This is a genomic window from Halomonas sp. HG01, assembly GCF_000968715.2.
Lineage (GTDB): Bacteria > Pseudomonadota > Gammaproteobacteria > Pseudomonadales > Halomonadaceae > Halomonas > Halomonas halophila.
On sequence record NZ_CP022134.1, the window covers coordinates 2,698,153 to 2,755,205 of the forward strand.

General features: G+C 68.8%; 48 protein-coding genes and 1 other annotated feature. Of the genes, 22 read left to right on the forward strand and 26 right to left on the reverse strand.

Going from position 1 to position 57,053, the window contains the following annotated elements:
• The first annotated feature begins 13 nt into the window (after nucleotides 1–13).
• Both UN84_RS12835 and UN84_RS12840 read left to right on the forward strand, forming a co-directional pair.
• On the forward strand, nucleotides 14–541 hold the full coding sequence (locus UN84_RS12835) for an HPP family protein (protein WP_035592901.1): 528 nt from the start codon (nucleotides 14–16) through the stop codon (nucleotides 539–541).
• A 139-nt stretch (nucleotides 542–680) separates the two neighbouring features.
• Nucleotides 681–2,642: an alkaline phosphatase D family protein gene (locus UN84_RS12840; RefSeq protein ID WP_046079085.1), complete on the forward strand. Its 1,962-nt coding sequence runs from the start codon at nucleotides 681–683 to the stop codon at nucleotides 2,640–2,642.
• 11 nt (nucleotides 2,643–2,653) lie between these two features.
• Here UN84_RS12840 and UN84_RS12845 read toward each other — a convergent pair whose 3' ends face one another.
• The 4 genes from UN84_RS12845 to UN84_RS12860 form a co-directional block, all read right to left on the reverse strand.
• Nucleotides 2,654–4,027, reverse strand: coding sequence for a PepSY-associated TM helix domain-containing protein (locus UN84_RS12845; protein WP_046079086.1), 1,374 nt, complete (start codon nucleotides 4,025–4,027; stop codon nucleotides 2,654–2,656).
• A 94-nt stretch (nucleotides 4,028–4,121) separates the two neighbouring features.
• The gene (locus UN84_RS12850) at nucleotides 4,122–4,517 is read right to left on the reverse strand and encodes a DUF2946 domain-containing protein (RefSeq protein ID WP_052719340.1); all 396 of its coding nucleotides are present in this window, start codon (nucleotides 4,515–4,517) and stop codon (nucleotides 4,122–4,124) included.
• A 109-nt stretch (nucleotides 4,518–4,626) separates the two neighbouring features.
• On the reverse strand, nucleotides 4,627–5,115 hold the full coding sequence (locus UN84_RS12855; RefSeq protein WP_046079087.1) for a phosphatidylglycerophosphatase A family protein: 489 nt from the start codon (nucleotides 5,113–5,115) through the stop codon (nucleotides 4,627–4,629).
• A 27-nt stretch (nucleotides 5,116–5,142) separates the two neighbouring features.
• The gene (locus UN84_RS12860) at nucleotides 5,143–5,583 is read right to left on the reverse strand and encodes a YtoQ family protein (protein WP_046079088.1); all 441 of its coding nucleotides are present in this window, start codon (nucleotides 5,581–5,583) and stop codon (nucleotides 5,143–5,145) included.
• Nucleotides 5,584–5,768: 185 nt separating this feature from the next.
• Here UN84_RS12860 and UN84_RS12865 point away from each other — a divergent pair, with 185 nt between their 5' ends.
• From UN84_RS12865 to UN84_RS12915, 11 genes are all read left to right on the forward strand, one after another.
• The gene (locus UN84_RS12865) at nucleotides 5,769–6,386 is read left to right on the forward strand and encodes a gamma-glutamylcyclotransferase (protein ID WP_046079089.1); all 618 of its coding nucleotides are present in this window, start codon (nucleotides 5,769–5,771) and stop codon (nucleotides 6,384–6,386) included.
• A 93-nt stretch (nucleotides 6,387–6,479) separates the two neighbouring features.
• Nucleotides 6,480–8,219: an isocitrate/isopropylmalate family dehydrogenase gene (locus UN84_RS12870; RefSeq protein WP_046079090.1), complete on the forward strand. Its 1,740-nt coding sequence runs from the start codon at nucleotides 6,480–6,482 to the stop codon at nucleotides 8,217–8,219.
• 46 nt (nucleotides 8,220–8,265) lie between these two features.
• A complete protein-coding gene (locus UN84_RS12875) occupies nucleotides 8,266–8,592 on the forward strand; it encodes a YnfA family protein (protein ID WP_107181671.1) in 327 nt (108 codons plus the stop codon).
• Between the two features lie 276 nt (nucleotides 8,593–8,868).
• Entirely contained in the window at nucleotides 8,869–9,126 is a 258-nt protein-coding gene (locus UN84_RS12880; RefSeq protein WP_046079091.1) for a hypothetical protein, read from the forward strand.
• Nucleotides 9,127–9,407: 281 nt separating this feature from the next.
• Nucleotides 9,408–10,634 carry a serine/threonine transporter SstT gene (sstT, locus tag UN84_RS12885; RefSeq protein ID WP_046079092.1) on the forward strand — a complete coding sequence of 409 codons (1,227 nt, stop codon included), beginning with the start codon at nucleotides 9,408–9,410 and terminating at the stop codon, nucleotides 10,632–10,634.
• 305 nt (nucleotides 10,635–10,939) lie between these two features.
• On the forward strand, nucleotides 10,940–11,467 hold the full coding sequence (locus tag UN84_RS12890) for a helix-turn-helix domain-containing protein (protein WP_046079093.1): 528 nt from the start codon (nucleotides 10,940–10,942) through the stop codon (nucleotides 11,465–11,467).
• On the forward strand, nucleotides 11,464–12,192 hold the full coding sequence (locus UN84_RS12895) for an AzlC family ABC transporter permease (RefSeq protein WP_046079094.1): 729 nt from the start codon (nucleotides 11,464–11,466) through the stop codon (nucleotides 12,190–12,192). Before UN84_RS12890 ends, UN84_RS12895 begins: the two co-directional genes overlap by 4 nt.
• Nucleotides 12,185–12,529: an AzlD domain-containing protein gene (locus UN84_RS12900; RefSeq protein WP_046079095.1), complete on the forward strand. Its 345-nt coding sequence runs from the start codon at nucleotides 12,185–12,187 to the stop codon at nucleotides 12,527–12,529. Before UN84_RS12895 ends, UN84_RS12900 begins: the two co-directional genes overlap by 8 nt.
• Before the next feature lie 105 nt (nucleotides 12,530–12,634).
• On the forward strand, nucleotides 12,635–13,177 hold the full coding sequence (locus tag UN84_RS12905; RefSeq protein WP_052719341.1) for a sigma-70 family RNA polymerase sigma factor: 543 nt from the start codon (nucleotides 12,635–12,637) through the stop codon (nucleotides 13,175–13,177).
• The gene (locus UN84_RS12910; RefSeq protein WP_046079097.1) at nucleotides 13,174–13,926 is read left to right on the forward strand and encodes an anti-sigma factor; all 753 of its coding nucleotides are present in this window, start codon (nucleotides 13,174–13,176) and stop codon (nucleotides 13,924–13,926) included. The genes UN84_RS12905 and UN84_RS12910 overlap by 4 nt, the downstream gene beginning before the upstream one ends.
• Before the next feature lie 111 nt (nucleotides 13,927–14,037).
• Entirely contained in the window at nucleotides 14,038–14,469 is a 432-nt protein-coding gene (locus UN84_RS12915; RefSeq protein ID WP_046079098.1) for a DUF7282 domain-containing protein, read from the forward strand.
• A gap of 58 nt (nucleotides 14,470–14,527) precedes the next feature.
• On the opposite strand, the gene UN84_RS12920 is transcribed toward UN84_RS12915, so the two are convergent.
• From UN84_RS12920 to UN84_RS12965, 10 genes are all read right to left on the reverse strand, one after another.
• Entirely contained in the window at nucleotides 14,528–16,324 is a 1,797-nt protein-coding gene (locus UN84_RS12920) for an ABC transporter permease subunit (protein ID WP_046080366.1), read from the reverse strand.
• A gap of 10 nt (nucleotides 16,325–16,334) precedes the next feature.
• The gene (locus tag UN84_RS12925) at nucleotides 16,335–17,891 is read right to left on the reverse strand and encodes an ABC transporter substrate-binding protein (protein ID WP_237022323.1); all 1,557 of its coding nucleotides are present in this window, start codon (nucleotides 17,889–17,891) and stop codon (nucleotides 16,335–16,337) included.
• Nucleotides 17,888–18,778 carry an ABC transporter ATP-binding protein gene (locus tag UN84_RS12930; RefSeq protein WP_046079099.1) on the reverse strand — a complete coding sequence of 297 codons (891 nt, stop codon included), beginning with the start codon at nucleotides 18,776–18,778 and terminating at the stop codon, nucleotides 17,888–17,890. Before UN84_RS12930 ends, UN84_RS12925 begins: the two co-directional genes overlap by 4 nt.
• Nucleotides 18,779–18,782: 4 nt before the next feature.
• Nucleotides 18,783–19,631, reverse strand: coding sequence for an ATP-binding cassette domain-containing protein (locus tag UN84_RS12935; protein WP_237022324.1), 849 nt, complete (start codon nucleotides 19,629–19,631; stop codon nucleotides 18,783–18,785).
• A gap of 158 nt (nucleotides 19,632–19,789) precedes the next feature.
• Entirely contained in the window at nucleotides 19,790–22,456 is a 2,667-nt protein-coding gene (locus UN84_RS12940; RefSeq protein WP_173835011.1) for a bifunctional acetate--CoA ligase family protein/GNAT family N-acetyltransferase, read from the reverse strand.
• A 547-nt stretch (nucleotides 22,457–23,003) separates the two neighbouring features.
• Nucleotides 23,004–23,281, reverse strand: a sequence feature (16S ribosomal RNA rRNA prediction is too short).
• Between the two features lie 644 nt (nucleotides 23,282–23,925).
• Complete coding sequence (prpF, locus tag UN84_RS12945; RefSeq protein WP_046077963.1) at nucleotides 23,926–25,095, reverse strand: 2-methylaconitate cis-trans isomerase PrpF; 1,170 nt, start codon at nucleotides 25,093–25,095, stop codon at nucleotides 23,926–23,928.
• Entirely contained in the window at nucleotides 25,092–27,743 is a 2,652-nt protein-coding gene (gene acnD / locus UN84_RS12950) for a Fe/S-dependent 2-methylisocitrate dehydratase AcnD (RefSeq protein WP_046077964.1), read from the reverse strand. Before acnD ends, prpF begins: the two co-directional genes overlap by 4 nt.
• A gap of 188 nt (nucleotides 27,744–27,931) precedes the next feature.
• Complete coding sequence (gene prpC / locus UN84_RS12955; protein WP_046077965.1) at nucleotides 27,932–29,059, reverse strand: bifunctional 2-methylcitrate synthase/citrate synthase; 1,128 nt, start codon at nucleotides 29,057–29,059, stop codon at nucleotides 27,932–27,934.
• 85 nt (nucleotides 29,060–29,144) lie between these two features.
• Nucleotides 29,145–30,047 (reverse strand): methylisocitrate lyase, encoded by a 903-nt coding sequence (gene prpB, locus UN84_RS12960; protein WP_046077966.1) that lies wholly within the window; start codon nucleotides 30,045–30,047, stop codon nucleotides 29,145–29,147.
• A 28-nt stretch (nucleotides 30,048–30,075) separates the two neighbouring features.
• Nucleotides 30,076–30,789 carry a GntR family transcriptional regulator gene (locus UN84_RS12965; protein ID WP_046077967.1) on the reverse strand — a complete coding sequence of 238 codons (714 nt, stop codon included), beginning with the start codon at nucleotides 30,787–30,789 and terminating at the stop codon, nucleotides 30,076–30,078.
• Nucleotides 30,790–31,014: 225 nt separating this feature from the next.
• Between UN84_RS12965 and pabB the strand changes: the two genes are divergently transcribed.
• Entirely contained in the window at nucleotides 31,015–32,370 is a 1,356-nt protein-coding gene (pabB, locus tag UN84_RS12970; protein ID WP_046077968.1) for an aminodeoxychorismate synthase component I, read from the forward strand.
• Between the two features lie 171 nt (nucleotides 32,371–32,541).
• Nucleotides 32,542–33,162, forward strand: coding sequence for a phosphoadenosine phosphosulfate reductase domain-containing protein (locus UN84_RS12975; protein ID WP_035598813.1), 621 nt, complete (start codon nucleotides 32,542–32,544; stop codon nucleotides 33,160–33,162).
• 87 nt (nucleotides 33,163–33,249) lie between these two features.
• Here UN84_RS12975 and cysB read toward each other — a convergent pair whose 3' ends face one another.
• Nucleotides 33,250–34,221: an HTH-type transcriptional regulator CysB gene (cysB, locus tag UN84_RS12980; RefSeq protein WP_035598816.1), complete on the reverse strand. Its 972-nt coding sequence runs from the start codon at nucleotides 34,219–34,221 to the stop codon at nucleotides 33,250–33,252.
• Nucleotides 34,222–34,461: 240 nt separating this feature from the next.
• On the opposite strand from cysB, the gene trxA reads away from it, so the two are divergent.
• A complete protein-coding gene (gene trxA, locus UN84_RS12985; protein ID WP_035598819.1) occupies nucleotides 34,462–34,785 on the forward strand; it encodes a thioredoxin in 324 nt (107 codons plus the stop codon).
• Between the two features lie 68 nt (nucleotides 34,786–34,853).
• Here the strand turns inward: trxA and UN84_RS12990 are convergent, their stop codons facing one another.
• Nucleotides 34,854–35,966, reverse strand: a complete 1,113-nt coding sequence (locus tag UN84_RS12990; protein WP_046077969.1) for an AI-2E family transporter — start codon at nucleotides 35,964–35,966, stop codon at nucleotides 34,854–34,856.
• A gap of 171 nt (nucleotides 35,967–36,137) precedes the next feature.
• Between UN84_RS12990 and UN84_RS12995 the strand changes: the two genes are divergently transcribed.
• A complete protein-coding gene (locus tag UN84_RS12995; protein WP_046077970.1) occupies nucleotides 36,138–36,947 on the forward strand; it encodes an SIMPL domain-containing protein in 810 nt (269 codons plus the stop codon).
• Nucleotides 36,948–37,221: 274 nt separating this feature from the next.
• Here the strand turns inward: UN84_RS12995 and serS are convergent, their stop codons facing one another.
• Entirely contained in the window at nucleotides 37,222–38,499 is a 1,278-nt protein-coding gene (serS, locus tag UN84_RS13000; RefSeq protein ID WP_046077971.1) for a serine--tRNA ligase, read from the reverse strand.
• A 169-nt stretch (nucleotides 38,500–38,668) separates the two neighbouring features.
• Between serS and UN84_RS13005 the strand changes: the two genes are divergently transcribed.
• From UN84_RS13005 to UN84_RS13015, 3 genes are all read left to right on the forward strand, one after another.
• Nucleotides 38,669–41,935 (forward strand): FAD-binding and (Fe-S)-binding domain-containing protein, encoded by a 3,267-nt coding sequence (locus UN84_RS13005; RefSeq protein WP_046077972.1) that lies wholly within the window; start codon nucleotides 38,669–38,671, stop codon nucleotides 41,933–41,935.
• A gap of 37 nt (nucleotides 41,936–41,972) precedes the next feature.
• A complete protein-coding gene (locus UN84_RS13010) occupies nucleotides 41,973–42,170 on the forward strand; it encodes a DUF2905 domain-containing protein (RefSeq protein WP_046077973.1) in 198 nt (65 codons plus the stop codon).
• A 103-nt stretch (nucleotides 42,171–42,273) separates the two neighbouring features.
• A complete protein-coding gene (locus UN84_RS13015; protein WP_035598834.1) occupies nucleotides 42,274–44,100 on the forward strand; it encodes a cation:proton antiporter in 1,827 nt (608 codons plus the stop codon).
• Between the two features lie 77 nt (nucleotides 44,101–44,177).
• On the opposite strand, the gene eat is transcribed toward UN84_RS13015, so the two are convergent.
• The 3 genes from eat to UN84_RS13030 form a co-directional block, all read right to left on the reverse strand.
• Nucleotides 44,178–45,629 carry an ethanolamine permease gene (gene eat / locus UN84_RS13020; RefSeq protein WP_046077974.1) on the reverse strand — a complete coding sequence of 484 codons (1,452 nt, stop codon included), beginning with the start codon at nucleotides 45,627–45,629 and terminating at the stop codon, nucleotides 44,178–44,180.
• Between the two features lie 91 nt (nucleotides 45,630–45,720).
• Entirely contained in the window at nucleotides 45,721–46,545 is an 825-nt protein-coding gene (gene eutC, locus UN84_RS13025) for an ethanolamine ammonia-lyase subunit EutC (RefSeq protein WP_046077975.1), read from the reverse strand.
• Complete coding sequence (locus UN84_RS13030) at nucleotides 46,542–47,951, reverse strand: ethanolamine ammonia-lyase subunit EutB (RefSeq protein WP_046077976.1); 1,410 nt, start codon at nucleotides 47,949–47,951, stop codon at nucleotides 46,542–46,544. Before UN84_RS13030 ends, eutC begins: the two co-directional genes overlap by 4 nt.
• Before the next feature lie 234 nt (nucleotides 47,952–48,185).
• On the opposite strand from UN84_RS13030, the gene UN84_RS13035 reads away from it, so the two are divergent.
• On the forward strand, nucleotides 48,186–49,097 hold the full coding sequence (locus UN84_RS13035; protein ID WP_046077977.1) for a helix-turn-helix domain-containing protein: 912 nt from the start codon (nucleotides 48,186–48,188) through the stop codon (nucleotides 49,095–49,097).
• A 75-nt stretch (nucleotides 49,098–49,172) separates the two neighbouring features.
• Here UN84_RS13035 and trpC read toward each other — a convergent pair whose 3' ends face one another.
• The 5 genes from trpC to UN84_RS13060 form a co-directional block, all read right to left on the reverse strand.
• Nucleotides 49,173–49,979 (reverse strand): indole-3-glycerol phosphate synthase TrpC, encoded by an 807-nt coding sequence (gene trpC, locus UN84_RS13040; RefSeq protein ID WP_046077978.1) that lies wholly within the window; start codon nucleotides 49,977–49,979, stop codon nucleotides 49,173–49,175.
• A gap of 37 nt (nucleotides 49,980–50,016) precedes the next feature.
• Nucleotides 50,017–51,036 (reverse strand): anthranilate phosphoribosyltransferase, encoded by a 1,020-nt coding sequence (gene trpD / locus UN84_RS13045; protein WP_046077979.1) that lies wholly within the window; start codon nucleotides 51,034–51,036, stop codon nucleotides 50,017–50,019.
• Nucleotides 51,037–51,068: 32 nt separating this feature from the next.
• Nucleotides 51,069–51,653: an anthranilate synthase component II gene (locus UN84_RS13050; protein ID WP_046077980.1), complete on the reverse strand. Its 585-nt coding sequence runs from the start codon at nucleotides 51,651–51,653 to the stop codon at nucleotides 51,069–51,071.
• Nucleotides 51,654–51,959: 306 nt separating this feature from the next.
• The gene (trpE, locus tag UN84_RS13055; protein ID WP_046077985.1) at nucleotides 51,960–53,447 is read right to left on the reverse strand and encodes an anthranilate synthase component I; all 1,488 of its coding nucleotides are present in this window, start codon (nucleotides 53,445–53,447) and stop codon (nucleotides 51,960–51,962) included.
• 218 nt (nucleotides 53,448–53,665) lie between these two features.
• Nucleotides 53,666–54,361 (reverse strand): phosphoglycolate phosphatase, encoded by a 696-nt coding sequence (locus UN84_RS13060; RefSeq protein ID WP_046077981.1) that lies wholly within the window; start codon nucleotides 54,359–54,361, stop codon nucleotides 53,666–53,668.
• A 290-nt stretch (nucleotides 54,362–54,651) separates the two neighbouring features.
• On the opposite strand from UN84_RS13060, the gene UN84_RS13065 reads away from it, so the two are divergent.
• Nucleotides 54,652–55,947 (forward strand): NAD(P)/FAD-dependent oxidoreductase, encoded by a 1,296-nt coding sequence (locus tag UN84_RS13065; protein ID WP_035598856.1) that lies wholly within the window; start codon nucleotides 54,652–54,654, stop codon nucleotides 55,945–55,947.
• 239 nt (nucleotides 55,948–56,186) lie between these two features.
• On the opposite strand, the gene UN84_RS13070 is transcribed toward UN84_RS13065, so the two are convergent.
• Nucleotides 56,187–57,032, reverse strand: coding sequence for a mechanosensitive ion channel family protein (locus UN84_RS13070; protein ID WP_046077982.1), 846 nt, complete (start codon nucleotides 57,030–57,032; stop codon nucleotides 56,187–56,189).
• Nucleotides 57,033–57,053: the final 21 nt, after the last annotated feature.

The following is a 57,053-nucleotide window of genomic DNA, read 5'->3' on the forward strand; positions in this document are numbered from 1 at the left end:
CACGACAACGACGATGAAGACCTACTTCAACAAGATGCGCGGAAGCCGCTATCGACGCGGCGACGTCGACTGGCGCGACGCCTGCTGGTCATGGCTCGGCGCTTTCGCCGGCATGAGCGCGGTGGCCTGGCTCAGCGAGCAGTGGCTGGACGTCCACCTACTGGTCGTCGGCTCCTTCGGCGCCACCTCGGTACTGATCTACGCCGCCCCGGCGAGCCCCTTCGCGCAACCCCGCAACGTGGTGCTGGGCAGCATGCTGTCGGCGGTGATCGGCGTGGCCTGTTTCCAGTGGCTGGGCGCCACGGCGATGGCCGTCGCCCTGGCGGTCTCGCTGTCGGTGCTGGCCATGCAGCTGACCGAAACCGTGCACCCCCCGGGCGCGGCCTCGGCGCTGATCGCGGTGATCGGCGGCCCCGAGGTCCATGCGCTGGGCTGGCTCTTCCCGCTGGTGCCGATCGGGCTCGGTTGCACGGTGATGCTGCTGGTCGCCATCCTGGTCAACAATCTGGCCCGCCACCGCCGCTATCCCCTGCACTGGTAGGCGTTGGCCAGGCGTCGGCGGGCGGCGACTCCCTTACGTGGCGCGTTGTCGGCTACCATGGGCTGACCCGAGCAGGGCCTGGCGTGTCGCTCATTCACGCCTCCCGACCTCATCAGCACCTTCAGGGAGCGCCTCGACAATGACGTCAGCCGATACCGCCCGCCCCGATACTGCCGCCTCCGCCGAGCTGCCGGACGTGCTCGCCGGCCCGATCCTGCGCCGCCTCGCCCCGGACCGCGTGCGGATCTGGCTGGTGGGCTCGAAGCCGCTGACGGGCAAGCTGCTGCTGCACCCGGAGGGCCATGGCCCGCGCCGGCTGGCGCTGAACGAGCGCCGGGTGCGGCGGCTGCCGCTGGGCCGCCACGCGGTGCTGCACCTGGTCGACGTAGCGCTGGAGACGCCGCTCCCCACCGGCGTGGCCATCGACTACGACCTGCGGCTGGCCGGCGACGGCGGCGAGGAGGCCGGCATCGCCGACTGGGCCCCGCACCTGCTGCACGAGGGCGCCCGACGCCCGCGCTTCGTGCTGGCCGGGAGCCACCAGCGCCTGCTGCACGGCTCCTGCCGCCGCCCCCACCACGACGGCCCCGATGCCCTGGTGCGCGCCGACGGCTGGCTGGCCGAGCGCCGCGACGACGCCGAGGCCTGGCCGGCCTGGCTGCTGATGACCGGCGATCAGATCTACGCCGACGACGTGGCCGGCCCCACCCTGGTGGCGATCCACGAGCTGATCCGCCGCCTGGGCCTGTTCGACGAGCCGCTCGAGGGCGCCACCGTGGCCGACAGCCAGGGCCTCTACGCCGCCGAGTCGACCTACTATCGCCGCGAGGAACTGCTGCCCGACGTGGAGAGCAACGCCAACCTGCGCGAGCGCGTCTTCGCCGGCGCCCGCAAGCCGGTGTTCACCTCGGCCCACGCCCGCAACCACCTGATGACCTTCGCCGAGGTCATGGCCATGTACCTGCTGGTATGGTCGCCGGTGCCCTGGCGGCTGGTGACGGTCTACAAGCCCGAACTCGGCGCGGACGACGCCGCGGCCTTCGACGACGAGGCCGCGATCCTCGAGCGCTTCGTCGCGGGCCTGCCCGCCGCCGCCCGACTGCTGGCCCATGTGCCGTCGCTGATGATCTTCGACGACCACGACGTCACCGACGACTGGAACCTGACCGCCGACTGGGAGGCCTGCGCCTACGGCCATCCCTTCTCGCGGCGCATCCTCGGCAACGCCCTGCTGGGCTACCTGCTGTGTCAGGGCTGGGGCAACGACCCGGAGCGGCTGGCCGATCCACTAGACGAGGCGGCGGCACTGCTGGACGCCGCCCAGGAAAGCGGCGGCTGGCTGCCCGCCGAGGCCCACGACGCCTGCCTGCACCGCCTGCAGCGCTTCGAGGGCTGGGAATTCCAGGTCCCGGGCACGCCGCGGCTGGTGGTGCTCGACACCCGCACCCGCCGCTGGCGCAGCGAGCGCAGCCCACGCCGGCCCTCGGGGCTGATGGACTGGGAGGCACTGTCGGACTTCCAGCAGCAGCTGCTCGACGCGCCCTCGGCGATCATCGTCTCGCCGGCGCCGATGTTCGGCGTCAAGCTGATCGAAGGCATCCAGAAGCTGTTCACCCTGGCCGGCAAGCCGCTGCTGGTGGACGCCGAGAACTGGATGGCCCACCGCGGCGCGGCCAGCGTGATGCTCAACATCTTCCGCCACTCGCGTACCCCGGGGCACTACGTCATCCTCTCCGGCGACGTGCACTACTCCTTCGCCTACGACATCCGCATCCGCCACCGACGCGGCGGCCCGCGGCTGTGGCAGATCACCTCCAGCGGGCTCAAGAACGCCTTCCCCGACACCCTGCTCGACGCCTTCGACCGCGCCAACCGCTGGCTCTACGCGCCGCGCTCGCCGCTCAACTGGTTCACCCAGCGCCGGCCGATGCACATCCGCCCCCGCGACCCCGACCGCGCCAAGGCCGGCGAACGGCTGTGGAACGGCGCCGGCATCGGCCTGGTGGAACTCGACGACCAGGGCCGCCCCAGCGACATTCGCCAGCTGGATGCCCGGGGATTCGACGTGCGCTTCCCGCCGCCTCCTGCCGAGAAGGGCTAGCCGGAAAAGGACTAGGCGGTGGCCGCGCGCCGTGCTGCCCCGCGGCGCCTGACCAGCGCATCCACCACGGCCATCACGATCATCGAGGCGCCGACCAGCGGGAAGATCGCCCCGCCGATGGCCAGCAGCGCCAGCACACCGCGCAGCCGGCGCGGGTCGGCTGGCGCCGGCGGCACGCCGAGCTTCCCGGCCGGGCGGCGCTTCCACCACATCGCCGCCGCGGAGACGCACAGCAGCACGATGCCGGCGCAGGCCAGGGCCAGGATCAGCTTGTTGGCCAGCCCGTACTGCTGGCCCATGTGCACGTTGATGCCCCACTCCAGGCCGCGCCCCAGCGGGCCGTAGTCGGCGTAGCGCATATCGAGCAGCGTCTCGCCGCGGTACTGGTCGAGGTGCACGACGCGCTGTCGGCTCAGGTCGTCCGGATAGGCGGAACCGGTGTAGACGCCCGCAGGCCCGCTCGGCAGGTTGACCGCATAACCCGGCGCCAGCCCCATGTCATCGAAGATCGCCACCGCCCGGTCGAGGCCGATGGGCGCCGCCGCGCCGGCATCCGTCATGGCCTCGGAAGTCGGCAGCCGGGCCTGCTCCAGCGACCAGGTGGTGGTCTCGCGCTCGGCCAGGCGTTCGTCGGACATCGGCACGTTGACCCGCACGCCGTCCGGGTAGCCGAAGTTGTGGCCGTTGGCCAGTTCGTTGACCTTGCTGCCCCACACCGTCGACCAGGGCATGCCGGTCACGGCCAGGAACAGGATGAAGCCACCGACGAAGAGCCCGGTCACCGCGTGCAGGTCGCGCCAGAACACCCGCTTGCCGGGCCGGGCGCGCACCGACACCACGCCGCCGCGCCGGCCCCGCGGCCACCACAGATAGATGCCGGTCAGCACCAGCAGGATGGTCCAGCCGCCGACGATCTCGATCAGCATGCTGGCCCCACTGCCGAACAGGCTGAGGCTGTGCAGGTGGCGGACCCACCACATCACGGTGCCGCGGTAGGGCATCTGGCCGGTCACCTCGCCGTCATGGGGATCGACGAACACCGCCACCCGGCTGCCGTCCGGGCGGGTCACGTCGACCTCGGCGGCCCGGGTCTCGCTGGCCGGCGGCACGTAGCGGAACGCCTCGCCGTCGACCGCGGCCAGTGCCGCGTCGCGCTGGGCGCTGGGGGCGACCGTGGCCGTCTGGCGGGCCTCGACCGTCATCAGGTCGGCGTGCCACCAGCGATCGATGTCGTCGTGGAAGAGATAAAGGGCACCGGTGATCGCCAGGGAGATCAGAAACGGGAGGACGATCAGGCCGGCATAGAAGTGCCAGCGCCAGACGGCGCGATAGAGGTCCTGCGCCCTGTGGCGCATGGCAGGACGGCTTGCGGAAGGGTGGCTCATGGAAGTCTCGCTCGAAGAGTCATGACGACGCACGCCCTCGCCGCGCGTCCTGTCGACGTCGGCGAACGAAGGCGATGCGATTCACATCGGGGGATCACGAGCGATATCGGGGTGGCGCACGGGTCGGCGCCTGAGGAAAGACCGCGGGCCCGCCATGGGCCGCGCGGGTCGCCACCACCGGGGCGGTGATGGCATGGGAGGGCAAGGGAACGACGCCCGGAAGCAGCGCCGATAGCACCGGCATCCGCTGGAACAGCGAGCAGTAGCCGCAGGCCTCGTGCCGATGCGGCTCCGCCTCGTCCGCCACCGACGGCGCGACCTGGCCCATCGCCTCGTGATGCGCCATGCCGTGATGACCTGAACCATGCTGGACCCGCTCCGCGGCGCTGAACTGGCCGATCAGCGGCCCGGCCACCACCAGCCACATCGCCAGCAGCGCGAGGCGCGCGACCGATCGGCGATAGCGGCGAGTGACGAGCGTTCGGATCATGGGCGGGCCCGGCCGGAACAAAGGCCCTCATGATAGCCCGGATGGCCGGGGACGACAGCCACCGCGACAGGGTGCCGCGGCCGTTCTGTCGTGACACATGCGATACCGCTCATCGCCCGGCCTCGTCGCGCCCGCGCCGCCACCGCGCAGCGACGGGGGACACGAGCCCCATCAGCGCCCAGGCGTAGAACGCCGCCACCAGGTCATCGAGCACGATGCCGATTCCCCCGGGCATCGCCTCCACCTGGCTCACCGGCGGCGGCTTGGTGGCATCGAACAGTCGGAAGGCCACGAAGGTACCTGCCAGGGTCAGCGGATGGCGAGGCGCGGCCTGCCCGAGCATCGCCACCGGGAAGGCGACGATCTCGTCGAGCACGATACGCCCGTCGTCCTTGCCGCCCAGGGTGTCGGAGGCCAGCTGGCACAGCGGCATCGCCGCCACCAGCAGCGCGGCAGCCAGCCCCAGCCGCCAGCGACGCGAGCGGCCCAGCAGCCACCAGGCCAGCGGCAGCGCCAGCAGCGAGCCGACGGTGCCCGAGGCCCAGGGCGACAGGCCGAGACCGAAGCCGGTGGCCGGCCACATCCATAGCGCTTCCATCGCTCCTCCTCGGTGGCGGCCGCGGAATCAGCCGCGCAGCACGTAGCGCAGGATCTCCACCACCTCGGCCGGGGTGCTCGCCCAGGCCATGGCGGCGGCGTCGACTTCCTTAAGCGGGTGAACGATATCATCGCCGTGCAGGGTCACGTAGGGCTTGCCCAGGGCGGCGCAGTAGCCGGCGTCGAAGGCCGCGTTCCACTGCTTGTACTTGTCGCCGAAGCGCACCACCACCAGATCGCTCTGCTCGATCAGCGTCTTGGTGCGGATGGCGTTGACCTTGGACGACTTGTGGTCGCGCCAGAAGCCCTCGCTCTGCGGGCCGAGGTGATCGCCGGCGGCATCGCTGGCGTCGTGGTCGGTGACCGGCGCGGTGAAGGCCACATCCAGGCCCGCGGCCTCGGCGCCGCGGCGGATCTCCTCGCGCCAGTCGGTGTGGATCTCGCCGGACAGGTAAACGGTGAAGCTCATGATGTCAGTTCTCCTCATGGGCCGGCTCACGGCCGGTCTTGTCGGTCGGATCGTCAATCCTACGTCATCGCGCTTTGTGCACAAGGTTACGGTGAAATGAATACATGTCGAGGGCTTCGACAAGCCGCGCCTCGCCGCGCATCATGGGACGCCCACGACGGCAACGAAGGACGAGACAGTCCCCCATGGCGCTCGACACCACCGCACTCAACCGGCGCATGACCCACTTCGACGACCACGACGACCTGTGGCTGTTCGGCTACGGCTCGCTGATCTGGAAGGCCGACTTCCCCTACCTGGAGCGCCGGCCGGCGCGCATCCATGGCTGGGTGCGTCGCTTCTGGCAGGGCTCCCACGACCATCGCGGCACGCCCGAGGCCCCGGGTCGAGTGGCGACCCTGATCGCCGAGGAAGGTGCCACCTGTCTGGGGATGGCCTACCGCATCACGCCGGAGACCCTGCGCCCGCTCGACGTGCGCGAGAAGAACGGCTACCTGCGCGAGCTCACCCCGCTACACTTCGAGGACGGCACCACCGCCATGGGGCTGACCTACCTGGCCACCGCCGACAACGCCGCCTTCCTGGGCGCGGCGCCGCTCGACGACATGGCCCGCCAGATCGCCGGGGCCGAGGGCCCGAGCGGCCCCAATCGCGACTACCTGCTGCACCTGGAGACGGCACTGGCCGAGCTCGGCGTGACCGAGACCCACGTCAGCGAGCTGGCCCGGCGGGTCCGACTGGCAGGCGAGCCCGATCGCTGCGACACCGGCCGTCCCGAGGACGACACTTTGCGTGTACAATGACACCCTGATCGCACGGCAGCCATCGTCCTTCCGGCCAACTCGCCCGGGGACGCCAGGCTGGTGGACTCCACGAGCACGAACACGGGAAGAGTGATGAGCGACAAGATCCAGGTGGCGGCCCCGCTGGTCATCCTGCACGGCGACGAGATGGCCCAGGTGGCCTTCGAGAAGATCATCGATACCTTCGTGACCCGACCGCTGGACATCGAGCTGGTCGAGATCGACCTGACCGCCGAGAACCGGCTGGTCACCAACGGCCAGGCGGTTCTTGACGCCATCGATGCGCTCAACCGCCACCAGGTCGGGATCAAGAACGCCGGCATGACGGTCAATCGCGAGCAGCGCGACGCCCTGCTCGCCCAGCATCCCGAGCTCGACGCCGCCACCCTGCACCCGCTGGCCACCAAGTCGCCCAACGGCGCCATCCGCAAGGGCATCGGCGGCAACATCACCCGCGAGGACATCGAGTTTCGCAACCTCAAGGTCGAGCGCCCGGCCTGGGTCGGCCGCGACATCGAGGTCGAGACCATGGAACACGGCGGCATCAAGGACAGCTACAATGCCCTGTCCGGCGCCACCGGTGTGGTCAAGCTGCTGTTCGTGGGCGAAAGCGGCGACCCGGTCGAACTGCACCGCCGCGAGGTTCACAAGGGCGACCCCTGGCTGCTGGCCACCAACGACCTCGAGGACGTCAAGGCCTGGGCCCACCGTTTCTTCCGGCGCGCCCTCGACGAGAAGCGCGACATCTACCTGGGCCTCAAGGACACCGTGATCGCCGGCTACGACGGCGTGATGCGCGCCGCCATCGAGGCGATCTACCGCGAACACTACCAGGCCGAGGCCGAATCGCTGGGGCTCGCCTACCACTACGAGCTGATCGACGCCCAGGCCGCGCGCCTGGTCGCCAACCCGCCCGAACGCGCGCTGTGGGGCGTGCCGGACAACAACACTGGCCGCAAGCTCTACAAGCTGGTCGAGCAGCTCAAGCGACACGGCATTCCCGACCGCAAGGCCCAGGTGTCGATCTCGCGCATGAGCGCCGGTGGCGGCGACCAATACGGCAGCTTCAACCTGCCCGCCGAGGAGGACGGCATCCTCAAGGTGGTGGTCGACGGCGAGGAGAAGCACGCCCGCCGCGTCAACAAGGGCGACCCCATCCTGCTGATGTCCAACGACCGCGAGGCGATCAAGGACTGGGTGCTGCAGGTGTTCCGCGACGCCTCGCGCAAGGACAAGGAGGTCTACTTCGGCCTCAAGCGCGAGTACATGGACTACGACGAGGTGTTCAGCGACGTCATCACCGAGGCTCGCCGCGAGCTGGCCCACAATGACACCCCGCCGCCGTCGTTCATGATCATGCGGCCCTCCAGCCAGCTGATCAAGATGATCACCGACCCGCCCCGCAACGCCCTCTACCCGGCGCAGAACCTGGACGGCGACATCTTCTCCGACATCTCCGCCGCCCTCGGTGGCAGCCTGGCCACCGCCAGCTCCATCATCGAGAGCAAGAACGGCACCATGCTGTTCGAGGCGCCCCACGGCACCGCCCACGACCTCTACCTGAAATACCTGGAGAGCGACGGCCAGGAGGCGCACTTCAACTCCTCCGCGCTGATCTATGCCGTGGGCAACGCCCTGGAGACCCTGGCCGAGCGCGAGGGCAACGCGGCGCTCACCGACTACGCCACGCGCCTCAAGGCGGCACTGATCGACACCATCGGCGACGGCATCGTCACCGGCGACCTCAAGGGCAAGACCACCGAGCCGGACAAGGAAACCGTGGTCGATATGCACGGCTTCCTCGACGCCGTGGAGACGCGCCTGACCGCGTGATCGCCCCTTCCTCCCTCATGCTGCACTTACCTGCCCCGGCGGCGTCATGCTGACGCTGCCGATCTACGTGGCGGCCGCCCTGGCCGAGATCGCCGGCTGCTTCAGCGTCTGGGCCTGGTGGCGCCAGGGCGCCTCGGCGCTGTGGCTGCTGCCGGGTCTGGCCAGCCTGGTCCTGTTCGCCTGGCTGCTCAGCCTGAGCGACGCCGACTACGCCGGGCGGGCCTATGCCGCCTACGGTGGCGTCTATATCGTCGCCTCGCTCGCCTGGCTGTGGGCGGTGGAGCATCGCCTGCCCGATCGCTGGGACCTGCTCGGCGCCGCGCTGTGCCTGGCCGGCGCCGGCATCATCCTGCTGGCCCCGCGGGGCGGCTGAGCCGTTACGACGCACCTGACATCCTCGGCGCGACAGCCACCGATAATTGACTTAAAATCCGTCTGTTCACACCGCCCCCGATGAGCCGCCGCTCGATCCGAGACCGGCCCCGGGAGGAGCGCGACACGACCCTGCGTCCTGCGACACCGTGAGCTTTTTCCTACGCGACGCTGCGACATCACGAACGGCCAACACCGCCCCAGGCCTGCATTCGCCGCCGTGGAAAGTGCGTAACGTCATGACCATGACGGACAGCGCCAAGGGAAGTCACGCCGCATGAACGATCCGATCTTCACCACCGCGAATACACTCATGGATGCACCGCCACACAGCAAGATCCTCTACTCTCCCGGCCCCCACGACACCCGCATCCTGCTGTGCGAGTGCAGTAACCAGGAAGTGATACGTGGCGAAGCGGCCTGGAAACGGTTCCAGCCGGATTTCGAGCAGGGCACTTGCCACTGCCTCGACTGCGAGGCCACGTCCCCCCTGAGCTACCACGACAATCCCCGCCGGCATTTTCGGACGCCCTGAGTCCCGCTCACTCACCGGCAAGCCCAGTCCATCTCTCTGCCAATTTCTGCCATTTCATCCTTTCTTGCTGACCTCAAGAGAAACCAAGGTCGTAACCCCCATCGCTTCGCCGCGATGGTAGAATGCGCGCGCTTGCCCGGAGACCCCGGGCAGGGCGTCGCCAGGCCCTCCCATCCAGCGCCTCGACCGCCGCCATATCCCCGCGGCGCGATCTCCATGGTGTGACGGCGAGCCGGACGCACGACACGTTCATGCACCCCGTGATTCCACAAGAGACACCCATGATCGCTACCCTCAACACCCTGGGCCGCCCGCTGCTGCGGCTGGGGCTGATCCCCCAGATCGCGCTGGGCATCGTCGCCGGCGTCCTGTTCGCCACCCTCGCCCCCGATGCCGCCCAATCGGCCGCCCTGCTCGGCCAGGTCTTCGTCTCCGCGCTGAAGGCGGTGGCGCCGGTGCTGGTCTTCGTGCTGGTGGCGGCGGCGATCGCCAACCACCGCCAGGGCCAGCCCACCCACATCCGCTCGGTGCTGGTGCTCTATCTCGTCGGCACCCTGGTGGCGGCGCTGGTGGCCGTGGCGGCGAGCTTCGCCTTCCCCACCAGCCTGGAGCTGAGCACACCGGCGGCCAGCGGCACGCCCCCCGGCAGCGTCAGCGAGATCCTGCGCAACCTGTTGCTCAACGCCGTGGCCAATCCTGTCGAGGCGCTGATGGAGGCCAACTTCATCGCCATCCTGGCCTGGGCCGTGGGCCTCGGGCTGCTGCTGCGCCGCGCCGCCGACACCACCCGCACGGCGCTCAAGGACCTGTCCGACGCCGTCTCCGGCATCGTCCAGCTGGTGATCCGCTTCGCCCCGCTGGGCATCTTCGGCCTGGTCGCCAACACCCTGGCCGAGTCCGGCCTCGACGCCCTGCTCGACTACGGCCGCCTGCTGCTGGTGATCGTCGGCTGCATGGCGTTCGTGGCGCTGGTCACCAACCCGCTGATCGTGTTCCTGAAGACCGGCCGCAACCCCTACCCGCTGGTGTTCACCTGCCTGCGCGGCAGCGCCATCACCGCCTTCTTCACTCGCAGCTCGGCGGCCAACATTCCGGTCAACCTGGAGCTGTGCAAGCGCCTGAAGCTGCACGCCGACACCTACTCGATCTCGATCCCGCTGGGCGCGACGATCAACATGTGCGGCGCCGCCATCACCATCACCGTGATCACCCTGGCCGCCGCCAACACCCTGGGCATCCAGGTCGACTTCGTCACCGCCCTGCTGCTGTGCATCGTCTCGGCGCTGGCCGCCTGCGGCGTGTCCGGCGTGGCCGGCGGCTCGCTGCTGCTGATCCCGATGGCCGCCAGCCTGTTCGGCATCTCCGCCGACGTGGCCATGCAGGTGGTGGCGATCGGCTTCGTGATCAGCGTGGTACAGGACTCCACCGAGACCGCGCTGAACTCTTCCACCGATGTGCTGTTCACCGCCGCGGCCTGCCGCGCCGACGGCAGGACCGACGAGGCCTGAATCTCGTCTGCCCGGCCGCTGCGGCGGCCGGGTTCCTTTTTTCTTTATCCCCTTTCCTCTTCCCCTCTTCCCCTCTTCCCCTTCTTCTCCTCCACTCACCGCAGCGTCTCTCGACGTCGTCTACTCACCTTCGCTTCCTAGCGTCACCGTGGGCCCTCACGGCGTTCCCGGCCTCTTTCCTCGCGTCTCTCCCCCCGGCTCAAGTGGCCGCCTTGAACAGTCGCTATTGACAGTCACCCGTTCCTTTTATAGAACGTTCTTTTTATCGAACGATTCGTGGACGCTACCTCACGCCGGGAGACCCCATGGACCACCTCGCCCTCGGCACCCTGGGCCAGCACCTTCAGCGCCTGCGCCAGGAGCGTGGACTGTCGCTGTCGCAGCTGGCCGCCGCCGCCGGCATCGCCAAGTCGAACCTGTCGCGCCTCGAGCAGGGCAACGGAAACCCCACGCTGGACACCATCTGGCGCCTGGCGGTGCAGCTGAACGTGCCCTTCGGCACCCTGGTGGCGCCGATCACCGTGCCCCTCGGCGAGGACGGCGTGCAGGTGCGGCTGATCGACCAGGGTCAGGGGAGCCGCCAGGTCGACGCCTACTGGATGCGCTGCGCGCCCCATACCGATCGCCATGCCGAGGGTCACACACCGGGCGCCACGGAATCGCTCACCGTGCTGAGTGGCGAGCTCGACGCCGGCCCCGAGGACGACCTGCGCACGCTGCACGCCGGCGACACTCTCGCCTTCAGCGCCGACCGCCCCCATCGCTATCGCACCGGCGAGCAGTGGGCGACGCTGATCCTGACCATCGTCTACGCCGAGAGGAAGACGTCATGATCGATCAAGCGACCTCGGCGCCCTCACGCGCCTGTCTGTCCGGCGTGCGCGAGGCCTTTCCGCTGCTCGGCGGCTATGTGCCGGTGGCGATCTCCTTCGGGCTGATCGCCGTGCAGGCGGGCTTCACGCCCTGGGAGGCGACGCTGATCTCGACGCTGGTCTATGCCGGCGCCTCGCAGTTCCTGTTCGTCGGCATGATCGCCGGGGGCGCGCCGCTGTGGTTGGCGGTGGTCATGACGCTGCTGATCAACGTGCGGCACGCGGTCTACGGCCCCAACCTGGCCCCCTGGATGGACCGCAGCCGCTGGTGGCCCGTGCTGATGCACGGCCTGACCGATCAGGTCTTCGCCCTGGCCCAGCACCGCTTCCCGCAGCTGCCGGAATCGCAGCGCCTCGGCTGGTTCACCGGCGCCGCGCTGCTGGCCTGGGCCAGCTGGATCCTCGGCACCGTGCTCGGCGCCCTGGCCGGCGACTGGCTGATGGCCCGCTGGCCGCTGCTGGGCGAGATCCTGCCCTTCGCCCTGCCGGCGCTGTTCCTGGTGCTGGTGGCGCCGCGCTTCACCTCGAAGCGCTGGAGCCTGGCGCTGGCCATCAGCATCGGCGTGGCGATGCTCTGCAGCCTGGTCGGCTACACCAACATCGGTATTCCCGTCGCCGCCGGCTGCGGCGCCCTGTGCTTCACCCTGGTCCGCTTCACGCCGCACAAGGAGGCGCCCCATGAGTAGCGCCCTCTGGCTGGCCCTGCTGGCCTCGGCCCTCGGCACCCTGCTGATTCGCCTGCTGCCGCTGCTGTGGATGCAGCGCCGCCTTCGTCGCCTCGGCGGCGAGGACGGCGTCGAGGCCATGCCCCAGTGGCTCGCGCTGCTCGGCCCGATGATGGTCGCCGCCGTGCTCGGCGTGTCGCTGGTCCCCGCCGTTCCCGGCCCGCTCGCCTGGCTGGCTACCGCGACCGGCGTGCTGGCGACCCTGGGCGTGTGGTATCGGCTGCGCTCGCTGGGCTGGCCGGTGGTCGCCGGCGTCACCGCCTACGGCCTGGTAGAAGTCCTGGCCACCCTCGCCTGACGCCCGGGCGCAGCGTGGAAAGGCGCCATCTTGACCGCCACGACGTCGAGGCGGCAGTCTGCCTTGGCAAGACGCCCCTCGCCGACATCAAACAGGGAATGTGGAATGTCCAGTGATCGCCTGCACGACCTGCTACAGCGCGTGACGCAGCGCGACCGACAGGCCTTCGCCGAACTCTATGACGCCACCTCGGCGAAACTCTACGGCACCGTGCTGCGTATCCTGAAAGAGCGCGGCCGCACGGACGACGTCATGCAGGAGGTCTACGTCACCATCTGGCAGAAGGCCGAGCAGTTCGACGCCGGCCGGGCCTCGGCGATCGCCTGGATGGCGAGCATCGCCCGGCACGCCGCCATCGACGAGCTGCGCCGACGGCCCCGGGCGCCCCATGAGTCGGACGACGCCCTGGATCAGACGCCCTCCGACGCCCCCGGCGCCCGGGAGCACGCGGAGCGCGACGAGAATGCCCGCCGCCTGCATGCCTGCCTGGCCGAGCTGGAGGGCAGCCGCCGTGACATGGTGCGTCTGGCCTATCTGGATGGCTGGTCCCGGGCCGACCTGGCCGACCACTTCGAGCAGCCGGTGAACACCGTCAAGACCTGGCTCCATCGAGCCCTCAAGCAACTCAAGGGGTGTCTGGCGTCATGACAGACCGCGACGACATCGACATGCTGGCCGCCGAGTTCGTGCTCGGCACCCTGGACGCCGAAGAGCGCGCCAAGGTGGCGAGGCGCCGCCAGGCCGAGCCCGAGCTGGACGCCCGCATCCTCGAGTGGGAGGCCCGCCTCGCGCCCCTCGGCGACGAGATCGCCGCGGTGTCACCGGGGCCGGACCTGCTGGCGAGGATCGAGCGGCGCATCGAGGCGCTGGAAGCCATCCCGGGCACCGGCGTGCATGAGGGCAAGGTCTCCCAGCTCGATGTCCTGCGCCGCCGGCTGCGCATCTGGCGCTGGAGCACCGGGCTCGCCTCCGCTGCGGCGCTGGTGCTGGCCGCGGTGCTGATCGCGCCCCTCGACCGGGGGCCGAGCGACTCGCCCTTCGTGGCGGTGTTCCAGCAGGACGACCAGCAACCCGCCTTCATGCTCTCCGTGGACCTCGACAGCCGCCGCCTGAACGTGCGGCCGGTCACGGCCGAGCCGCTGCCGGACCGCGCCTATCAGCTGTGGATCAAGGACGCCTCGCTGGGGCCGAACCCGCGCTCGGTGGGCGTGCTCAACGACGACCTGAGCCTGCCGACCGATGCCCTGAGCGACTTCTCTCCCGATCTGCTCAAGCGCGCCACCTTCGGCATCAGCATCGAGCCGCCCGGCGGCTCGCCCACCGGCCAGCCGACCGGCCCGGCGATCCACGGCTATCTCTACCCCACCGGTCGGGACGCCTCGTCGCAGCGGCTGTGATTTTTTTCGTGCCGGGGTGAAACCGCCGTCGCGCTTCTCTCGTAACTTCGAGCACGCCCATCCCAATCCCTTTGCTTCGATGGGGCGTGCTCGGAACTCAAGGAGAGAATGATGATGACCAAGTTCATGGCAAGCGCATTCGTATCCGCCGCTCTGCTCACCGGCGCTTCCCTGGCCCAGGCAGAAATGCACGGCGACATGCATCCGGAAGTCTGGGCCGATGACCAGTCCGTCGCCGGCGGCACGGTCACCGCGGAAAAGGTCATGGCGGGCAGCAACGGCTGGCTGGTGGTGCACCGCACCGATGACAGCATGGCACCGGGCCCCGTGGTCGGTCACGCCCCGCTCAAGGAAGGCGAGAACATGGACGTCACCGCGATCCTCACCGAGGATGTCAGCGCCGGCGACCAGCTGATGCTGATGGTCCACGGCGAGGAAGGCGGCATGGAGACCGGCATCTTCGAATACACCCTCGGCGCCTCGGAAGACGGCCCGATCAAGATCGACGGCAACCTGGTGACGGCCACCATCACCGCACAGTAAGCCGCTCGAAAAGACCGCCGGAAAACGGCGAAGGGGCCCCGAGGGGCCCCTTTTTTCGTCAGTGTGGCCGCGGCGCCTGGCCCGCTCCGCCGGCCTCGCGCCCGCGCCACAGGCCGGAGAGCGAGACCGCCAGGATCGACATCAGCACCAGCGCCAGCGATGGCACCAGCACCGCCCAAGGTGCGCGCTCCAGGTAGGGCATGCTGTCGGCGAGCAACAGCCCCCATTCCGGCGCCGGCGGACGCGGGCCGAGCCCCAGGAAGCCGAGGGCGGCCAGCGCCAGCGCGGTACCCGGCAGGCGCAGCATGGCGTGGCGGAACACCGGCCCGACCAGCGCGGGCAGCACGTAGCGCGACAGCAGCCGCCAGCGCCCGACGCCGAGCACCGGGGTAACGCGGACGTGGGGCTGGGCCAGGGTCTCGCTGACCAGCGCCGAGGTATGCGCGGCCAGCGGCGCCCAGCTCACGGCCGTCACCGCGATCACCGCGCCGGCGGCGCTCGGCCCCATCAGGCCGGCCACGATAAGCCCGGCGATCACCGGCGGCGTGGCGTTGGTGACCTCGATGGGCCCGGCCGCCAGCCGCGGCATCAGCCCGATCGCGAGCCCCAGCACGAAGGTGACCAGCACCGTGGCCAGCGCCATGCCCATGGTCGAGAGCGCGCCGTGGCTGACTCGGGCGAGGATGTCGCGGCCGATGCCGTCGGCTCCCAGCGGCAGCCCCGGACCCGGCGGCTGCAGGCGCAGGTAGGCCGAGGTCATCGGGTCGCGCGACAGCCCCGCCAGCACGATCACCAGCAGCAGAGCGCCCGCCACCGCCGGCACGAGCCAGCGCCAGCGGCCGGCACCGACGACCGGGGCCGCCATCGGCACCGCGCCGGCGCGCATCGCCCGGCCCAGCAGCAGCGAGCGGCCGAGGTTGGCGAGCCCGCCCAGCACCACCGCGATGGCCAGCAGGATCAGGATGCCTGTCTGCAGCGCCGGCAGGTCCTGGGCGGAGGCCGCGCCCAGCGTGGCCCGACCGAGGCCGGGAATCGAGAACACCTGCTCGACGGCGATCGCCCCGCCGGTCAGGCCCACCACCACCAGCCCGACCTGGGGCATCAGGCTCGGCAGGGTGCGCTTGAGCGCGGCCAGCGCCAGGCGCCACCGCGGAAAGCCCGCCATGTGCCAGGTCGCGACCCAGCGCTCGGCGAAGGCCGAGGTCAGTCCATCACTGAACAGCCGCCCCAGCAGGCCGCCGGCCGGCAGCCCCAGCGACAGCGCCGGCAGCACCAGGTGGCGCCACTCGCCCCAGCCATACGGCGGCAGCCAGCGCAGCCAGGCCGCGAACACCACCAGCAGCAGCGCCGCGAGCAGGAACTCCGGCAGCGCGGTGATGGCCGCGGCCATCGCTCCCGAAGTCGGCGCCGGACGACCGTCGAGGCCGCGACGCAGGGCCGGCAGGCAGATCAGCAGCGCGGTGGAAAGCGCCACGACCAGCGCCGCCGCCATCAGCGTCAGCGAGACGCCCGTCGCTTCGAGCAGGCCCGGCAGCACCGGGGTACCGGAGATCCAGGAGGTACCGGCGTCGCCGTGCAGCAGGCCGGTGAACCAGTGCTGCAACTTCTCGAGCGGCCCCATGGCCAGGCCCAGCTGTTCGCGGATGGCGGCGAGCGCTTCCGGGGTCGGGTTCTGATCGCCGGCCCGGGCGCGCAGGATGCTGAGCGCCGGGTCGCGCCCCGAGAGCCACGGCAGCAGGCCCACCAGCACCACCACGCCGCCGAGGGTGAGCAGCCGCGACAGGGTCGGCAGCAGCGCCCCCCACTCTATCGACAAACCCCGCGACAGGCCCCGCACCGAGCGCCGCGCCGGCATGCTCGCGACCTTACTCGGCGCCATCGTCGATGAACCGGGTGTGCTCGTTGATCAGCTCGCGCTCGCGCGGGTCGCGCACGGCGCCGGCGACGTGCGTGGCCTCGCCCTGGATGACGCGCTCGTGGAGCATCGGCACCGCGGCGTCGGTGGCGAGGATCGCCGCCTCGGCGTCGATGATCGCCTGACGGCGCTCCGGCCCCGGTTCCAGATCGGCGGCCTTCTCCAGCGCCGCGTCGACCTCGGCATCGCACAGCTGGGCGATGTTGAAGGAGCCCTCGCAGGCGAAGTCGCTGAACATGTAGGCCACCGGATCGCCGGAATCGAGCATGGTCGCCCGGGACAGGATGAAGGCATCGAACTCGCCGGCCAGCATGTCCGACTCGATGTGCGCGTACTGGCGCACCTCCTGCTGGACGTCGAAGCCCGCCGCCTCGAGCTGCTGCTCCAGCAGCACCGCGACCTCGGGCAGCTCGGCCCGGTCGGTGAAGGTGCCCAGCGTGATGGCGACACCGTTCGGGGCCGCGGCCTCGGGCCGCCCCTCCACCGGCGTGCGCAGGCCGTCGGCCCACTGCAGCGCCGGGCCCAGCAGGCCGTTGGCGATGTCGGCACGGCCCTCGTAGACGGTGCGCACGATGGCCTCGCGGTCGACCGCCTCGCGTGCCGCCGCGCGCAGTGCCGGCTCCGCCAGCGGCCCGGACGCGGTGTTGAGGTAGAGCGTGTTGGTGCGCGGCATCGGCACCTCGTGGATCAGCTCGGGATCGATCAGCGCGACCTGGGAGACCGGCACCGCCTCGACCACGTCGGCCTCGCCGGTGCGCAGCGCCGCGCCCCGGGCCGTGCCGTCCGGCACGTAATCGGCGTCGATGCCGGCAAGCTCGGCGCGCTCGCCCCAGTAATCGTCATAGCGGTCGAGCCGCGCGCTCTGGGTGCCGTTGATCTCCTCGAGCACGAAGGGCCCGGTGCCGGCCTCGATCGGATTGACGGTGCCGTTGTCGCGATAGGCCCGCTCAGCCAGGATCGCCAGCTGCGGGCTGGACAGCCGATTGGGCACCAGCGGGTCGGCCTCGGCGGTGCGCACGATCACCGCCTCGTCGCCGTCGGCCTCGATCGTCATGTCCACGCCGTCGAGGATGCGCGGCTTGGGCGCGGCGTTCGTGGCGGCGGTCAGCGAGGCCACCACGCGCTCGGCGGTCAGCGGCGTGCCGTCGTGGAAGGTCACGTCATCGCGGATCGTGAAGCGCCAGCTGTGTGGATCGAGCCGCTCCCACTCGGTGGCCAGGAAGGGCTCGGGGCTGCCGTCGTCATCGAGGCGGATCAGCGTCTCGGCGGTGCTCCAGCGCGACAGCTTGAAGGCGTCGTCGGTCAGCGGGTTCAGCCCCGAGCGCGGCGGCTGCAGCATGGCGACCTTGATGCGCCGATCGCCGGCATCGGCGGTCTCGACGGCGCTCTCACTGGCGCGCTCATCATTGGTCGATTCCTCCTGCTGGCAGCCGGCCAGCAGGGCCAGCGAGAGAAATGCGAACGGAAGCGGCAGGGCGTGGCGAAGGGTCAAGGGACGAAGGCTCAAGGGGCAAGCTCCTGGGAATGATGGGCCGGCGTGGCGGCGGAAAGAGAACTCGGAGGTAAAGAAGTGAGAGGAAGATCCTGGCCCGGCAGCATCGCCGCCGCTCGGATCAGCGCCGCCGTACGCTCGTGCGCCGGCGCGCGGAACAGCGCCTCGGTGGGGCGATCCTCGATGATCGCGCCATCGTCCAGCACCAGGGTGCGCTGGCACAGCCGGCAGACCACCGAGAGGTCATGAGAGATCAGCAGCAGGCCGATGCCGGCGTCGTGGTGCAACGTCTTCAGCACCCGGGTCACCTGGGCCTGGAGCGGCAGGTCGAGGCCGCTGAGTGGCTCATCGGCCAGCAGCAGCCGCGGGCGCACGGCCATGGCGCGGGCGATGGCCACCCGCTGGGCCTGGCCGCCGGAGAGCTCGGCCGGGCGGCGCATCAGATAACCGCCGTCCAGGCCGACCTGCTCGAGCGCCTCGCCCACCCGGGCCTCGTGCGGGCCCTCGATGCCCAGCCGCACCAGCGGCTCGCGGACCAGCTCGCCGACGCGCATGCGCGGGTCCAGCGAGGCCGCCGGATCCTGAGGGATGTATTGCACCGCGCGACGGTACCAGCGCAGCGAGCGCGCGGAGCCCGGGGCGATGCGCCGCCCCTGGCAGACGATCTCGCCGCCGTCGGCCCGGGTCAGGCCGAGCATCAGGTTCAGCAGCGTCGACTTGCCGGCGCCGGATACCCCGGCCAGGCCGATCAGCTCGCCGGGGTGCAGGCGAAAGTCGATGTCGCGCAGGGTGTGGCGCCACTGCCGCCCGCCCCACCAGCGGCGGGGGCCGGGCATTCGCTTGCTGACCCCGGAGATCCGCAGCAGCGAGCCGTCGTCGTTGAGTTCGGGCATCGTCGTCATAGGGTTATCCCACGGCCCGCAGCCGCGGCTCTTCCATCTGACGCTGGGGCTCGGCCGACGCCGGGAGGAACTCGCGGTTGCCCAGCGCCGCGACCAGCTCGCGGGAGAAGCGATGCTGCGGCGCGGCAATGATGTCGGCCAACGGCCCCTGCTCCACCAGCCGGCCGCCGTCGAGGACCAGTGCGCGTTCGCACAGCCGCGAGGCGGCGGCCATGTCGTGGGAGATGAACAGCAGCGCGGGGGTGTCGGCAGTGCCCGTGGTCTCGCGCAGCAGCGACAGCACCTCGGCCTGGGTCAGCACGTCGAGCGCCGTGGTGGGCTCGTCGGCGACGATCAGCGACGGCCGGCAGGCCAGCGCCAGCGCCAGACAGACCCGCTGGCGCTGCCCCCCGGAGAGTTCCGCCGGCGAGCGCCGCACGACCCGCTCGGGCTCGACGATCATCATCCGCCCCAGCAGCGCGACGACCGCTCGCTGCGCCTCACGGCGCGAGAGCCCGTGGAAGCGCAGGAAGGGCTCGCGCAGCTGAGCGCCCACGCTGACCAGCGGGTTGAGCGCGGCCTGGGTGTTCTGGAACACCATGCCGGCGCGGGCCTGCGAGGGCCGCCGGGTCGCGCGCAGCCCGCCGACCTCGAGGCCGTTGAGGCGGATGGTACCGTCGATGCGGGCCGCGGGCGGCGTCAGGCCGAGGATGGCCCCGGCGGTGAGCGACTTACCGGAGCCCGACGGGCCGATCAGGCAGACCCGCTCGCCCGCCTCGACGTCGAACGACAGGCCCTCCACCACCGGCCGCTGGCCGAGCCGGATGCGCAGGTCGTCCACCCTGAGGACGGGGTCGTATGCCGGTGATGTCACGTCATGCTCCTGTCTCGCCATTCGCGAAAGGCGGAAGGTTATAACATAACGTCTTTGGTGAAAACCATCAGCGAGCTCGCATGACGCGCACCTTCATCGCGATGCCGCAACGCCGGCAGTCGCGTCGGCAGAACATGCCTTGCAGCGCTCGATGATGCTCAGAGCGTGAGCGAGACGGTCACGGTCTCCGCGTCGTCGTCGCGGGCCTCGGTGGTGAAGCCCAGCTCCTCGGCCATCTTCCGCATGGCGTGATTGACGCGCAGGATGTCGGCGAAGACCTCGCGCACGCCCATCTCGCGGGCGTAGTCGAGCACGCGCTGCATCAGCCGGTAGCCGAGCCCGGTGCCCTTCATGTCGCTGCGCACCATGATCGCGAACTCGGCGCGCTCCTTGTCCGGGTCGGCGGACAGCCGCACCACCCCGGCGATCTCCGCGCCGTCCGGCGGCAGCGCGACGAAGGCCATCTCGCGGTCGTAGTCGATCTGCGTCAGCCGCGCGGCGAAGGCGTGATCGAAGCGGCGGATGGCGGCGAAGAAGCGCAGCCGCACGTCGTCCGCCGAGGAATGGCGCAGCATCTCGACCAGCGCGGCCTCGTCCTCGGGCCGGATGGGGCGCAGCCGGTAGCGCGTGCCGCCGCGGGTCTCGATGGTTTCCTCTAGCTGCTGCGGATAGGGCCGGATCGCCATCGTCGGGCGCGCCTCGCCGGCCGGGCGGATCACGATGCGCGCGTCCAGCGCCATCACCCCGTCGGCGTCGGCCAGCATCGGGTTGATGTCGAGCTCGGCCACGCTCGCCAGGTCGCCGACCAGCTGGGAGAGCTTCACCAGCGCCAGCGTCAGCGCCTCGAGGTCCACCGCCGGCCGGTCGCGATAGCCGTGCAGCAGCCGCGAGACCCGGGTCGACTCGATCATGTCGCGGGCCAGCAGCGGGTTGAGCGGCGGCAGGCCGATCACCCGGTCGCCGATCACCTCCACCGCCGTGCCGCCCTGGCCGAACATCAGGATCGGCCCGAACACCGGGTCCTCGGCGATGCCGAGGATCAGCTCGTGGGCGCCGGGGCGGCGGATCATCGGCTGCACGTTGAAGCCGTCCAGCCGCGCCTCCGGCGCCTTGTCGCGGATCGCCGCCAGCATGTCCTCGGCGGCCTGGGTCACCGCCTCCGGCGAGGCCAGGTTCAGCTGCACGCCGCCCATGTCGGACTTGTGCGAGATGTCCCGCGAGACGATCTTCAACGCCGCCGGCAGGCCCAGCGCCCGAGCCGCCTCGCCGGCCTCCTCGGGCGTTTCCACCCGGCGCGCGGGCACGGTGGGAATGTCGTAGGCCGCGAGCACCTCCGCCGCCTCGGGCTCGGTGAGCACCCGACGACCCTCGGCGCGCACGGCCTCGATGACCGCCTCGGCCCTGGCCCGGTCGATACTCACGCGCTCGGTGATCGCCGGCGGCGTGGCCATCAGCGCCTGCTGGCTGCGCCAGTACTGATGCAGGTGCCAGAAGGCGCGAATGGCCTGCTCCGGCGTCTCGTAGGTGGGAATCCGGTGCTCGGCGAACAGCCGCCGGGCCGCCGTCGGCGAGGCGTCGCCCAGCCAGCAGGTCAGGATCGGCGGATGGCGCGGGCCGAGCGATGCGACCACCGCCCGCGCCGCCTCCATGCGGTCGGCCACCGCCGTGGGGCAGTTGATCACCAGCAGCGCGTTGGCATCGCCGGCATCGTGCAGCGCCTCCAGGGCCTTGGCGTACCGCTCGCCCGGGGCGTCGCCGAGAATGTCGAGCGGATTGCCCCGCGACCAGGCCTGGGGCAGCACCTCGTCCAGCCGTGCCATCGCCGGCTCGGAGAGCTCGGCCAGCTGGCCGTTCAGGCCCTCCAGCGCGTCCGCCGCCAACACGCCAATGCCGCCGCCGTTGGTGAGAATGACCAGCCGGTCGCCCTGGATGCGGATGCCGGTGGCCAGCGTGCCCGCGGCCTGGAAAAGCTCGTCGAGGGAGTCGACCCGCAGCATGCCCGCGCGGCGGAAGGCCGCGTCATAGACGGCATCGGAGCCGGCCAGCGCGCCAGTGTGCGACAGCGCCGCCTTGGCGCCGGCGGCACTGCGCCCGGCCTTGACCACCACCACCGGCTTGTTGCGCGAGGCAGTGCGCGCCGCCGACAGGAACTTGCGCACGTCGGTGATCGCCTCGACGTAGAGCAGAATGGCCCGCGTCTTCGGGTCGAGGGCCAGGTAGTCGAGCATGTCGCCGAAGTCGACGTCGCTCATCGCGCCCAGCGAGACCACGTGGGAGAAGCCGATGTCGCGGGTCTTGGCCCAGTCGAGAATCGCGGTGGCCACCGCGCCGGACTGGGTGACGAAGGCCAGCTCCCCCGGCGGCGGCGTGAGGTGGGCGAAGCTGGCGTTGATGCCGCGATGCGGCACCAGGATACCCAGGCAGTTGGGCCCGACGATGCGCATCAGGTAGGGCCTGGCGGCATCCAGCACCGCCTGCTCCAGCGCCTGACCCTCGGCGTGGCCGCCCTCGCCGAAGCCCGCCGTGATCACCACCGCCGCACGGCAGCCGCGCTCGCCCAGTTCATGCACTAGCCCCGGCACGCTCTTCGGCGGCGTGGCGATGATGGCCAGGTCCGGCGCCAGCGGCAGCTCGGCGACGCTGTGGTAGTTGAGGCTCGAACGAATCGCCCGCTCGTGCGGGTTAACTGTGAGGATCGGCCCCTCGAAGCCCGACGAGTAGAGATTCTGAGCCAGCACCGCACCCACGGACCCCGGCCGGTTGCTGGCCCCGATCAGGGCGATGGAAGACGGGTGGAACAGCGCATCCAGGTTGCGAATCGACATCGATATCTCCGCTCGGTCGGCGATGGGCCCGGGCGCGGGGTGCACGCCACGGAACGCGCCCGCCGGGCGGCGGGCCATCCCCGAGTATAGGAAGCGCCGACGACGGCGAGGTGACGGAGGTCAAGCGGAGGGCGTAGCGGTGAGACGCCACGATAACAACGAGAGACTTCTTGAAGCACCGGAGTCATGCACCCGAGGACTTCGAGGATGGTGGGCCCAGCTGGACTCGAACCAGCGACCAAGGGATTATGAGTTAGCCCCAAGGCGTGCCACTATTTGCCAACGCCAGCAATATCAATGCATTGCAAAGCCGCTCACACGCCTATGCCGACCATAATGTGTCTACGGCGTCGACAGCATGTAGACACCTTGCTAAGGAGGTCGAAGGCGACACAAGACATGCTAGCGCATGCCTTTTTATTTCAATAAAGCCATTCACAGTAGCATACCTGACAAAACCCGCCCATTATGGCCATTCGCTTTGAGACTTTACTGAAATGCGTCTATATGTAGGGTCCCGGATGATCAAATGAGCTATAGGAGTTATCCTCTGCTGGCAGCCAGAGAACTTCTAAAGCAATTCATTCGGGAGCAGGTTCATGGACATCAAGCTGCATAAGCAGGCCACCACGACACCGAAGATCCGTGCNATAGCGCAAGGTCCGAAGATCCCCTGCTTTCCCCCTTGGGGCGTATGCGGTATTAGCTTGAGTTTCCTCAAGTTATCCCCCACTACCGGGCAGATTCCTATGCATTACTCACCCGTCCGCCGCTCGACGCCTCCTAGCAAGCTAGGATCGTTTCCGCTCGACTTGCATGTGTTAGGCCTGCCGCCAGCGTTCAATCTGAGCCATGATCAAACTCTTCAGTTAAAAGCTTGATAGTTCCTAAGGTGGAACCAAACCTGGTTCAAGATTCAAACGTCTCTTTGACGAGTCGCTTGTCTTGATATCTAGTGACTGGTCACCGACATCCCGACAAGCGCCCACATGAATTATCTGATCGATTGTTAAAGAGCAGCTCGACTCAATAAGGAGAAGAGCATCTTGCGTTTCCGGCCGCTTGGCCAGCGCCTCGCAAGGAAGGCGTATTCTACGTGATCGGCGCGCCGTGTCAACCGGTGATCTTCAAGCTCTCGAAAGAGCGAAGCGGGTGACCGAGCGGTCGTCTTCAGCGAGTGAAGCGAGGTCCGATCGAGCCCTCAGCGGGCTACCGTAGCGAGTGGCGAGCATTTTACCGATTCCGCTGACCCTGTCAATCGAGCGATTTCGACATCCGTCGAAAAACCTCAAGAAAAACAAGCGCTTCTGCCACTCATCACCGCCTGCAACGTTGCCCGTCGCCGGCAGCGGATGCGTACTCTACGGATTCTCCCGGGGCGACGCAAGACTTATTTAAAATATAGTCCAGCCCACCCTGCAGACCAAGACGATGCCCATGCCGTTTCGGCATCGCCCTGGCTCACCGCTCTAGAAGCTATCCTCTGGCACTCGAACGAATCCTTCCATCAGCACCCGGGCGCTGCGGCTCATGGTGGCCTTGAGCGCCGTCCAGCCACTGCCCGCCTGACGTGCCTCGGCGCCCACCCGCAGCGTGCCGGAGGGATGGCCGAAGCATACCGAGGTACGCTCGCCGCCGCCGGCGGCGAGATTCACCAGGGTGCCCGGCACCGCCGCCGCACTGGCGATGGCCACCGCGGCGGTCCCCATCATGGCGTGATGCAGCTTGCCCATGGACATCGCCCGCACCAGCAGGTCGATATCCTCCGCGGATACGGCCTTGCCGCTGGAGGCGACATAGTCGGCCGGCGGCGCCACGAAAGCCACCTTGGGCGTATGCTGACGCTGCGCCGCTTCTTCGGGTCGGGCGATCACCCCCATGCGCAACGCGCCCTGGGTGCGGATCGCCTCGAGGCGCGCCAGCGCCTCGGCGTCATTGTTGATCGCCTCCTGCAGCTCGGTGCCGGTATAGCCGATGGCCGCCGCCTCGACGAAGACGGTAGGAATGCCGGCGTCGATCAGGGTCGCCTGCAACGTGCCGATACCCGGCACCTCGAGCTCGTCGATCACGTTGCCGGTGGGGAACATGGCGCCCTCCCCGTCCGCGGGATCCATGAAGTCCACCGCCACCTCGGCGGCCGGGAAGGTGACGCCATCGAGTTCGAAGTCGCCGGTCTCCTGGACCTCGCCGCCCCGCATCGGCACGTGGCCAACGAGGGTCTTGCCGATGTTGGCCTGCCAGATGCGCACCTCGGCGATGCCGTCTCGCGGCAGGCGCTCGGGATCGACCAGGCCACTGGCGATGGCGAAGGACCCCACGGCCGACGAGAGATTGCCGCAGTTGCCACTCCAGTCGACGAAGGGCGCGTCGATGGACACCTGGCCGAACAGGTAGTCGACGTCGTGATCGGGACGCTCGCTCTTCGACAGGATCACCGTCTTGCTGGTGCTCGAGGTCGCCCCGCCCATGCCGTCGATCTGCTTGCCATAGGGATCGGGGCTGCCGATCACGCGCAGCAGCAGCGCATCGCGTGCCACTCCGGGCACTCGAGCGGCCTCGGGCAGGTCGTCCAGGCGGAAGAACACGCCCTTGCTGGTGCCGCCACGCATATAGGTGGCGGGAATGCGAATCTGGGTCATGCGTGGGTCGCCTCCTCGCTCTCTTCCCCTTCCAGGAAGTCCTCGGCGAAGCGCTGCAGCACGCCGCCAGCCTTGTAAATGGAGACTTCCTCGGCGGTATCCAGGCGGCAGATCACCGGCACGCGCTCGCTCTCTTCCGTACGCTCGCCAGCGGCACGATGAATCACCAGCGTCAGCGTCGCGCCCGGCGCGGGTTCGCCCTCCACGTCATAGGTCTCGGTGCCGTCGAGCGACAGCGTATGACGGGTGGTGCCGGGCTCGAACTGCAGCGGCATCACGCCCATGCCGATGAGATTGGTGCGGTGAATGCGCTCGAAGCCCTCGGCGACGATCGCCTCCACGCCGGCGAGCGCCACGCCCTTGGCCGCCCAGTCCCGCGACGAGCCCTGGCCATAGTCGGCGCCGGCGATGATGATCAGCGGCTGGCGACGTGCCATGTAGGCCTCGATGGCTTCCCACATGCGGGTGACCTTCCCTTCCGGCTCGATCCGCGCCAGCGAGCCCTGGATCACCTCGCCCGCTTCGTCGCGCACCATCTCGTTGAACAGCTTGGGATTCGCCAGCGTCGCACGTTGGGCGGTGAGATGGTCACCGCGGTGGGTGGCGTAGGAATTGAAGTCCTCTTCCGGCAGGCCCATCTTCGCCAGGTACTCGCCGGCGGCGCTGTCGGCCATGATGGCGTTGGACGGCGACAGATGATCGGTGGTGATGTTGTCCGGCAGTATCGCCAGCGGCCGCATGCCCTTGAGCCCGCGCTCGGCCGCCATGGTGCCTTCCCAGTAGGGCGGCCGGCGGATATAGGTACTCTGCGGGCGCCAGTCATAGAGCGGGCTCTCGGCGGCTTCCACCGCGTCGAGATCGAACATCGGGATATAGACCTCGCGGAACTGCTCCGGCTTGACGTACTCGCCGACGATGGCGTCGATCTCCTCGTCCGAGGGCCACAGGTCCTTGAGGGTGATCGGCTGGCCGTCGGGATCGAAGCCCAGCGCGTCCTGCTCGATATCGAAGCGCACCGTCCCGGCGATGGCGTAGGCCACCACCAGCGGCGGCGAGGCCAGGAAGGCCTGCTTGGCATAGGGATGAATGCGCCCGTCGAAGTTGCGGTTGCCGGACAGCACGGCGGTGGAATAGAGATCGCGGTCGATGATCTCCTGCTGGATCTTCGGGTCCAGGGCCCCGGACATGCCGTTACAGGTGGTGCAGGCGTAGGCGACGATGCCGAAGCCGAGCCTCTCCAGCTCGGGCAGCAGACCGGCCTCTTCCAGGTAGAGGCGCGCGACCTTGGACCCCGGCGCAAAGGACGACTTCACCCAGGGCTTGCGCACGAGGCCCAGCGCGTTGGCCTTCTTCGCCAGCAGGCCGGCGGCCACCACGTTGCGCGGATTCGACGTGTTGGTGCAGCTGGTGATGGCGGCGATGATCACCGCGCCATCGGGCATCTTGCCCTCCTTCTCCTCTTCCTGTGCCTTGTCGTAGTCGACGGCGATGCCGCGGTCGTGCAGCGCGCTGGTCGGCAGGCGACGGTGCGGATTGGAGGGACCTGCCAGGTTGCGCTCCACGCCGGAGAGGTCGAACTCCAGCACCCGCTCGTACTCGGCGCCGGCCAGGTCATCGGCCCACAGGCCGGCGGTCCTGGCGTACTGCTCGACCAGCGCCACCTGCTCCGGCTCGCGGCCGGTCAGCCTGAGATAGTCGAGGGTCTGGTCGTCAATGTAGAACATCGCCGCCGAGGCCCCGTACTCCGGCGTCATGTTGGAGATGGTGGCGCGGTCACCGATGGTCAGGCTCGCCGCTCCCTCGCCGAAGAACTCCAGGTAGGCCCCTACCACCCGCTCGTTGCGCAGGAACTCGGTGATCGCCAGCACGATATCGGTGGCGGTGATGCCGGGCTTGCGCTGGCCGGTCAGCCGCACGCCGACGATGTCGGGCAGGCGCATCATGGAGGGGCGGCCCAGCATCACGGTCTCGGCCTCGAGGCCGCCGACGCCGATGGCGATCACCCCCAGGCAGTCGATATGCGGGGTGTGACTGTCGGTGCCGACGCAGGTATCCGGGAAGGCGATGCGCTTTCCATTCTCATCGGGGCGCGCCTGCACCACCGGCGACATCTTCTCCAGGTTGATCTGGTGCATGATGCCGTTGCCGGCGGGAATGACGTCGACGTTCTCGAAGGCGGTGCGCGTCCAGTCGATGAAGTCGAAGCGATCCTCGTTGCGGCGATCCTCCACCGCCCGGTTCTGCTCGAAGGCATCCTTCTCGAAGCCGGCATGCTCCACGGCCAGGGAATGGTCGACGATCAGCTGGGTCGGCACCACCGGATTGACCTTGGCCGGGTCGCCGCCGCGCTCGGCGATGGCGTCACGCAGCCCGGCCAGGTCGACCAGCGCCGTCTGGCCGAGGATGTCGTGACAGACCACCCGGGCCGGGTACCAGGGGAAGTCCAGGTCGCGCTTGCCGTCGATGATCTGCTCGAGGGCGGCGTCGCGCAGGCCCGGCTCGCAGCGGCGCACCAGCTGCTCGGCCAGCACCCGGGCGGTGTAGGTCAGGGTGTCATAGGCGCCGGGGCGAATCGCCTCGACCGCCTCGCGGGTATCGAAGTAGTCCAGCCCGGTGCCGGGCAGGGGCTTGCGGTAATCGGTATTCATGGCGTGGCCACCCTCGGATCGGGTCGTGGACAGGAAAAGACGCGCCGGAAGCAGCAGTGAAGCCGGGGACAAGGCGAAGCGAGGGTCCTACGCCATGGATGGCGTCGGTAGCGCCCAGGGATGGGTTCACAGCGCCCTCGCGCAGACTTGTCCCCGGCGAAGCTCATGCCGGGCATCGAACTGGAGCGTCAGTCTCGCTCCTCGATCGGCACCCACTCGCTGTCTTCCGGCCCGGTGTAGTCGGCGCTCGGGCGGATGATGCGGTTGTTCTCGCGCTGCTCGAAGACGTGGGCACACCAGCCGGTCACCCGCGAGCAGACGAAGATCGGGGTGAACAGCTTGGTGGGGATGTCCATGAAGTGATAGGCGCTGGCGTGGAAGAAGTCGGCGTTGCAGAACAGCTTCTTCTCGCGCCACATCACCGCCTCGACGCGCTCGGAGACCGGATAGAGCACGCTGTCGCCCACGTCCTCGGCCAGCTGCTTCGACCATTTCTTGATGATGGCGTTGCGCGGGTCGGACTCGCGGTAGATGGCATGCCCGAAACCCATGATCTTGTCCTTCCGCTCCAGCATGCCGAGGATCTCGCGCTCGGCCTCCTCCGGCGACTGCCAGTGCTCGATCATTGCCATGGCGGCCTCGTTGGCGCCGCCGTGCAGCGGGCCGCGCAGCGAACCGATGGCCCCGGTCACGCAGGAATGCATGTCGGAGAGCGTCGAGGCGCAGACCCGCGCGGTGAAGGTCGAGGCATTGAACTCGTGCTCGGCATAGAGGATCAGCGAGACGTTCATCACCCGGGCGTGCAGCTCGGAGGCCGGCTCGCCGCGCAGCAGGTGCAGGAAGTGCCCGCCCACGGACGCGTCGTCGGTCTCGGTCTCGATACGCACGCCGTCGTGGCTGAAGCGATACCAGTAGCAGATGATCGAGGGCAGGGCCGCCAGCAGGCGGTCGGCGACGTCCTGCTGCTGGTCGAAGCTCTCCTCGGTCTCGAGGTTGCCGAGCATCGAGGCGCCGGTGCGCATCACGTCCATGGGGTGGGCGTCGGCCGGAATCTGCTCGAGCACGGCCTTCAGCGCCGGCGGCAGGCCGCGCAGGCCCTTGAGCTTGGCGACGTAGGCATCGAGCTCTTCCCGGTTCGGCAGCTTGCCCTTGAGCAGCAGGTAGGCCACTTCCTCGAAGCGCGCCTTGTCGGCGAGCTCGCTGATGTCGAAGCCACGATAGGTCAGGCCGGCACCGCTCTTGCCGACGGTGCACAGGGCGGTGGAGCCGGCGCTCTGGCCGCGCAGGCCGGCGCCGCCGATCGGTTTGTCTGCCATGGTGTCTCTCCTCTTGCTGCGTGAGCTTGGCGTGGTCTTGTTGTTCGAAGTCGGCTCAAGAGACGCGGACGCGCCCTCGCCCCTGCTATGCCGAGTCGTTCTCTGCAGACGCGTTCTCTGCAAACAGGGCATCGAGCTTGCGCTCGAAGTCGTGGTAATTGAGGAAATCGTAGAGCTCCTCGCGGGTCTGCATCTGGTCCACCACGTCGCGCTGATGGCCCTGTTCGTGAATGCTCTGATAGACCCTGAGCGCCGCGGCGTTCATGGCGCGGAAGGCCGACAGCGGATAGAGCACCATGCGACAGCCGACCTCGGCGAGCTCCTGCTGGCTGAACAGCGGGGTGGCGCCGAATTCGGTGATGTTGGCCAGTATCGGCGCGTCGAGGCGCTCGCAGAAGGCGCGGTAATCGTCCAGCGTGTGCACGGCCTCGGCGAAGATGGCGTCGGCGCCGGCCTCCAGACAGGCGTTGGCACGCTCGATGGCGGCCTCCAGCCCTTCCTTCTGGAAGGCGTCAGTGCGGGCGATCAGGTAGAAGTCCGGATCGAGGCGCGCGTCGGCGGCGGCCTTGATGCGGTCGACCATCTCCTGCTGGGAGACGATAGCCTTGTTGGGCCGGTGGCCGCAGCGCTTCTGGGCCACCTGGTCCTCCAGGTGAACGGCGGCGACGCCGGCGCGCTGCATCTCCTTCACCGTGCGGGCGATGTTGAAGGCGCCGCCCCAGCCAGTATCGATGTCCACCAGCAGCGGCAGGTCGGTGGCGCCGCAGATGCGATGGGCGTCCTCGACCACGTCGTTCATGGTGGTCATGCCCAGGTCCGGCAGGCCGAAGGAAGCATTGGCCACGCCGCCGCCGGACAGGTAGATCGCCGGGTGGCCGACGCGCTCGGCCATCATCGCGGTGTAGGCATTGATGGTGCCGACGATCGGCAGCGGACGGCTGGCCTCGAGGGCGACGCGGAAGCGCGCGCCGGGAGTCGCTTGGGTCATGGGTTTCTCCGGTCGGTGGCGGCGGCCCTCAGGAGGAGGCCGCCTGTTCCTGTTCGAGGACGGCGGCGTAGCGCTCGACGACGTTCTCCCGCGAGGCGCTCACGTGGCGCCGCATCAATAGTTCGGCGAGCTCGGCGTCGCCGGCCTCGATGGCGTCGACGATGCGATGGTGCTCGACGAAGGCCCGCTGGGGGCGCGAACCGCTGGCGCTGAACTGGGTGCGATACAGCCGCACCAGGTAGTAGAGGTCATCGCACAGCATGCCCATCAGCATCCGGTTGTGGCTGCCCTGGACGATGCGGTAGTGGAAATCCAGATCGCCCTCGCGCTGGTAATAGGCCTCGCCGCGGCTCAGGTCGCTCTGCCGCTCGTGCAGCGCCAGCACCTCGCGCAGCCCGGCGATCTCCTCGGCCGTCATGTGTTCGGCGGCGATCCGCGCGGCCATGCTCTCCAGCGCCTCGCGCACGTCGAACAGCTCGAGCAGCTCCTTGATCGACAGCTTCACTACCCGCGCGCCCACATGGGGCACCCGCTCGATCAGGCGGTGCCCTTCGAGGCGACGCATCGCCTCGCGCAGCGGCCCGCGGGAAATGCCGTAGGTGCGCGACAGGCCGGGTTCGGTGATCTTGCTGCCCGGCGCCAGCTCGCCGCGCACGATGGCGTCCTGCAGCTGCTGGAAGACCCGCTCCGCCAGGGTGCGGACCTCGGGCGTGTTGTCCGATGGAATCTGGGCGTTGGTCATGTTAATTGTCGACAATCAAGGGATGTAAGCACTCTAGCCAGTGCCGTCTCGGGGGTCAATACGGCCAATGATCGCACCTATCCCCCTTTGGTTGTAAACAACCAGGGCGATTCACGGGCGAATCCCCCGCCTCGCGACGCCACCGCCGGCGCCGGGCCGCGCGGCAACGGGACAAAGCCCTTCTTGGCGCCTAGAATGTGCCGCCTGACGAGGGAAACCGCATCGATGACATCACCACTCGAGATCACCCCCTACCCCTATCGGGACTCGCCCCTGGACGCCTTCGCCGCCCTGCGCCACCGGCCCCACGCCGTGCTGCTCGACAGTGGCCGTCCGGACGCACCGGGCGGCCGCTACGACATCCTCTCCTGCGACCCGCTTAGCGTACTGGAGGTCGACGCCGAGGGCCGCAGCCACGTCGATGATGCGCCCGCGGACCTGTCGCCCTTCGAGGCCCAGCGCGCGCTGCTCGAGCGGCTGCCCCGGGACGTGCCCGACAGCGAGCTGCCCTTCCTCGGCGGACTGATCGGTTATTGGAGCTACGACCTCGGCCGCTGCCTGGAGCCGATTCCCGGCCGCGCCCAGCCCGCGGCCGAGCTGCCGGCGGCTCGGGTCGGCCTCTACGACTGGGCGCTGATCCAGGATCACGAGCGCTGCGAGGCCTGGCTGGTCGCCACGCCGGAACGCCGCGCCCAGGCGCTGGGCTGGCTCGACGCGACGGCCGATCGCCAGGATGACGACGCGTTCCGCCTGACCGGCGACTTCACGGCGGCGATGAGCCGGGACGACTATCTGGCACGCTTCGATGCCGTGCAGCGCTACATCCGCGCCGGCGACTGCTACCAGATCAACCTCGCCCAACGACTCAGCGCGCCCTACGAAGGCGACCTGTGGACGGCCTATCGCCGCCTGCGTCGGGCCACGCCCACGCCCTTCTCCGGCTTCCTCGAATGGGGAGAGCAGGCGATCCTGTCGATGTCGCCTGAGCGCTTCCTGCACTGCGCCGAGGGCCGAGTGGAAACGCGCCCGATCAAGGGCACCCGGCCGCGCGGCGCCACGCCGGAAGAGGACCGCCGTCTGGCGGAGGAACTCACGACGAGCGTCAAGGATCGCGCCGAGAACGTGATGATCGTCGACCTGCTGCGCAACGACCTGGGACGGGTATGCCGCCCCGGCACGGTGCGAGTGCCCCAGCTGTGCGGGCTGGAAAGCTATGCCAACGTCCATCACCTGGTCAGCGTGGTGATCGGCGAGCTGGCCGAGCAGCACTCGCCCCTGGCGCTGCTGGCCGCCGCCTTCCCCGGCGGCTCGATCACCGGCGCCCCCAAGGTACGCGCCATGCAGATCATCGACGAGCTGGAGCCCTCGGCGCGCAGCGCCTACTGCGGCAGCCTCGGCTACGTCGACGTGCGCGGCCACATGGACACTTCCATCGCCATCCGCACCGCCGTGGCCGACCGCGGCCGGCTGCACCTGTGGGGCGGCGGCGGCCTGGTGGCGGACTCCGAGGGCGAAGCGGAATACACCGAGACCCTGGACAAGATCCGCCACCTGATGGCGGCGCTGAGCGATCCGGCCTGACCGCGCCCGGACACTCCGCGGCCACGCCGGTCGAACAGTCCGTCATGGAATAAGAAAAACACGCTTTTAATTCTTAGCGGAATAAATATCCAAGCAATCGGTATTGGGGCCGCTCATGGCGGCTCTGCTAGGGTAGCGTCATCGAGAACACCATCATTCTTGGAGGCGCTCATGGAGCCGCAACTCGACGCCATCAACCGCGACCTGGGCCAGGACCCCGAAGCCCTGGTCCGCTGGGCCCTGGAACAGGGCGCCCGACCGATCGTCACCACCAACTTCCGTCCCTTCGAGGCGGTGATCCTGCACATGGTCAGCCAGGTGCGGCCGGACATTCCGGTGGTGTGGATGGACCACGGCTACAACACCGAGGCCACCTACCGCTTCGCCGACGCCGTGGTGAAACAGCTCGGCCTCAACCTGGTCAGCTACATCCCGCGTCGCACCCGGGCGCACCGCGAGGCCGTCGAGGGCCCCATGCCGGGCATCGACGACCCGCGCCACGCGGCCTTCACCGAGGAGGTCAAGCTCGAGCCCTTCAATCGCGCCCTGAGCGAGATGGCCCCGGACGTCTGGTTCACCGCGCTGCGCGCCGAGGACACCCCGGAACGCGCCAAGATGGATCCGGTCAGCCGCAACGCCGACGGCCTGCTGAAGGTCGCCCCGCTGCTGCACTGGAGCGCCCGCGACATGTACCAGTACCTGGAAGCCCACGGCCTGCCCAACGAGTTCGACTACTTCGACCCCACCAAGGTGGAAGAGAAGCGCGAGTGCGGCCTGCACCTGCAGCATTGAGCCGACGCTGAAACGCAAGACGCCGGCGCCCGTCCTCTGGACGGGCGCCGGCGTTCTCTTTCCGTGTACGGGCCGGGCCGCCCCGGGTCAGCGCACCGGCAGCACGATGTCGTCGAACAGCGCCTGCTCGTGGCGCGGCCCGGCGGCCAGGGCCGCATCGACCAGTGCCCGGTCCAGGTGATCGGCGAAGCCCTGCAGGAAGTCGTACATGAAGCTGCGCATGAAGGTGCCGCGGCGGATGGCGATCTTGGTGGTGGAGCTCTCGAACAGATGGCTGGCATCCAGCGCCACCAGGTCGTCGTCGAGTTCCGGATCCACCGCCATGTGGGCGACGATGCCCACGCCCATGCCGAGGCGCACGTAGGTCTTGATGACGTCGGCATCGGCGGCCGTCAGCACCACGTTGGGCGTGAGCCCTTCGGCGCGGAAGGCATCATCGAGCTGCGAGCGCCCGGTGAAGCCGAACACGTAGGTCACCAACGGGTGCTCGGCCAGCGCCTCCAGGGTCAACGACTCCAGCGAGGCCAGCGGATGCCCCTTGGGCACCAGCAGGCAACGGTTCCAGCGATAGCAAGGCAGCAGCACCAGGTCGTTGAACAGCTCCAGGGATTCGGTGCAGATGGCGAAGTCGGCCTGTCCCTCGCTGACCATCTGGGCGATCTGCTTGGGCGTGCCCTGCTGCATGTGCAGGGCGACGTCGGGATACCGGCGGGTGAACTCGCGAATCACCGGCGGCAGCGCGTAGCGCGCCTGGGTATGAGTGGTGGCGATGGACAGGCTGCCACGCCGCTCGTCGCTATGCTCCTGGGCGACGTGCTTGATATTCTCGGTGAGGCGCAGCACCTGGCCGGCCAGGTCGATGATCGCCTGCCCCGCCGGCGTGACCCGGGTCAGGTGCTTGCCGCTACGGGCGAAGATCTCCACGCCCAGCTCGTCCTCCAGCAGGCGAATCTGCTTGGAGATGCCCGGCTGCGAGGTATAGAGGCTCTGGGCGGTGGCTGAGACGTTGAGGTTGTGACGCGAGACTTCCCAGATGTATTTCAGCTGCTGGAGCTTCATGCGCGCGTCTCCCCCTGGCTCATCCGGCCTTTAAAAGACCAATGCGAAATAAGAATATCATCCATAATTACTTTATAGCATAGCAAGCCGGGCGACACACGCCCGTCGACGTGGCGAGGTTCCGATACGCGAGATTTGCCAGCATCCTAACCGACCGCTAACATCGAGCCACCTAGCATGCCTGAGAGCATGCCCAGACCATCCGCGCACGATGCGCTACGTAGTAATTGGAGAATCCCCATGGCCAACAACGTCGATGTCACCAATGCCAACTTCGAGCAGGAAGTCCTCAACGCCGAGACCCCGGTGCTGCTGAAGTTCTGGGCGCCCTGGTGCGGCCCCTGCAAGGTCATGGCACCGGTGGTCGACGAGGTCGCCGAAGAACGCGACGGCAGCCTCAAGATCGTCAGCATCAACGTGGATGACGCCCCGGAGATCGCCGCCGAACAGGGCGTGCGCGGCGTGCCCACCGTGATGCTGTTCAAGTCCGGCGCCAAGGTCGCCTCCCTGGTCGGCGCCCAGTCCAAGTCACAGCTGACCCAGTTCATCGATCAGAACGCCTGATCGATCGACGCAAGGCTGCGGTCTCCACGACGTCCCGGCTCCGGCCGGGGCGTCGTCGTTTCGGAGAGTCAGTCGGCGCTCGTCTTCCCCTTCACCTTGTCGCGCTCGGAGGGCGGGCGATTGGCCGTCTCGAGGGGCGCGCTGCCCGAGCCCAGCAGATGGGCGATCCAGCGTGTCTGGGGATGGCTGTCCAGCGCGATCTTCAGGGTCATGGTCAACACCACCGACAGCAACATGCCCACCGCCCCGAAGATCCAGCCCCACACCACCAGCGACAGGAAGGCGACGAAGGTCGAGAGCCCCAGCGCCCGCCCCATGACCCGCGGCTCGACCAGGTTGCCGAGCACAAAGTTCACGCCCAGGTAAGCACCGCTCAGCATCACCGCCTTGAACATACCGCCGTCCGGCGACACCAACAGCAGCAGCACCGGCGGCACCGCGGCGATGGCCGAGCCGATGTTGGGGATATAGTTGAGGGCGAAGGCCAGCACCGCCCACAGCAGCGGGAACTCGACCCCGATCAGCTTGCAGGCCAGCCAGATCAGCGCCCCGGTGGCCAGGCTGATGACCGTCTTCACCGCCAGGTAGCGCTTCAGCGTCATGCTGAATTCCTGGAACCGGCGCAGACTCGGCGCCGGGTTGACCAGCGCCCGAGACACCTTGTCGCGGAAGTTCAGCGTCTCGAACAGCAGGAACATCACCAGCAGCGCCACCACCACGCTCTGCATCATCAGATTGCCGACCTGACCGAGCAGCGCCGGGATCCAGTCGCCGAGCTGCTGGGCATCCACCAGCTCGGCCAGCCGGTCGGTGTCGATGGCCAACCCCAGGCTGGCGAGGCCGTCGAGCAGGCTCAGGTAGTACTGATTGAGCTTCTCCTCTATGCCCGGCAGGGCATCGACGAAGGTGCCGACGCTGTTGACCAGCAGCAGGCCCAGCAGCGACAGCAGTCCACCGATCACCACCAGCGTCAGCCACACCGAGAGCCGCAGCCCGAGCCCCAGGCGATTCAGCCAGTGAACCGGTCCGGTGCACACCACCGCGATGAACACCGACAGCAGCAAGGGCACCAGCAGGCTGGAGCCGACCCGCATCCCGGCGACGATCACCACCAGGGCGGCCAGCGCCAGCGTCAGGTTAAGGGGTATGCTGCTCGGGGTATCGTTCTCGGGTGCCGCCATGCCGCCCACTCCGCCATAGAAAAGACCGCCATCATGACGCCTGGCGCCTCGGCGCACAACGCGGCGGAAAGCCGTCAACGTGCAAGCTCTAAGGAAACCGCCGACACCAAGGAACCCGGGCAATGCTGACGGCTCAAAGCGAACGAACCCATCGCCGATAAGGAAAGTCTCATGCGCCACGTTCGTCGCACCGTCCGCGGTCTCCCCCCTGCCCGCCTCTCGGGCGGCCTGCTCGCCCTGGCCCTCGCCACCCTGCCGATGACCGCCGCCGCCAATGGCCAGCCCGCGCCGCGTCGCCTCGACGTCCAGGCCCGCGCCGAAGTCGAGGTGGTGCCGGACCAGGCCACGCTCAGCTCCCGGCTGTGGGAGCGCACCCCGGCCATCGCCCAGCGCGACGCCAGCGGCGGCGATGCCCTGGCGCTGAGCCAGGCTCGCAGCCGGCTCGAGGAGCGCGCCGCCACGCTGATCCAGGCGCTCGAGGCGGCCGGCGTCGATCGCGATGCCATCAGCGCCGGCTCGCTACGCGTGCAGCCCGAGATGATTCGCGAATCCAGCGGCCCCGACGGCGAGACCGAGACGCTCTCGCGCACCCGCCTCGAACGCCCCATGGAAGTCGAGATCCACGAACTCGACCGGCTGCCGACGATTCTCGACGCCCTCACCGAGGCCGGCGTCGACGCCCTCGACGGCGTCACCTACGACCTCGCCGATCGCGACGCGGCCACCGACGAGGCCCTGAACCAGGCCCTTCAGCGTGCGAAGCACAAGGCCGAGCTGATGGCCGGCACCCTCGACGTCGAGCTGGGCGACGTGCTGTCGGTCAGCGAGAACCAGGCGCCGGTGTTCCAGCCGCGGATGATGGCGATGAGCGCCGATGCGCGGGAAAGCGGCGGCGCCACCGAGTATCGCCCCGGCACTCTCTCCATCGACGCCGCGGTCAGCGTCAGCTGGGAGATCGAGGGGCCACAGGGTGAGGAGTAAGGGGTAAAGCTGCAAGCTGCAAGCTGCAAGCTGCAAGCTGCAAGCTGCAAGCTGCAAGCTGCAAGCTGCAAGCTGCAAGCTGCAAGCTGCAAGCTGCAAGCCAGCAGCGTGAATCGTCCGCCGCAAAAGAAAACCCCGAAGGTGGAAGCCTTCGGGGTTTTCTTGTAGCTCGGCGCTTGTAGCTCGGCGCTTGTAGCTCGGCGCTTGTAGCTCGGCGCTTGTAGCTCGGCGCTTGTAGCTCGGCGCTTGTAGCTCGGCGCCTGCCGCTCGAGGCTTAGACGTTGATCGTCTCGACGCCGCCCATGTAGGGCCGCAGCGCCTCGGGCACCGTGATCGAGCCGTCGGCGTTCTGATGGTTCTCCATTACCGCGATCAGGCAGCGGCCCACGGCCAGGCCGGAGCCGTTGAGGGTGTGCAGCAGCCGCGGCTTCTTCTCGTCGGGATGACGGAAGCGGGCCTGCATGCGACGGGCCTGGAAGTCCTCGCAGTTGGAGACCGAGGAAATCTCGCGGTAGGTGTCCTGGCTCGGCAGCCAGACTTCCAGGTCGTAGGTCTTGGCGGCGCCGAAGCCCATGTCGCCGGTGCACAGGGTCACCACGCGGTACGGCAGCTCCAGCGCCTGCAGCAGCGCCTCGGCGTGGCCGCGCATCTCCTCCAGGGTGTCGTAGCTGGTCTCGGGCTCGACCAGCTGCACCATCTCGACCTTGTCGAACTGGTGCTGGCGGATCATGCCACGGGTATCGCGGCCGTGGGAGCCGGCCTCGCTGCGAAAGCACGGCGTGTGCGCGGTCAGGCGCATCGGCAGCCGCTTGTGCTCGAGGATCTCGTCGCGGGCGAAGTTGGTCAGCGGCACCTCGGCGGTGGGGATCAGGCGATAGCCGCGCTCGTCCTCCAGGCGGAACAGGTCCTCGCCGAACTTGGGCAGCTGGCCGGTCCCGTACAGCGAGTCGTCGTTGACCATGTAGGGGACGTAGCACTCCTCGTAGCCGTGCTCGAGGGTCTGCTTGTCGAGCATGAACTGCGTGAGCGCACGGTGCAGGCGGGCGATGGTGCCGCGCATCACCGCGAAGCGGGCGCCGGTCAGCTTGGAGGCCAGATCGAAGTCGAGCTGGCCGGTCCGGGCGCCCAGGTCCACGTGGTCGCGGACCTCGAAATCGAAGCTGCGCGGCGTGCCCCAGCGGTGCAGCTCGACGTTGTCGTCCTCGCTCGCGCCCTGGGGCACGCTCTCGTGGGGCAGGTTCGGCAGGCCGCTGATCTGCTCGTCCCACACGGCCTGCAGCTCGGCCAGGCGCGCCTTGGCGGCGTCCAGGCGCTCGCCCAGGTCGCTGACCTCGTCGAGCAGCGGCTGAATGTCCTCGCCGGCGGCCTTGGCCTTGCCGATCGCCTTGGACCGGGTGTTGCGCTCGTTCTGCAGGCGCTCGGTCTCGGCCTGGAGCTCCCGGCGCCGGGATTCGAGGTCGGCGAGACGAGCGGTGTCGAGGGCAAAGCCCCGGGTGGCCAGTCGTTGGGCGACCATCTCGAGGTCGCCGCGCAGCAGTTTGGGATCGAGCATGGAATCCGGTCCGTCGCAGTCGGTGAAATCAACAAACGCAAGGCGGCCATTGTAGGCAAAAGCCCGCCCCGGCGCCACGCGCCAGGATGCGTGTTGCGGCCCGTCGCGGTACAGTAGGGTTTCCTTCTCCCCCTGCCCCGCGCGGCAGCGACAGCGACCGAAAAACGCCATGATCGCCAGACTGGACACCGGGCGCCTCAGCGCCTCCGACCGTTCCAACGCCCCCTACCTGCACTTTCTCGAGGCCCTCGCGGACGCCGGCTTCGAGGGCGAGATCGCCCCCGACTACGCCAACCGCACGGTGCTGGCCACCGACAATTCGATCTACCAGCGCCTGCCCCAGGCGGTCATCTATCCGAAGAATGCCACCGACCTGGAGCGCCTGGCCCGGCTGGCCGCCCGCGACGAGTTTCGCCGGGTGGCACTCGCCCCGCGCGGCGGCGGCACCGGCACCAACGGCCAGTCGCTGACCGACGGCCTGGTGGTCGACGTCTCGAAGCACATGACCGCCATCCTCGACATCGACGTCGAGGCCCGCCGGGTGCGCGTCCAGGCCGGCGTGGTCAAGGACCAGCTCAACGCCGCGCTCAAGCCCCACGGGCTGTTCTTTGCCCCGGAGCTCTCCACCTCCAACCGCGCCACCCTCGGTGGCATGATCGCCACCGATGCCAGCGGCCAGGGCAGCTGCGAGTACGGCAAGACCCGCAACCACGTGCTCGAACTCGACAGCGTGCTGCTCGGCGGCGAGCGCCTGGTCACCCGCCCGGTGGACGACGACGAACTCGAGGCGCTGTGCCAGCGCGACGACGCCGTGGGCCGGGTGCACCGCATGGCCCGCGAGATCATCGACACCGAGCGCGAACGCATCCGCGAGACCTTCCCGCCGCTCAACCGCTGCCTGACCGGCTACGACCTGGCGCACCTGCGCACCGAGGACGGCAAGTTCGATCTCAACAGCGTGCTGTGCGGCGCCGAGGGCTCGCTGGCCTTCACCAGCGAGGCGGTGCTCAACGTGCTGCCGATCCCGAAGCATTCGACCCTGGTCAACGTGCGCTACGCCGGCTTCATGGACGCCCTGCGCGACGCTCGGGCCCTGATGTCCAGCAGTCGCTCTTCACCAGAGCAGCCGCAGGCGCGCCCCACCTCCATCGAGACGGTGGACGACAAGGTGCTGGGCCTGGCCCAGCAGGACTTCGTGTGGGACAGCGTCGGCGAGTTCTTTCCTGACACCGGCGACACGCCGACCCACGGCATCAACCTGGTCGAGTTCAACGACGACGATCCCGAGCGTCTGGCCGCGCGGGTCGCGTCTTTCTGCGCGCACCTCGCCGAGGACGACAGCGTCATCCGGCTGGGCTACACCCAGGCCGTGGGCCGCGAAGCGATCACCCGGGTCTACGGCATGCGCAAGCGCGCCGTGGGCCTGCTCGGCAACGTCCAGGGCGAGAAGCGCCCGCTGCCCTTCGTCGAGGACACCGCGGTGCCGCCTGAGCATCTGGCCGACTACATCGCCGAGTTCCGCGCCCTGCTCGACGCCCACGGCCTGGCCTACGGCATGTTCGGCCACGTCGACGCCGGCGTGCTGCACGTGCGCCCGGCGCTGGACATGAAGGACCCGGCCCAGGAAGCGATGATCCGCGAGATCTCCGACGAGGTCGCCGCGCTGACCCAGAAGTACGGCGGCCTGCTGTGGGGCGAGCACGGCAAGGGTGTGCGCTCGGAATACGCGCCGGCCTTCTTTGGCCCGCTCTACCCGAGCCTGCAGCGGCTCAAGGGCGCCTTCGACCCGCATAACCAGCTCAACCCGGGCAAGATCGCGACGCCGCTCGCTCTTTCCAAGCCGCCCGAAGATGCGGCGCTCGCTAACCCGCCCGAAGACGCGGCGCCATCTATCCCGCCCGAAGACGCGGGTAGGGCCCAGGCTTCCGCTTCCGAGCCGACAACGCCGAGCGACGACGAGCAGGCCGTGAAGTGGGTCGACCCGGACCTGCTGGCCATCGACGGCGTGCCGACCCGCGGCCAGCATGACCGCCGCATCGACGAACGGGTCTGGCAGGCCCACGGCGACGCCGTCTACTGCAACGGCAACGGCGCCTGCTACAACTACGATCCCGACGACGCCATGTGCCCGTCGTGGAAGGCCACCCGCCAGCGCATCCACTCGCCCAAGGGCCGCGCCAGCCTGATGCGCGAATGGCTGCGCCTGCAGGGCGAGGCCGGCGTCGACGTGCTCGAGGCCTCGCGCGACGCCCGACGCGGCGGCGCCTTGGGCGCGCTCAAGGCCTTCCCCGGCAAGCTGAAGAACACCCTGGCCAAACGCCGCGGCGAGGACGACTTCTCCCACGAGGTCTACGACGCCATGGCGGGCTGCCTGGCCTGCAAGTCCTGCGCCGGCCAGTGCCCGGTGAAGGTCAGCGTGCCGACCTTCCGCTCACAGTTCCTCGAGGTCTATCACGGCCGCTATCTGCGTCCGCCCCGCGACTACCTGATCGGCGGGCTGGAGTTCATGATGCCGGCGCTGTCCCGCATCGCGCCGCTCTACAACGCCGCCCTGGACAGCCGCTGGGTCAGCCGCCTGCTGGCCGGTCCCGTGGGCATGGTCGACAGCCCCAAGCTGTCCCGGGCGCGCCTGGACAAGCAGCTCACGGCCTGGGGCGTGGCGCCGGCCACGCCGACCACCCTCGGCCGGCTCACCGAGACGCAGAAGGCCAACAGCGTGGTGCTGGTGCAGGACGCCTTCACCAGTCACTTCGAGTCCCGGCTTGTGATGGACGTGGTCGAGCTGCTCGAGCGCCTCGACGTGCGGGTGTTCGTCGCGCCCTTCTCACCCAACGGCAAGCCGCTGCACGTGCAGGGCTTCCTCGGCGCCTTCGAGCGCACCGCCGAGAAGCAGGCCGAGCGCCTGCGGACGCTGGCCGAGTTCGGGGTGCCGCTGGTCGGCATCGACCCGGCGATGACCCTGACCTACCGCCAGGAGTACGTGAAGGCGCTGGGCGCCGACGCCGTGCCCGAGGTACAGCTGCTGCCCGAATGGCTGAGTGAGCGGCTGGCCGAGCGAGCGCCCGAGCTGGCACCGCAGGGCGCCAGCCTCGACGATCCCGGCTACCGGCTGCTCGCCCATTGCACCGAGAAGACCAACGCCCCGGGCACGCCCAAGGCCTGGCAGCGGCTGTTCGCCGCCTTCGGCCTCGAGCTCGAGGTGGTCGCCACCGGCTGCTGCGGCATGTCCGGCACCTACGGTCACGAGGCACGCAACCTCGAGACCTCGAAGACCATCTACGCCCAGTCCTGGCAGCCGAAGGTCGAGGACCCGGCCAACGCCGGCCGGCTGCTGGCCAGCGGCTACTCCTGCCGCAGCCAGGCCAAGCGCCTCTCGGATGCCGCCCTGCCCCATCCGCTGCAGGGGCTTCTGAGCGCCATCAGGCGGGCCACCTGAAGGCGGCCTTCACTCCACCCGGCCCGGAGGCGAGACCATGTCACGCACGCTGATCGTCATCGGCCTGCTGCTGTTCGCCGCCGGGCTGCTGTGGCCCTGGCTCGGTCGGCTGCCCCTGGGGCAGCTGCCGGGCGATATCCTGATCCGCCGCGGCCACACCACCTTCTACCCCCTCACCAGCATGCTGCTGATCAGCGCCATACTGACGCTGCTGCTGTGGCTTTTCCGACGTTGACGCGTTATCGACGTTATTCATCGCTTCCATCGATTGCATGTCGGGGCCGGCGACGCTAGGCTGCGCGCCCTTTAACCCAACCCTGACGAGAGAGCGAACGACCATGGAGCATGCCGGTTTCGACCTGGCGATGATCGGCCTGCTGGCGCTGATCTGCCAATGGCTCGCCTGGCAGCTGAAGCTGCCCGCCATCCTGACGCTGCTGGTTGCCGGCATCGCCGCCGGCCCGGTCACGGGTCTGCTGAACCCCGATGCGCTGTTCGGCGACCTGCTGTTCCCGCTGGTCTCGCTGGCGGTGGCGGTGATCCTGTTCGAGGGCAGCCTGACGCTGAACTTCCGCGAGCTCGGCGGCCACGGACGCACGGTGCGCCGGCTGGTGACCTGGGGCGCGCTGATCACCGGCGTCATCGCCACCGTGGCCGCCCGGCTGCTGCTGGACCTCTCCTGGGAGATGGCCAGCGTGCTGGGGGCGCTGCTGGTGGTCACCGGCCCCACCGTGATCCTGCCGATGCTGCAGACGCTGCGCGCCCGCGAGCACCTGACCCAGATCCTGCGCTGGGAAGGCATCCTGATCGATCCCATGGGCGCCATCGGCGCGGTGCTGGTCTACGAGTTCGTGGCCCTGGGCGCCGGCGGCGAGGCGGCCACCCAGACGTTGATGGTGTTCGCCCAGACGGCGCTGATCGGCTTCGGCCTCGGCATCGCCGGCGGCTGGTGCTGGGGCCTGGTGCTTCGGCAGCACTGGCTGCCCCACCAGCTGCACAGCTTCGGCACCCTGATGCTGATGCTGACGCTGTTCACCGTCTCCAACCAGCTGTTCCACGAGTCGGGGCTGCTCACGGTGACGGTGATGGGTGTATGGATGGCCAACATGCGCGGCGTACCGACCCGCCCCATCATCGAGTTCAAGGAAACCCTCTCGGTGCTGCTGATCTCGGGGCTCTTCCTGCTGCTCGCCGCGCGGCTCACCGTGGAGCAGCTGGCGCTGCTGAGCTGGCCGACCTGGATCTTCCTGCTGGTGCTGGTGGGCGTCGCCCGGCCGCTGTCGGTCTGGCTGTGCACCCTGGGCAGCAACCTGGCATGGCGCGAGAAGGCGCTGCTGGCGTTCATCTCGCCGCGCGGCATCGTGGCCGCCGCGGTGGCCTCGCTGTTCGCCCTGCGCCTCGAGGAGGAAGGCATGCCCGGGGCCGAGATGCTGGTGCCGGTGACCTTCCTGGTGATCATCAGCACCGTGGTCAGCCAGAGCCTGCTGTCGCGCCCCCTGGCCCGCTGGCTGGGCGTGCAGCGCCCCTCACCCAACGGCGTGCTGATCATCGGCGCCAACGCCGTGGCACGCCAGCTGGCCTGCAAGCTACGCGACGCCGGCGTCAGCGTGGTACTGGCCGACAGCAGCTGGGACGCCATCCAGCTGGCCCGCAACGAAGGCCTGACCACCTACTACGGCGACCCGCTCTCCGAGCACGCCGCCCAGCACCTGGAGCTCAGCGGCATCGGCTACCTGCTGCCGCTCTCGCCGTACCGGGAGCTCAACGACCTGGCGGCGCTGCACTTCGAGCACCTGCTGGGCCGCGATCGGGTCTTCCGCCTGGCGGTGGACGAGGGCCGTCGTGGCAACCGCCCCCAGGGCCAGGCGCTGGATCATCTGCCGCTGCTGTTCGGCCGCGACGTCACCTTCGCCAAGCTGTCGCGCCTGGTGGCGGAAGGTGGCGAAGTGCACCTGGAGCGCTGCGGCGAGAAATTCCGCATGGAACCGCTGCGGCAGGGACACGCCGGCCGCTGGCTGCCGATGATCTGCATCGGCCCCGCCGGACGGCTGCGCCTGGCGACGGCCGAGACCGGCCTGTCGCCCAAACGCGGCGACACCCTGATCAGCCTGGTCTACGCCGACTCGCCCAAGCACTCGCTGCAGACGGTCGCCAGCCCGATCTAGTCGCGCTCGTCGCCTGCACGGATGCAGCGGGGCCGCCCAGATGGGCGGCCCCGCTGCGTTATCGGCCGGCTTCAGACTTACCCTGCGGGGCTGGGCCTGGTGTCGGTCTCGGCATCGGTGCCGCCGCTGGCCTCGAGGCTCTCCTCGGCGTCCGCCACCAGCGCGAACTCCTCCTCGGCGGTCTTCGCCACCAGGGTGTTCCTGCTGTACAGGAAGAAGTAGGCCGCACCGAGTGCGAACAGCCCCAGGGTGTAGAGGAAGGCCCGCGGATCGAAGGCATACACGCCGGACAACGCCACCAGCGACAGCACCAGGGCCACGCCGGAGGTCAGGATGCCGCCGGGCGTCCTGTAGGGGCGCGCGAGCTCCGGGCGCTTCACGCGCAGCAGGATATGGCTCAGCGCCATCAGCGCGTAGGACACGGTGGCGCCGACCACGGCCATGCCCAGGATCAGGTCACCCTCGCCGCTCAGCGAGACCAGGAAACCGAACACGCCCGGCACCACCAGCGCCCAGGTCGGTGCCTTGCGGCGACTGGTCAGCGACAGCATCTTCGGCAGGTACCCGGCCCGGGACAGGGCGAAGACCAGGCGACTGTAGCCGTAGATGATCGAGAAGAAGGAGGCGACCAGCCCGGCCAGGCCCAGCACGTTGACCAGAGTGGCCAGCGTCGGATGATCGGCGGCCTTGAGCGCGTCGACCAGCGGCACGCCGCTCGCGCCGATGGCGCCGGCCCCGGCGGCCCCTGCCAGCAGCACCACCACCAGCACCGCCGTGACCAGCAGGAACAGCATCGCGCCGATGATGCCGCGGGGCACGTCACGGGCCGGGTTCTTGGCTTCCTCGGCGGCCAGCGGTACGCCCTCCACCGCCAGGAACAGCCACATGCCGAACGGCAGCGCGGCCCACACCCCGGCCCAGCCGAAGGGCAGGAAGGCGCTGGCGCCGGCGGCATCGCTGGGCGCGATGTCGAACAGGTTGCTGGCATCGAAGACGCCGAACAGTGCCAGGGCGGTGGCCAGGATGGCGAACACCGCCAGGCCACTGATCATCATCATCACCTTGAGCGCCTCGCCGGCGCCGGTCAGATGGATGCCGATGAACACCGCGTAGAACAGCGCGTAGATCGCGGGGCCGTTGAGCCCCAGCAGCTCCTCCACCGCGGCGCCGATGAAGATGACGATGGCCGCCGGCGCCAGGGCATATTCGATCAGCACCGCCAGGCCGGTCAGGTAGCCGCCGGCCGGGCCCATCGCCTGGCGGGCGAAGCTGTAGCCGCCGCCGGCGGCGGGAATCGCCGCCGACATCTCGGCCAGCGACAGCACCAGGGCGAAGTACATCAGGCCCATCAGGACGGCGGCGATGACGAAGCCGCCCCAGCCCGCCTCGGCGATGCCGAAGTTCCATCCGGCGAAGTCGCCGGAGATCACATAGGACACGCCGAGGCCGGCCAGCAGCAGCCAGCCGGCGCTGCCCTTCTTCAGCTGTCGTTTGGCCAGGTAGTCCTGGTCCAGGGTCGCGTCGTTCATCGGGTCACCTTTGCGCTGTTGTTATGAAATCGCGATGTGATGTCGGTCGTGAGGTTGCGGTGGAGCATGGCGGGTGCGACACCCGCCGGTGTCAGGAGGTCAGGAAGTTCTGGACGCTGCCCGAGGACGCGATGACGTCGTCCTGGGTACGATCCTTGAGCTGCACGCCGGACAGGCCCCTGGCCCGGGCCTCGCGCAGCAGGTACATCAGCCGGCGGCTGGCCTCGTCGAAGACGAAGCCCGCCGGACGCACGTTGGAGATGCAGTTGCGGGCGGCATCGTTGAGCCCGACCCGCGGCCCCCAGGTCAGGTAGAGGCCGAGGCTGTCCGGCGAGCTGATCCCCGGACGCTCGCCGATCAGCACCAGCACGGCGCGGGCGTTGAGGCCCTCGCCGATCTCGTCGCCGATCGCCACCCGGCCCTGCTCGACCACCGTCAGCGGCGCCAGCGACCAGTCCTGGTCGTCCTCGGCCAGTGCCTGGGTCAGCGCCTCGAGGAAGGGCGGCGCGTTCTGCTGCACCGCCAGCGACGACAGCCCGTCGACCACGGCGATGGCCAGATCGACGGCGGGACGCGGCGCGTCGTCGGTCTCGGCCAGCCGCTCCCGGGAGGCCTCATCGAGGCGCCGACCCAGGTCCGGACGCTGCAGGTAGGTCTCGCGGTCGGCCGCCCGGCTGTGCAGGCGATGGATCGACTGACCGGTCTTCAGGCCGTCGAGGTCGCGGCACAGCGCCTCGACGTCCAGCGGCAGATTCACGGCATCCTGGGCGCGGGCATGGGCCAGCTGGAACTCCAGCGAACGCCGGGTGGGCAGGCTGGTGCCGGCGCGGCCGAGGCCGATGCGCGCGTCGGTGAACTCGCGCAGCCGATGCCAGGGGTTGTCGATGACGCCATGGGTGGGAGTCGCATCGCTCATCGCGCACCTCCCTCGGGCAGGCGGCTCAGCGGACGGGCGAAGGCGTCGGGCAGCCGGCCGCTGGGACGATGGCGGGCCACGTCCTCGAAGATCGCCATCTCGTCCAGCCAGCGTTCGAACTCCGGGGCCGGCGACAGGTCGAGCACCCGACGCGCATAGAGGGCGTCGTGGAAGGAGGTGGTCTGATAGTTGAGCATGATGTCGTCGGAACCGGGGATGCCCATGATGAAGGTGCAACCCGCCGCGCCCAGCAGGGTCAGCAGGTTGTCCATGTCGTTCTGGTCGGCATCGGCGTGGTTGGTGTAGCAGATGTCGCAGCCCATGGGCACGCCGAGCAGCTTGGCGCAGAAGTGATCCTCGAGGCCCGCGCGGATGATCTGCTTGCCGTCGAACAGGTACTCGGGGCCGATGAAGCCGACCACGGTGTTGACCAGCAGCGGCTCGAAGTGACGGGCCACGGCGTAGGCGCGGGCCTCACAGGTCTGCTGGTCGAGGCCGTGATGGGCGTTGGCGGACAGCGAGCTGCCCTGCCCGGTCTCGAAGTACATGACGTTGTCGCCCACGGTGCCACGCTGGAGGCTGCGGGCGGCGTCCCGCGCCTCGCCGAGGGTGGCGAGATCGAAGCCGAAGCTCTCGTTGGTGGCCTGGGTGCCGCCGATGGACTGGAACACCAGGTCCACGGGGGCGCCCTGCTCGATCGCCTCCAGGGTGTTGGTGACGTGGGTCAGCACGCAGGACTGGGTGGGAATCGAATACTTCTGGATCACCTCGTCCATCAGCGTCATCAGCTTGATGCTCTGGGCGACGTTGTCGGTGGCCGGGTTGATGCCGATCACCGCGTCGCCGTTGCCGTAGAGCAGGCCGTCGAGGATGCTGGCGGCGATGCCGGTGGCATCGTCGGTGGGGTGATTGGGCTGCAGCCGGGTGGAGAGCCGCCCCGGCAGGCCGATGGTGTTGCGAAAGGCGGTGGTCACCCGGCACTTGCGGGCGACGAGAATGAGGTCCTGGTTGCGCATGATCTTGCTCACCGCGGCGGCCATCTCCGGAGTGATGCCGGCGCGCGCCCGGGCGATCGCCTCGGGCGTGGCGAGATCGCTCAGCAGCCAGTTGCGGAAGTCGCCCACCGTCAGGTGTCGAATCGGCGCGAAGGCGGCGGCGGCGTGAGTATCGACGATCAGGCGGGTGATCTCGTCCTCGCCGTAGGGCACCAGATGGTCCTCGAGGAAGGTAGAGAGCGGCAGCTCCGCCAGCGCCATCTGGGCCACCACCCGCTCCTCGGCGGACTCGGCGATGACGCCGGCCAGCCGGTCGCCGGAACGCGCCGGCGTGGCCTTGGCCATCAGCTCGGCGAGACTCGCGAAGTGATAGCGCCGATTTCCCAGCGTATGGTGATAGGCCTTGGCCATGAGCGTCTCCTGGTCGAGCGTTCGGGCCGCCGCGAGGCGCCGGAACGGAACGAATGTTGCTTCATGAAAGGGTAACGAGGGCGCCAAGGCCGGCGTTATCGATTTCCGGCAAAAGCCAATAGTTCAATACCAACAACAACTTACCCCATAGAGCACCGTAAAGGGCCGGGGCAGAAGGAGTGACGCCGCGTGTCACAGACGATTCGAACCGCCGAGAGCGCACCAAGGAAGTGCATGTGGGAGGCCTGGGATGCCAACGAGCACGCCCACAACCTGACGGACTGGTCCCAGGAATACGACCAGTTCGGCCAGGGCGGCTTCTACGGCCGCATCGACGAGGTCCACCTGCCGGCGATGCAGGTGTTCAAGGAATACACCAGCCATGCGCTGGGCCAGCAGTGCAACGTCTGGCCCGACTCGCTGTGGCTCGGCATTCCGGTCGACGAACGCAGCTGCCGCATCAACGGTCACGAGGTCGGCGAGCGGGAGATCATGTGCCAGCCCGGCGACCGCGACTTCGAGCTGGTGACCCCGGACGGTTTCGGCATCTACGGGCTGGTGGTCGGCCGCGAATGGCTGGTCCGGGCGGGCGGCGAGGCGGCACGCCCGCTGCTGGACGCCGATCCGGAGCGGGTGATGCGCCTGAAGCTGCCACACCGGACGCGCCGGGCCACGACCTTCCTGATCGAGCGCCTACTGGGCCTGCAGGGCGAAGGGCTCGCCCCCCAGGTGCATCAGGACATCCTCGGCCTGGCGCTGCAGGAGATCCTCCACGAGGAGACGCCCAATACCGAGCGCCCGCCCAGCTACCGTCACCGCCGCCAGGTCGTGGACGGCATCCGCGACCATCTGGAGAGCGGTGCGGCGCTGCCGGTCAGCCTCGACGAGCTGTGCGAGATCGCCCACGTCAGCCAGCGCACCCTGCGCTACAGCTTCAGCAGCATCCTCGGCATCAGCCCCATCCAGTTCCTGCGTCTGACGCGGCTCAACCGGGTGCGCCGCCGCCTGTGCGAGCCAGACACCAAGACCACGGTGAGCCAGGCGGCGGCCGACTGGGGGTTCTACCACCTGGGGCAGTTCGCCCGGGACTACCGCCGGCTGTTCGGCGAATCCCCCTCCGCCACCCTGGTCCGGCACCGCCACTGACGCAGCGGCGCGCCCTGAAACCACGACGCCCCCGGCGATGAATCGCCGGGGGCGTCGTGCTGCGTCGAAGACGCGCTAGTAGAACAGGCGGCGCAGCGCCTCGCCGGGATCGTCCTCGCGCATGAAGGCCTCGCCCACCAGGAAGCCGTGGACGTCGTGCTCGCGCATGCGCAGCACGTCGTCGCGGCTGTGGATGCCGGACTCAGTGACCACGGTGACGCCGGCGGGAATCCGCGGCAGCAGGTCCAGGGTGGTCTCGAGGCGGGTCGCGAAGGAGTGCAGGTCGCGGTTGTTGATGCCGACCAGCGACAGGTCCAGCGCCAGGGCGCGCTCCAGCTCGGCGGCATCGTGGACCTCGACCAGCACGTCCATGCCGAGCTCGGTGGCCTGGCGGTGCAGGTCCGCCAGCCGGGCGTCGTCCAGGGCGGCGACGATCAGCAGGATGCAGTCGGCACCGATGGCCCGCGCCTCGCTGACCTGGTAGCCGTGGGTGATGAAGTCCTTGCGGATCACCGGCAGCGAGCAGGCCTCCCGGGCCTCGACCAGGAAGTCCTCATGCCCCTGGAAGAAGTCGGCATCGGTGAGCACCGACAGGCAGGCGGCACCGCCCGCGGCATAGCGGGGGGCGATTTCGGCCGGACGGAAATCCTCGCGGATCACGCCCTTGGAGGGCGACGCCTTCTTGACCTCGGCGATCACCGCCGGATCGCCGTCGCGAATGCGCGCGTCCAGGGCCGTCACGAAGCCGCGCGGCGCGGACTGCAGGCCAGCCAGGCGCAGCAGCTCGTCCTCGGACACGGCCTGGCGGCGCTCGGCGACCTCGGCGTCCTTGCGCGCCAGGATGCGGGTCAGGATGGTCGGAGTAGCGTTGGATGCGGTCATCGAAGAGTCCTGAGCGGATGAGTCCCTGAATGGGCGACTACTGGGCGAAGACGCGAGTGAAGTTGGCCAGTTCCCTGAGCTTCTCGCGGGCCAGCTGGCAGTCCTGGGCGTCCTGCGCCAGGGCCACGCCTTCCTTGAGGGTATCGGCGACGTCGGCGGCATACAGCGCCGCGCCGGCGTTGAGCGCCACGATGTCCGCCGCCGGCCCCTCGCCGATCAGCGCCTGCTCCACCAGCCGCAGGCTGTCCTCGGCGGTCTTCACCTTGAGGGCGTCGAGGTCGTGGCGGGCGATGCCGAAGTCCTCGGGGGCGATGGTGTACTCGTGGATCTCGCCGTCCTTGAGCTCGGCGACCCGGGTCGGCGCGGCCAGCGAGATCTCGTCGAGGCCGTCCTCGGCGCAGACCACCAGCACGTGCTCGCTGCCCAGGCGCTTGAGCACCTCGGCCATCAGCGGCACCAGCTCGGCGGAATAAACGCCGAGCAGCTGGCGGCTGGCGCCGGCCGGGTTGGTCAGCGGGCCGAGGATATTGAACAGGGTACGCACGCCCATCTCGCGCCGCGCGGTGATGGCATGGCGCATGGCGGGATGGTGGTTGGGGGCGAACATGAAGCCGACGCCCACGTCCTCGATGCAGCGCGCCACCTGGTCGGCGTCCAGATCGAGGCCGATGCCGGCCACGGCGAACAGGTCGGCGCTGCCCGACGACGACGACACCCCGCGGTTGCCGTGCTTGGCCACGTGGGCGCCGGCGGCGGCGGCCACGAAGCTCGAGGCGGTGGACACGTTGAACAGGTTGGCGCCGTCACCGCCGGTGCCAACGATGTCGACCACGTTCTCGACGTGCAGCGTGACCGGCGACATCAGCTCGCGCATCACCTGGGCGGCAGCACTGATCTCCTCGGGGGTCTCGCCCTTCATCGCCATGCCCATCAGGAAGGCGGCGATCTGGGCGTCGCTGGCCTCCCCGGTCATGATGGCGGTCATCAGCGCATGGGTCTGGTCGAAGCTGAGGTTCTCGTGGCGCATCAGGGCACCAAGGGCTTCCCGCATCTGCATGGCCGTCGTCTCCTTGTGGCAGTGTCAGCGATTCAGCGACGCTTGAGAAAGTTGGCCAGAAGCTCGTGGCCCTGGCGGGTCAGGATCGATTCCGGATGGAACTGGACGCCCTCGATGTCGAGCTCGCGGTGGCGCATGCCCATGATCAGTCCCGGCGTCACGTCGTCCGCGTCGGTCCAGGAAGTGACCTCCAGGCACTCCGGCAGGCTGTCGCGATCCACCACCAGCGAATGATAGCGGGTCACCTCCAGCGGATCCTCGAGGCCCTCGAACACGCCCTGGCCCGTGTGGCGGATGCGCGAGGTCTTGCCGTGCATCACCTGCGGGGCGCGGCCTACCCGGCCGCCGAACACCTGGCCGATGGCCTGGTGGCCCAGGCAGATGCCGAGGATCGGCAAGCGACCGGCGAAGTGGCGGATCGCCTCCATGGAGATGCCCGCCTCGTTGGGCGTGCAGGGCCCCGGCGACACCACCAGGTGGCTCGGCGCCAGCGCCTCGATCTGCTCCAGGGTGATGGCATCGTTGCGATGGGTCACCACCTCGGCGCCGAGTTCGCCGAGGTACTGCACGACGTTGAAGGTGAAGCTGTCGTAGTTGTCGATCATCAGCACGGACATGGCGATAGGTCCTGATTTCCTTGGCTTGGATTCGTGATCCGGTGATTGTTACCCAGCATCTTGCCCGGGGCGGCGCGTCGGGCTGGCCAGCCGTGCAGGGATCGATAGACACAAAAATGCCGCCCTGACGGCGGCATTTTTTTCGGTCGCAAGCGTGCCGCCCCTTCGCTCAGGAGCGCCACCACGCCATCGGGCCGAATGTCTGATCTGGTACGTTCATGATCATCATAGTGCTCGCCGGCGGCCGGCCGTGTCAAGACGCCCGGGGCCCGCGGTGACGGGGCCTCGCGCGCACTCCGGCGGGACTTACTCGAGATTGTCCAGGCCCCGCTCGGCCATGGCCACGGCGCGGAACAGCGCGCGCCCCTTGTTCAGGGTCTCCTGCCACTCCATCTCGGGCACGGAATCGGCCACCACGCCGGCACCGGCCTGGACGTGCAGCTCGCCGTCCTTGATCACCGCGGTGCGGATGGCGATGGCGGTGTCCATGTTGCCGTGCCAGGACAGATAGCCCACGGCCCCGGAGTAGACGCCGCGCTTGACCGGCTCCAGCTCGTCGATGATCTCCATGGCGCGGATCTTCGGCGCCCCGGAGAGCGTGCCCGCCGGGAAGGTCGCGCGCAGCGCGTCCATGGCGGTCAGCCCGGGCCGCAGCTTGCCGGTGACCTGGGACACGATGTGCATGACGTGGGAATAGCGCTCGACGGCCATGTTGTCGGTGACGGTCACCGAGCCGGTCTCGCAGATGCGGCCCACGTCGTTGCGCCCCAGGTCGATCAGCATCAGGTGCTCGGCGCATTCCTTGGGGTCATTCAGCAGATCGGCCTCGAGCGCCTGATCCTCGGCCTCGGTGCGGCCGCGCACGCGAGTGCCGGCGATCGGGCGTACGGTGACCTCGCCCTCCTCGAGGCGGGTCAGGATCTCCGGCGAGGAGCCCACCACCTGATGATCGCCCAGGTCGAAGTAGAACATGTAGGGCGAGGGGTTGAGGCTGCGCAGCGCGCGGTACAAGTCCAGCGGCGGCGCCTGATAGGGGATCGACATCCGCTGGGAGGGCACGCACTGCATGATGTCACCGGCCAGCACGTATTCCTTGATCGTCTCCACCGCCGACTTGAAGCCTTCCTCGGTGAAGCCGGAGGTGAAGTGCCCCTCCTCCACCGCCCGGCCGCCGGTGCCGGGGCTGTGGGCGTCCAGGACCGCGCCGCGCAGCCGTTCCTCGAGGCGCGCCAGGCGCGCCACGGCACCCTCGTAGGCCTCGGGCTCGGCCGGATCGGCGTGGGTCCATAGCGTCAGGCGGCCCGACAGGTTGTCGAACACCACCAGGTCGTTGCAGACCATCAGCAGGATGTCCGGCACGCCGAGAGGATCGGGCTTCTCCACCCCGCGCAGGCGCGGCTCGATGTAGCGGATGGTGTCGTAGCCGAAGTAGCCCACCAGCCCGCCGTCAAAGCGCGGCTGGTCGTCGAGGCGCGGTACCTTGAAGCGTGCCTGGAAGGTCTCGATCCAGGCCAGCGGGTCCTCGACCTCGGTCACGCCCTGGGTCTCGCCGTCGACGATGTGCGTGACCTGGAAGCCGCGCACCTCGATGCGTTCCTGGCACGGCAGGCCGATGATCGAGTAGCGCCCCCACTTCTCGCCGCCCTGCACGGACTCCAGCAGGAAGGTCCAGGGCGCGTCGGCGAGCTTGAGGTAGGTGGACAGCGGCGTGTCGAGATCGGCCAGCACCTCGCGGGTGACCGGAATGCGGTTGTAGCCGTCCTCGGCCAGGGACTGGAAGCGTTCGGGGGTCATCATGGGCCCGTATCCTCGATGAAGGGTGTGCGACGGTGAAGCGACGACGGTCGCCCCGGAAGGCGCCGTTTCAGGAAGCGAGCGTCACCATCGCCAGCCGCCGAGCAGGCCGGTAGCACGGTGAAGGCGGGGAAGGGTCGAGGATACGAAAAAGGCCAGCATGATGCGGGGTTCCATCGGCAATGGCGGAATCGTATATAACGAAAAATAATCAATTATTACATCGTTATAGCGCAATTCGATTTACAGTAAACGAGTTGTGCCAGCGATTCAACCGTGGCATCCGGCCCGCTGGCCGCCACCGGTTCACCGTGGTTATAGCCGTACGGCACGGCCAGGGTGCGAAAGCCCGCCGCCCTGCCCGCAGCGATGTCATGGCGCGAATCGCCGACCATCAGGCAGCGACCGGGGGCGACGCCGAAACGCTCGGCGACGTGGGTCAGCGGCAGCGGGTCGGGCTTGCGGCGCGGCAGGCTGTCGCCGCCCAGGCACAGCGAGAAATGCCCGGCGATGCCGGTGGCCTCGAGGATCGGCGCGATGAAGGCCTCGGGCTTGTTGGTCACCAGCACCAGCCGTTGACCGCTGGCGGTGAGTCCCTCCAGCGCCTCACGCACACCGGGATACAAACGGGTTCGCGCACAGGGCGCCTCGCCGTAGCGCGCCAGGAAGCCCTCATGGGCGGTATCCAGAAACGCCGTGGCCGGCGCCTCACCAAGGGCGTCGGTGAGCGCCCGCTCCACCAGCACGCGCGAGCCGTTGCCGACCCAGTCGCGCACCTTGTCCTCACCGGGAGCGGGCAGCGCCAGGTCACTCAGGGCGGCGTCCACCGCCGCGGCGAGATCGGGCACCGAGTCCACCAGGGTGCCGTCCAGGTCGAAGGCGACCAGGGTGATGCCTTCCAGGCAGGGGTGCATGGGCGAGCCTCTCCATGTCAGGGTTAGCGTGGCCCCGCGGCCGTCGAGCACCGGCCCGGGGCACTGAAAGTAATATTACGGAAAACATAGCGCCTTTTTCCTGTCGCCCATAGGCAGGCGAAGGTCGCAGCGTTATGCTGAAACCAGCCGTTGCCGACTACAGGGCATGCCCCCTACCTCGGCCGGACGCCGACGACGCCTGCCGTGACGCCCGACCGCCGTATCGAGGCGAGCCCTGACCCGGGCAACTCTTTGCCACGTCCCTTTTATGCATTCAGTCAGGAGACTCCATGACACTACCACGCATCGTGGTGGTCGGCGGAGGTGCGGGCGGACTCGAGCTGGTGACCCGGCTCGGCCGCAAGCTCGGCAAGCGCAAGCGTGCCGAGATCGTGCTCGTCGATCGCAACCCCACCCATATCTGGAAACCGCTGCTCCACGAGGTCGCCACCGGCGCGCTGGATTCCGGCCTCGATGAAATCTCCTATCAGGGCCATGCCCGCGCCAACGGCTATCGCTTCCAGCTGGGCACCCTCACCGACCTCGACCGCGACGGCCGGACCCTGACCCTGGCCCCGGTGCTGGACGACGACGGCGAGGAGGTGCTCCCCGCCCGCACCCTGCCGTATGACGAGCTGGTGCTCTCACTGGGCAGCGTCAGCAACGATTTCGGCACCCCCGGCGTGGCCGAGCACTGCCACTTCCTCGACAGCCCCCACCAGGCCGAGCAGTTCCGCCAGGCCATGCTCAACGCCTTCCTGCGCTACAACGCGCCGCAGGAGCCCTCGGCGAAGATGGTCGTCGGCATCGTCGGCGCCGGCGCCACCGGCGTGGAGCTGGCCGCCGAGCTCTACGGCGCCTCCGAGATGCTCAACAGCTACGGCTTCACCACCCTGGACAGCGATCATCTCGAGGTCCACCTGATCGAGGCCGCCCCCAAGGTGCTGCCCGCCCTGCCCGAGCGCATCAGCGGCGCCGTGCACGACGAGCTGGAGCGTCTGGGCGTGAACGTGCACGTCGGCACCCGGGTCACCGAGGTGAACGACGAGGCCATCATCACCGCCGACGGCGAGCGCATCGACATCGACCTGGGCGTCTGGGCGGCCGGCATCAAGGCCCCGGCGCTGCTCTCCGAACTGGGGCTCTCCACCGAGCGCAACCATCGCCTCAAGGTCGACGCCACCCTGCAGAGCCTCGACGACGAACACGTCTTCGCCTTCGGCGACTGCGCCAGCTGCCCCCAGGCGGACGGCTCCACGGTGCCACCGCGCGCCCAGGCGGCCCACCAGCAGGCCGACCGCCTGTACAGGAACCTGCTGGCGCGGCTGGACGGCAAGCCGCTCAAGCCCTTCGTGTTCCGCGACCGTGGCTCGCTGATCTCGCTGGCCCACTTCGACGCCATCGGCAGCCTGATGCGTGGCGCCTCGGCGCGCAGCCTGTTCATCGAGGGCCACCTGGCCAAGTTCTTCTACGCCTCGCTCTACCGCATGCACCAGCGGGCGATCCACGGCACGCTGAAGACCGGCCTGATGGTCGTCGTCGACGGCCTCAACAAGTTTCTCAAGCCGCGCCTCAAGCTTCACTGAGGGGAAACACCGATTGATTGCTGCGCTCGATATCTCGGCCGCCGGCGCTGTCGATGCGTCGAACCGTCGCCATCCTCATGTAGCAGGCTACACTCCGGTGGCTGCGCTTCGGCGCCGGCCGACCTCTCATCGCTCGCGACATCAATCAGAGCTTCCCTGAAACGGAGGGACTTCTTTCCAGCCAAACGACACGGGCCCCGGCAAATTGCCGGGGCCCGTGTCGTTTCCGAGCGTTAGACTCAGCGCTCGAGGCTCGCCTCGCCGTCCTTCTCGGGATGGTGATAGACGTGCACGTCGCGCTGCGGGAAGGGAATGCTGATGCCCTCGGCGTCGAAGCGGCGCTTGATCTCCTCGGTCATCTCCCAGTAGACGCTCCAGTAGTCCGCGGCCTTGACCCAGGGACGCACGATCCAGCTGACGGAGGAGTCGCCCATGGCGCTCATGCGGATGTTGGGCGCCGGGTCGGCCAGCACGCGAGAATCGTCGGCCACCACGCCTTCCAGCACCCGGCGCACGACGTCGATATCGTCGTCGTAGCCGACTCCGACCACCAGGTCCACCCGGCGGGTGTCGTGGCTGGAATAGTTGGTGATGGCACCGCTCATCATCTGGCCGTTGGGCACGATGATCTTGCGGTTGTCCGCGGTCCTCAGCTCGGTGGTGAAGATCTGCACGTCGTCGATGGTGCCGGCCACCCCGCCGGCCTCCACGTAGTCGCCGATCTTGTAGGGGCGGAAGATGATCACCAGTACGCCGGCGGCGAAGTTGGCCAGCGAGCCCTGCAGCGCCAGCCCCACCGCCAGGCCGGCGGCACCAATCACCGCGATCAGCGAGGTGGTCTGGATGCCGACCTGGCTGATCGCCGCTAGCACCACGAACACCATCAGCAGCGCGTAGAGAATGTTGCCCAGGAACTTGACCAGCAGCGGGTCGAGCTTGCCGCGCTGCATGGCCTTGATGCTGAGCGAGTGCAGCAGCTTCACCACCCAGCGGCCGACCACGAAGATCGCCAGCGCCGCCACCAGATTGACGGCCAGATTCGTGCCCTGAAACTGCACGAAGTCGATGATTCCTTGAAGGTCCATAGGCTCTCCCTGTCGTGTTCG

Bases quoted from the DNA above. Each gene is read 5' to 3' on its own strand.
- UN84_RS12835 (WP_035592901.1), top strand. From the start codon at position 14: ATGAAGACCTACTTCAACAAGATGCGCGGAAGCCGCTATCGACGCGGC.
- UN84_RS12840 (WP_046079085.1), top strand. From the start codon at position 681: ATGACGTCAGCCGATACCGCCCGCCCCGATACTGCCGCCTCCGCCGAG.
- UN84_RS12845 (WP_046079086.1), bottom strand. From the start codon at position 4,027: ATGAGCCACCCTTCCGCAAGCCGTCCTGCCATGCGCCACAGGGCGCAG.
- UN84_RS12850 (WP_052719340.1), bottom strand. From the start codon at position 4,517: ATGATCCGAACGCTCGTCACTCGCCGCTATCGCCGATCGGTCGCGCGC.
- UN84_RS12855 (WP_046079087.1), bottom strand. From the start codon at position 5,115: ATGGAAGCGCTATGGATGTGGCCGGCCACCGGCTTCGGTCTCGGCCTG.
- UN84_RS12860 (WP_046079088.1), bottom strand. From the start codon at position 5,583: ATGAGCTTCACCGTTTACCTGTCCGGCGAGATCCACACCGACTGGCGC.
- UN84_RS12865 (WP_046079089.1), top strand. From the start codon at position 5,769: ATGGCGCTCGACACCACCGCACTCAACCGGCGCATGACCCACTTCGAC.
- UN84_RS12870 (WP_046079090.1), top strand. From the start codon at position 6,480: ATGAGCGACAAGATCCAGGTGGCGGCCCCGCTGGTCATCCTGCACGGC.
- UN84_RS12875 (WP_107181671.1), top strand. From the start codon at position 8,266: ATGCTGACGCTGCCGATCTACGTGGCGGCCGCCCTGGCCGAGATCGCC.
- UN84_RS12880 (WP_046079091.1), top strand. From the start codon at position 8,869: ATGAACGATCCGATCTTCACCACCGCGAATACACTCATGGATGCACCG.
- sstT (WP_046079092.1), top strand. From the start codon at position 9,408: ATGATCGCTACCCTCAACACCCTGGGCCGCCCGCTGCTGCGGCTGGGG.
- UN84_RS12890 (WP_046079093.1), top strand. From the start codon at position 10,940: ATGGACCACCTCGCCCTCGGCACCCTGGGCCAGCACCTTCAGCGCCTG.
- UN84_RS12895 (WP_046079094.1), top strand. From the start codon at position 11,464: ATGATCGATCAAGCGACCTCGGCGCCCTCACGCGCCTGTCTGTCCGGC.
- UN84_RS12900 (WP_046079095.1), top strand. From the start codon at position 12,185: ATGAGTAGCGCCCTCTGGCTGGCCCTGCTGGCCTCGGCCCTCGGCACC.
- UN84_RS12905 (WP_052719341.1), top strand. From the start codon at position 12,635: ATGTCCAGTGATCGCCTGCACGACCTGCTACAGCGCGTGACGCAGCGC.
- UN84_RS12910 (WP_046079097.1), top strand. From the start codon at position 13,174: ATGACAGACCGCGACGACATCGACATGCTGGCCGCCGAGTTCGTGCTC.
- UN84_RS12915 (WP_046079098.1), top strand. From the start codon at position 14,038: ATGATGACCAAGTTCATGGCAAGCGCATTCGTATCCGCCGCTCTGCTC.
- UN84_RS12920 (WP_046080366.1), bottom strand. From the start codon at position 16,324: ATGCCGGCGCGGCGCTCGGTGCGGGGCCTGTCGCGGGGTTTGTCGATA.
- UN84_RS12930 (WP_046079099.1), bottom strand. From the start codon at position 18,778: ATGACGACGATGCCCGAACTCAACGACGACGGCTCGCTGCTGCGGATC.
- UN84_RS12940 (WP_173835011.1), bottom strand. From the start codon at position 22,456: ATGTCGATTCGCAACCTGGATGCGCTGTTCCACCCGTCTTCCATCGCC.
- prpF (WP_046077963.1), bottom strand. From the start codon at position 25,095: ATGACCCAGATTCGCATTCCCGCCACCTATATGCGTGGCGGCACCAGC.
- acnD (WP_046077964.1), bottom strand. From the start codon at position 27,743: ATGAATACCGATTACCGCAAGCCCCTGCCCGGCACCGGGCTGGACTAC.
- prpC (WP_046077965.1), bottom strand. From the start codon at position 29,059: ATGGCAGACAAACCGATCGGCGGCGCCGGCCTGCGCGGCCAGAGCGCC.
- prpB (WP_046077966.1), bottom strand. From the start codon at position 30,047: ATGACCCAAGCGACTCCCGGCGCGCGCTTCCGCGTCGCCCTCGAGGCC.
- UN84_RS12965 (WP_046077967.1), bottom strand. From the start codon at position 30,789: ATGACCAACGCCCAGATTCCATCGGACAACACGCCCGAGGTCCGCACC.
- pabB (WP_046077968.1), top strand. From the start codon at position 31,015: ATGACATCACCACTCGAGATCACCCCCTACCCCTATCGGGACTCGCCC.
- UN84_RS12975 (WP_035598813.1), top strand. From the start codon at position 32,542: ATGGAGCCGCAACTCGACGCCATCAACCGCGACCTGGGCCAGGACCCC.
- cysB (WP_035598816.1), bottom strand. From the start codon at position 34,221: ATGAAGCTCCAGCAGCTGAAATACATCTGGGAAGTCTCGCGTCACAAC.
- trxA (WP_035598819.1), top strand. From the start codon at position 34,462: ATGGCCAACAACGTCGATGTCACCAATGCCAACTTCGAGCAGGAAGTC.
- UN84_RS12990 (WP_046077969.1), bottom strand. From the start codon at position 35,966: ATGGCGGCACCCGAGAACGATACCCCGAGCAGCATACCCCTTAACCTG.
- UN84_RS12995 (WP_046077970.1), top strand. From the start codon at position 36,138: ATGCGCCACGTTCGTCGCACCGTCCGCGGTCTCCCCCCTGCCCGCCTC.
- serS (WP_046077971.1), bottom strand. From the start codon at position 38,499: ATGCTCGATCCCAAACTGCTGCGCGGCGACCTCGAGATGGTCGCCCAA.
- UN84_RS13005 (WP_046077972.1), top strand. From the start codon at position 38,669: ATGATCGCCAGACTGGACACCGGGCGCCTCAGCGCCTCCGACCGTTCC.
- UN84_RS13010 (WP_046077973.1), top strand. From the start codon at position 41,973: ATGTCACGCACGCTGATCGTCATCGGCCTGCTGCTGTTCGCCGCCGGG.
- UN84_RS13015 (WP_035598834.1), top strand. From the start codon at position 42,274: ATGGAGCATGCCGGTTTCGACCTGGCGATGATCGGCCTGCTGGCGCTG.
- eat (WP_046077974.1), bottom strand. From the start codon at position 45,629: ATGAACGACGCGACCCTGGACCAGGACTACCTGGCCAAACGACAGCTG.
- eutC (WP_046077975.1), bottom strand. From the start codon at position 46,545: ATGAGCGATGCGACTCCCACCCATGGCGTCATCGACAACCCCTGGCAT.
- UN84_RS13030 (WP_046077976.1), bottom strand. From the start codon at position 47,951: ATGGCCAAGGCCTATCACCATACGCTGGGAAATCGGCGCTATCACTTC.
- UN84_RS13035 (WP_046077977.1), top strand. From the start codon at position 48,186: ATGTGGGAGGCCTGGGATGCCAACGAGCACGCCCACAACCTGACGGAC.
- trpC (WP_046077978.1), bottom strand. From the start codon at position 49,979: ATGACCGCATCCAACGCTACTCCGACCATCCTGACCCGCATCCTGGCG.
- trpD (WP_046077979.1), bottom strand. From the start codon at position 51,036: ATGCAGATGCGGGAAGCCCTTGGTGCCCTGATGCGCCACGAGAACCTC.
- UN84_RS13050 (WP_046077980.1), bottom strand. From the start codon at position 51,653: ATGTCCGTGCTGATGATCGACAACTACGACAGCTTCACCTTCAACGTC.
- trpE (WP_046077985.1), bottom strand. From the start codon at position 53,447: ATGACCCCCGAACGCTTCCAGTCCCTGGCCGAGGACGGCTACAACCGC.
- UN84_RS13060 (WP_046077981.1), bottom strand. From the start codon at position 54,361: ATGCACCCCTGCCTGGAAGGCATCACCCTGGTCGCCTTCGACCTGGAC.
- UN84_RS13065 (WP_035598856.1), top strand. From the start codon at position 54,652: ATGACACTACCACGCATCGTGGTGGTCGGCGGAGGTGCGGGCGGACTC.
- UN84_RS13070 (WP_046077982.1), bottom strand. From the start codon at position 57,032: ATGGACCTTCAAGGAATCATCGACTTCGTGCAGTTTCAGGGCACGAAT.